The organism is Vibrio sp. TRT 29B02 (assembly GCF_050113655.1).
Lineage (GTDB): Bacteria > Pseudomonadota > Gammaproteobacteria > Enterobacterales > Vibrionaceae > Vibrio.
On the sequence record NZ_JBNJOJ010000005.1, the window covers coordinates 1 to 57671 of the forward strand.

Sequence of the window (57671 nt, forward strand, 5' to 3'; positions counted from 1 at the left end):
CTGAAACTCAGTATATTGCTTAATGACCGAACAATCTTGGGCTGCCATGTCTTCCAACCGAATTGAGCAACAAAGCCAGGAATGGTCGGCAAGCGATCCATATCCTCAGTGATGGATGGAATCGCTTTGAGCAAGCCTTGAGTGTATGGGTGGCTAGGTGAATGGAATAGCGAGTCCGTATCTGCCTGTTCCATTTTTCTTCCCCCGTACATGACCAATACGCGGTCGCACATCTCTGCGACGACCCCCATATCATGCGTAATAAGCAAAATAGCCGTATTAAATTCGACCTGTAGTTCACGCAGTAGAGTGAGAATTTGGGCTTGAACCGTGACGTCTAGCGCGGTTGTCGGTTCGTCAGCAATCAGCAGTTCGGGTTTACACAGCAGTGCCATGGCAATCATCACTCGCTGGCGCATGCCTCCGGACATCTCATGGGGAAACTGAGACATACGAGTCGCGGCAGAAGGAATACGCACTGCATCTAGCATGGCAATGGCTTCTTGGTCTGCTTCTTTGCGCGACATTCCTTTATGAATCATCAGCACTTCAGCAAGCTGTTTACCAACTTTCATGAACGGATTGAGCGACGTCATTGGGTCTTGAAAGATCATACCAATCTTTTCAGCGCGAATATGATTAAGCTGCTTTTTCGACATGGTCAGTAAGTTTTCGCCATGGAAGTTGGCTTCTCCGCTGACCACACCGTTGTCGGCAGTGAGCCCCATCAAAGCAAAGACGGACTGGCTCTTGCCTGACCCCGATTCACCAACGATGCCAAGGGTTTCCCCTCTATTGATGGAATAGGAGAGATCACTGACCGCTTGCACCAAGCCATCAGGCGTGCTGAAGCGAACATTCATATTTTTGATCGATAGAATAGTCATTACCGCTCCTTAGCGATCTTTTGGGTCGAGGGCATCACGAAGCCCGTCACCAATAAAGTTAAAGCAGAACAGAGTCGCGACGAGGAATATTGAGGGAAATACCAATTGCCACAGTGCGACATCAATGGTCTTAGCCCCTTCGGCAATCAGAATGCCCCAACTGGTATCAGGTGGCTGAACGCCGAGCCCCAAGAAGCTCAGGAACGACTCAAACATGATAAAGCCCGGTACCATCAAGGATGAATAGACCATCACAATGCCGAGTACGTTTGGTAGGATATGGCGACGGACTATCGTCAATCTCGACACGCCGATGGAGTGTGCCGCTTCGATAAACTCGCGTTTTTTGATGCTGAAGGTGACGCCTCTGACGACTCGGGCGATACCGAGCCAAGAAACCATACCGATGACAATAAAAATCAGATAGATATTGTTGCCAAACAGAGTAACAAACAGAATAACCAGGAACATAAATGGCACCGAATCGAGCACCTCGATAATGCGCATCATGGTGCTATCGACCATACCGCCAAGGTAGCCAGATATCGCGCCCCACGCCGTACCAATCACAACGGCGACTAATGCACCCATAAATCCAACCATGATTGAGAGTCTGCCGCCTTGCATCGTGCGAGCGAAAATATCTTGACCAAGATCATCTGTGCCAAAGTAGTGACCAGATTCGATCGATGGCTTACCGAGTTCGTAGGGATCCGCCACCACATTCCAGTCAATTTCATCGTGACCAAAAGCGGCCAACTTGGGGCCAAAGGCGATGCACAAGACGATAAAAAAGAGCACATAGATGGAGGTCATCGCCGCGCGGTTCTTTCGAAATCGTGTCCAAGCATCTTGCCAAAGGCTACGGCCTTCGACGGCTTCAACGTGAGAGCTCATTTGGTCTGCCAGCTCCTTGGCATCAATGCGTTTGGTTAACATTCGTTACCTCCTAGACACGAATGCGGGGGTCGATAATGGTGTATAGAACATCGACCACCAAGTTAAAGAAGATGGTGAGCGATGCGACAATCAGCGTAATCCCCATCACTAATCCATAGTCTCGGTTGAGTGCACCAGAGACGAAATGCTGACCCATTCCCCCAGTACTGAAGAAGATGTCGATAATCACTGATCCAGTCACTACCGCGACAAAGCTAGGACCAAGCATAGCGATGATCGGGATCAGAGAAGGGCGCATCGCGTGATGAATCAGGATATAACGGGTTGATAATCCTTTGGCTTTAGCGGTGCGGATATAGGGTTGATTTAGTGTTTCAATCATTGCGCCACGCATTACCCTCGCAATACTGGCAACGGAGCCAATCGCTAAGCTCAACACGGGCAATACAAGGAATGAGAGTTGCCCCCCTTCCCATCCACCAGCCGGGAGCCAGCCAAGATGAACGGAAAATAGCGTCACCAATATAGGCGCGAGGACAAAAGCAGGAATGACCACCCCCGTCATTGAAAGTGACATCAAAAGATAGTCGAGCTTGCCGTTTCTGTTTAGCGCGGCAATGGTGCCGAGCAGCATACCGAGTGGAACGGAAATGGAAAAAGAGATCACGCCGAGTACGGCCGACACCGGCCATGATTGAGCCACAAGTTCGGTGACCGTGAAGTCTTGGTAAACGAAACTAGGGCCTAAATCACCCTGAATAAAATTGCCGATATAAATGAAAAACTGAATGATAAATGGTTCATTGAGGTGGAACTTAGCCTCGATATTGGCGCGAACTATTTCTGGCATTGGTCGTTCCATATCGAATGGGCCACCGGGCGCAATATGCATCAACCAAAACGAGACCAGTGCGATGAACAACAGGGTTGGCACTGCGATAAGCAAGCGACGAAGAATATACAACAACATGACGCATCCTTTCGTTAGAAAAAAGCCCGCCACCTACGAGGACATCGCTAGGTGCGGGCAAACCGTCCCGATTAGTGGGCTCTTACGTAAACATTCTTGCGATAGTATGAAGATTCAGGGTTAGTACGTTCGTAGCCGCCGACATACTCTTTGATGAGGTATTGGTCATTACCATTGCGGTACATTGGGATAATGGCCATATCCTCGATAAGCAATTTCTCTGCAGCAATGTACTCTTGAGAAGGATCGCTGAGGCTCTTAGATTCCGCCATTAAACGGTCATACTCAGGGTTATTGTATTTTGAATCATTATATTCACCGCTAGAGACAAAGATATCTAACCAAGTTGACGCTTCGTTGTAGTCTGCCGTCCAGCCACCGCGACTGACATTGCCAGGATCTTTCAGTGCATAGAAGACTTTCGGCTCGAGTTGCTTGATTTCGACTTGAGCGCCGAGTTTGCTTTTCCACATCCCAACCATCGCGGTTGCCATCTTAACGTCATTGGAGAAGGTAGGGATGGTAAAGGTCAGTTTGAGAGGATTGCTGCTGTCGTAACCTGCTTCTTTAAGCAAGGCCTTCGCTTTTGCATCACGTTGCGATTGATTCCACGTTGCGTATTCTGGAGTGTGGGTTTTGAAACCATCGGTCTGCGGTGGAACCAGAGTAAACATCGGAATGCCACCGTTTTTTACTATCGCTTTAGTGATGATGTTGCGATCAATAGCGTAAGATAGCGCCTGACGGACACGAAGATCTTTGGTTGGCCCACTCTCAGTATTTAGGTAGTAGAAGGTGGAACCCAATGATGCGCTGGTGTCTGCCACTTGCTCAGGGAACTGTTTAAGCAGCTTGTTCTTTTGTGCCGCGGGAATTGATAGAGCTTGATCGATTTCCCCTGCCAGATAGCGATTTAGTGCGACGTTGGCATCGCCAATCGGTAGCCAGGTGATCTGTTTTAAAACGACATTGTCTGCGTCCCAGTACTTATCGTTTTTCACCATCACCATTTTCTCGTTTACCTTCCAGTTAGACACAGTGAAGGCTCCGTTGGTGACGATGTTTTGTGGTTGTGTCCAAGCGCTGCCATATTTCTCGACTGTGGCTTGGTGCACAGGTGCAAGTACAGGATGGCTGAGCAGCTTGATGAAGAACGGTACAGGTTTTTCGAGCGTGACTTCGAAGGTGTAATCATCTACAGCACGTACGCCAAGAGTGTCAGCAGAGGCTTCACCCTTCATAATTTTGTTCGAGTTTCTGATACCAGGGATGGCGGCAAACCAAGCGTATGGAGAGGCTGTTTCTGGATCGATAAGACGCTTCCAGCTGTAAACAAAATCGTGCGCGGTGAGTGGATCGCCATTCGACCACTGAGACTGACGTAGGTTGAAGGTGTAAACCGTGTTGTTTTCATTGACCTGCCAGCTCATTGCAATTCCTGGAATCGTTTTGCCCTGTTTATCTTGGATTGTTAGACCTTCAAACAGATCGCGACCTAGGTTGAATGCTGGCTCAGCAGCTTGCTTGGCTGGGTCAATGGAGGTGACTTCAGCTCCGTTGTTCAAAACGATCTCTTGCTTGTCTGCCAGTTGAGTGCCTGCAGGGTAGGGCTTGGCTATAGAGTGACCGGCAAATAATGCCGCAGCGATGGTACTCAGTGCGATTAGTTTTTTTGCTTTCATAGCGTCCTCATTATGTCCTTATCGGAGTGACCAGTTGGTGTCAGAGAGTTAGCCCGCAAACGGCATGGGGACAACCCCTCATTACCAAAGGGATATGAGGAATGTATATTGTATAAAATTATCCAACAAACATTAATTAACATGCTTGTAACAAGGTGGCAGATTCAGAGACTGATGGTCTTAAAATTTGAGACTGTACAAAATCTAACCACTAAGTTTGGTGGGAATTGGTGATAGATCACAGCATCAAATTGTAGGCTGTGATGCTGGCTAGCGGCGGAAACGGGCTGAGACCTCCTTCAGCAGCTCTCCACTGATTTCGGGTAAGCCATCAGAAAAGAAAATCTGCTCCCCTGGAGTATTTCGCATCAGTACGTTGGTTAACTCACCCGTGCCTGTGGCGCAGTTTGCGGCGTGCATTTCACCTATCTTTTGATCGACGTCCTGTTCAAGCTGTAAACGCTGTTCCATGGTTAAACGAACACGAGCCTGACACACCTGAGATAGGGTCTTATGTGCCATAGACACCCGTTCAAAACGTCGTTTAAACAGAGTGTCGAGAGCCGTTCCTTCTTCCATGATAAAGCGGCGACCTGATCGATAAAAAATCTTCTCACCAAGGTTTTCGATATAACCGAGAACTTCAGCAATGCTGAGATAGAACCGCACACTCGAATCGGACAACTGATAGTCCTCGGCTATCTCCTGCGGTGTCTTATTGCATGAGGTGATCAGGTAGATAAAATCTAGCAGATAGGGATATTCGACAAAGAGCGCGTTCTGTTCGTCAGATAAAAACTGCTCATTGTCACGTTGGATCTGAATCGCTATTGCAGACAGTTCTTGCAGGTCCGTATTGAGATGGGTGGTATAGAGCAATATTTTATCAAGGCCGAGAGACGGGTTATGCAGGTGTCGCTTTATGGTCGATAGCGGGATGCCGGTTTTGTCCGACAACGCGCTATAGCATAAACCTTCATCTTTTATTTTTTGCCGAATAGCGGCAAGCAGAAACTCTGGCCCTAGATGCATTGCGTTTGTTTACCTTATTGAGAGCTATTACGTTCTAAAAGCAGATCTCGGATAGCCGCTCCCGCTTCAAGAATGTGCTTTTTCAGCATGTATTTAGCGCCATCAATATCTCGGTTTTGGCACATCTCAACCAACGCTTTGTGCTCGTTATCAGCTTTGGCTGTCCCCTCTGTAAACAATAGCTGCATGCGAATATAGCGGTCGCACTTAGTGTTGAGGTTGTAAATGACATCCATGGTTTCTGGCATATTTGCCGGCGCATAGAGTGCCTTGTGCAACTCATAGTTGTAGTTGCTCCATTCTTCAACCTGATCGCCACGGGTAACCATCTCATCAAAGCGTTCGCGAATCTCATTCGCGCGCGCGAGATCTTCATCTGTCATGTTTTGAATAGCGCGTTCTAAAATATGGCACTCGACTACCGCACGAAGCTCAAAAAGTTCATCAATTTTATCTGGTGATAGCTCTGTAACGGTTGCCCCTTTGTGCGCTTCAAAGCTGACTAACCCCTGAGCTTCTAGCTGCATTAGTGCTTCGCGTACAGGAATTCGACTGACATTAAATTCTTTAGCCAGCGCATCTTGGCGCAATGGCTGACCAGTTTTCAATTCGCCTTTAAGGATTTTAGTGCGGATAGCTTCTTCCACTAACTGGGTTCGCGTTTTAAAAACAGGTTTTTGCGACATCCGAGTCTCCAATCTTTCACTTTCAATATTTTATTCAATATACCATTTGCGTGAGGCAAAGCGACTTTCGACGCGTATAACGGCGCTTTTTTGGGGGATGGGTCAACAGTTGGCGGATCCTGCTGTGAGCTTTGTTCACAGAATAAGCAAGTCATTGGGGGGATATCCTTTTATTGATAAGGATAATAACTGGCGTGTCCTCGCAATGACGAACAATGGTTGTTGGCTGATTTAAGCGTGGTAGTATGCCTTTATTCAATTCAAGACAAACAATGAGAAAATAGTGATGTCATCTCTAAAACCACTGCTGAATGAAGTTATGTTGGCTTTTCAAGTCATTCCAAGAGTTAAAGAGGGTAACAACTTTGAAGTTGTTGATAAGGCGATTGCAGTCGTCAAAGCATCAGGTGTGCCTTTTCAAGTGAGTGCAATGGAAACCACCATGAAAGGTGAGCTCAATAGGTTGCTAGAGATCGTCAAAAATGCTCAGCAAGCCTGCTATGACGCAGGTGCGGTTGAAGTTATCACCAACATAAAGATTCACAGTAAAACAGAAGCGGCGACCGATACGTTCTGCACTTACGATCGCGGAGTAACCAAAGCCAACCATATGTTTGTCGAAAATTGATTGTTAGACCGCCAAGGCAAAACTCGTTCGTCATCAATCGGCGGCTTAGACGGTCAATCTAGTCGCTAATCAAGGTAATCGGGCGTACTAAGATAGGTACCGCACACCTTACATTTGTAGTCGCCCGTCGCTTCGCCTTCCATCAGTGACTGGGCGATAGCAGCAAAGAAACCAGAGATAAAGCCCCTAACCTCGGTATCGGGTTCAGCCTTTGAAAAATTATGATACCGATGGACAGTGACTTCCTTGCAGTTGCAACAGAAGGCCTTTGTCTCTTTTGCACCGTATCCGTAAACCAAACTATTTCTCCTTCAAACCTTCTTAAAGCCCCTAATTCTAGTAGGTGGTCTGTTTTAGCATAAGCCGATACACTGTTACAAACTAATCCAACAAGGAAAGTCGAAATGATTGAAAAAGGTCAGGCACTGCCATCAGCAACGCTAAGTGAGCTAAATGAACAAGGTATGGTTACGCACAACACTAATGAACTGTTTGCCAATAAACGTGTTGTTTTGTTTGCGGTACCAGGAGCATTTACGCCAACTTGCTCAGAATCTCATCTACCTGGTTATGTTGTTTTGGCGGATGAGATAAAGGCGGCGGGAGTCGATGTTATCGCTTGTGTTTCGGTAAACGATGCATTTGTAATGAATGCGTGGGGCGAGGCGCAAAATGCTTCAGAGATCATGATGTTAGGTGATGGTGATGCGAGCTTTACTAAAGCGCTTGGTCTAGAAATGGATACTGCGGGATTCGGTGGTGTGCGTTCGAAGCGTTATTCTATGTTGATTGACAACGGTATCGTTACTGCACTTAATGTTGAACAGCCTAAGCAGTTTGAAGTGAGCACGGCAGAGGTTATGCTAGCTGCATTGAAATAAAAGTTAAAAGGGTTCAAGGTCAAGGACTCTGAACCCTTCTTCGATAGAGTAAAAACGGGCTTTATTTTTCGGTTTCGGAATTGACGTTTTTAAGGATTGGACCAGCGCATTCAACAAAAGCACTGATATCAAAGTTCTCAGGTGTATCTGTCCCACCGGTGACGCCAAAGCTTCCAGTAACAACGGGTTCTGACTTGGTTTTATCCACGTTAAATGTGATATCGACAGTGTACTCATACCCATCCGGAAGCAGCTTAGTACACTCCTCCAATGTAGCTGCGGAAACACCTAAACTTGTACTCAACAAGCCAATCAACAATAAGCTCTTTTTCATTTTAACCTTCAAAATATCTAACAATACTGAGCGCGAAAATTGGAGTCATAAACGCCTTAAAAGTTCAACAAACTAATCCAGAGTCGCTATCATCACTATGATGAGTGCGGCTTGATAGGCTTTGATTACGTTCAATATGCTGCTTAATCTGGTTGCTAATTAAGAATAAGCAACCACTCAGCACAATCAGCTCGCCCACATGAGCAAAAAACGAGATTGAGCTACTCACTAAGCCACGATCAATAAATGGTAAAACGATTTCAGCCACAACGGCCAACGAAATTGTAGTGTAGCCGAGCAGTTTTTGCCAACCTCTGAGCATTCTGGACAACTGATGAAAAGCCAGCAAGTAGAAGACAGAAAAAATCGGTAACATGAACCAGATGATGACTTCTAATAAATTGATTAGCAAGAGATCTTCACCACCTGTTACTCCAATAAGGATTGGCAGAAAAAAATTAAGCAACGAGTATGTTATCGGGTAAAGCACGATACCCAACCCTAATAGTTTGGACGCTTTCACAACTCTATTTTCCACTTGTACACCTTAATCAAGTTTTAGATTTTAACGATAGTGACTGAACTAAAATCAAACACGCCAATTATCGGTCTTATTGGCAGATTTGCTTGTAGAGTGGAATAGTATCACAGCAGATTAAGAAACTAGTGGCATTCTAAAGACATCTGTTGCTAATCAGTTCTTAAAATTCAATGTATTTGGCGGGTCGGGTTAGGACAAAATAGACGAAAACCAACCTGTAATGAGGTTGGTTTTGTCGCTGGCTTTTTAAGCAGACTGGCCATCAATACTGCGACGAACATTGAGTGGGTTGGCGGTTTTCAATGCCTCTGGCAGCAACGCTTCAGGGACAGACTGGTAAGCTACTGGTCTCAACCAGCGTTTGATGGCTTCTGCACCGACAGAGGTACTTGCCGGCATAGTAGATGCTGGGTAAGGGCCGCCATGCACCATGGCATAACTGACTTCAACACCAGTTGGCCAGCCATTAAACACGATACGACCTGCAATCTCTTCAAGTTCGCAGATTAGGCGCTCGGCACTCTGATAGTCTTCCTTTTCGGCGTGAATCGTGGCCGTCAGGCTACCGTCCAGAGATTGACTTAACGCCAGCATGTCTTGTTCGTCATCACACACCACGACGATAGACTGTGGGCCAAAGATCTCTTCTTGCCATTGTGGGTTATTACGCCAGTCGAGGCTGGTCGTCTCAAACAGGATCGCGGGAACACCCTGTTCTGGGGAAGATTGAGTATGGGTTAGGCCTTTTTGCAAAGCACGTTTTTCGCTTTGATCAAGATAGTTCTGCTTGATGCCACCAGTGAGCATAGTTTGGCCTTGCTGATTGGCAATACCTTGGCGTACTAGCTGCATGAACTGTTCAGTCGCTTCGCCTTTTGTCACAAACACCACGGCTGGTTTGGTACAGAACTGACCGCAGCCCATATTCATTGAGAGCAAGTACTCTTCCGCGAGTGACTGGCTGTGCATTGCCATACGGTTTGAAAGGATAAATACAGGATTCGATGCGCCAAGTTCGCCATAAAAGGGGATAGGCTCAGGACGGCTTTGAGCGAGGTCGAATAGGGCACGACCACCATGGATTGATCCGGTAAAACCGACAGCTTTAATCGCGGGATGAACCACGACCGACTGGCCCAGTTCATGAGTGGTGCCTTGCAGCAGGGTAAAAATAGCTTGTGGCATCGAAAGGGAGTCCAGAGCCTTAGCAATACAACTTGCCACGATTTCACTGGTGCCTGGATGGGCAGGGTGGCCTTTAACAATCACTGGGCAACCAGCGGCAAGCGCAGAGGCGGTATCACCCCCGGCGGTTGAAAATGCCAGTGGAAAGTTTGATGCGCCAAATACAGCAACAGGGCCTATAGCGATGTTTTGGCGACGAATATCCGCTTTTGGCACAGGCTCACGATTTGGGTTCGCACTATCGAAGATCGCCTCTTGCCATAGACCACCTTCCGCTACGTCAGCGAACAAACGTAGTTGTGCGGTTGTTCGGCTTAGCTCTCCGTTAAGCCTTGCGAGCGGAAGGGCTGACTCAAGATTCGCACGTTCGACAATCGTGTCACGCTGCGCTTCTAAGTAGTCTGCGATCGTTTGCAGCAACTGACTGCGCTGGGCTGGAGTGGTTTGGCGATAGCTTTTAGCGATCTCTTGGGCTGCTTTCGCTGCACAATCAACATCCAGATGGGTGTGTTGTGGAAAAACACCGGCGAGAGGCTGCTCTGTCGCTGGGTTAAGTGCAGAAAAAGTGGCAAGTATACTCATAACGTAATCCTATTTTTGTCGATGAAACATTCCATCGTTTATTTGAGTTCAAATCCGTAGGCATATGGGTCTTGGTCATCCACCCAAATCGTGTTGTGACCCGTTACCTGAGCCCAGCCTTCAATACTTGGTAGAATCGCAACTCGACCGTTGACTTCAGTGACACCTTCAATGCGGCCGGTAAACAGGCTACCGATGATACTTTCATGTATGAAATCCTCGCCCTGCTTCAATTTACCTCGCGCGTGCCACTGAGCCATACGTGCGCTGGTACCAGTTCCGCAAGGAGAGCGATCAAGGGCTTTTTCGCCATAGAAAACCGCATTTTTAGCCTTTGATTCGGGGTGAGTCGGGGTGCCAGTCCAGAGAACATGGGACACGCCGCAGACCGTTGGATCGTCTGGGTGGATACATTCCACTGCTTGTGAAACTGCCTTACGCACTTTAGGACTTAGCATCAAGATTTCGTCAGAGGTGTAGTGCTCAAGTCCACGATAGTTTTCCTGCGGATCGACGATCACGTAGTAGTTTCCGCCGTAACAAACATCGACAGTGATCTCGCCCATTCCTTCTACTTCCACGGTGACGTCTTGGTGGGCTAAGTAAGCTGGAACATTAAAGATCTTCACTGAAGTGACTTTCTCACCATCACGTTGATAGTGAACTTCGATTTGACCCGCAGGCACATCTAAGATCAGGCGTCCTTCAACTCGAGGTGTAATTAAACGGTGCTCAAGCGCTGAGGTTACGGTTCCAATCGTGCCGTGGCCACACATTGGCAGGCAGCCACTGGTTTCAATGAATAGGATTGAAGCGTCGGCATTCTCGCTACAAGGAGGAAGAACGACAGAACCCGACATCATAGCGTGCCCCCGTGGCTCAAACATCAGCGCCTGACGGATCCAGTCATAGTTCTTGAGGAAAAACTGACGTTTCTCACTCATCGTTTTGCCCTCAAGTGGCGGAACTCCCCCAGCCACTAAGCGTACTGGGTTGCCACAGGTATGGGCATCGATACAAAAGAAGGTTCCCTGTCTCATTTCTCGCTCCTTGAATAAGAAATTAGTTGAAGTGGTGGGATTGGATGTTATCGTGATGTTAAGTATATTTTATACAATTTTGTTTTTGAAACGTGATAAGGAGCAAAATAAATGGTGAGCAATAAATCATCGCAAGGAGAAAAAATCGCCGTGGTGGGCGGTGGGATTATTGGTTTGTGTATTGCACTCAAACTGCAACTTGAGGGGGCAGCTGTTACCATTTTTGATAAGCGAGGGATTGGCGAAGGATGTTCAAAAGGTAACGCTGGACACTTTGCCACTGAGCAAGTTTTCCCGCTGGCGACACCCACGCTTTTGCCTCAAATTCCCAAGATGTTGCTCTCCTCAACGAGTCCGGTCTCGATCCGCTTTCAGGATATTCATAAAACCTCTCCTTGGATGATTCGATTCCTACTAAAAGCGAGAAAACAGCCGACTGAACACGCAACGCGAGCCCTGACTAGTCTCAATCAAGTGGCTATGGAAAGCTGGTTTAAGCTACTAGAGCAGGTAGGTCTAAAGCATTTGGTTGTGATGAATGGTTCGTTGCTCACGTTTGAAAGTGAAGCCCTGTTTAACAGCTACACTTCAACCGTTAAATTGCTCGAAAAACAAGGGGTGAAGTGTGACATATGGGATAAAAAAATGATTCAGACCAAAGTGCCTAATTTGTCCGAATCCGTCAATTATGGGGTTTTCTTTCCCGATACAGGACATAGCTTAAACCCTTATAAAATGTGCCTTGAGCTGGGTTGTGTGTTTTCTCGATCTGGTGGGCATTGGGTGAAAGAACAAGTTGAGGATGCGTTTTTTGATGGTGAGTTAGGGGTGGTGTTAACTGAAAGTGAAAGCCACTCTTTCGATAAGGTCGTGATTGCAACGGGCGCGGAATCAACCCCATTAGTTAAGAAAATAACGGGTATCAAAGTGCCTCTCCAAGCTGAGCGAGGCTATCATCTTATGGTGCCAAAACTGAAAAATTTTTTGCCATTCCCCGTCAGTTCTGCGGACAGAAAATTCATCATGACTCCCATGGATGAGGGCTTGCGTTTAGCGGGTACCGTTGAGTATGCCAGCCTAGATGCACCACCAAATATGAAGCGTGCAAGTATGTTAAAGGACCTTGCCAAGGGGTTACTCAAATCAGAAGGTGAGCTGGATGATTGTGGTGAAAAATGGGTGGGGAATCGTCCTTCACTACCGGATTCATTGCCTGTTATCGATAGCCTCGTGAGGGGAAAAATATTGCTGGCATTTGGGCATCAGCATTTAGGGTTAACTCAGGCCGCCATCACTGCTGAACTGATCTGCGAGTTAAATAACGCGAGTCAAACCTCGCTCGATATTTCACCATTTGCGCTGAGTCGCTTTTGCTAAAAATTTTTAAAATTAAATATTGTATAAAATATACATGCGTATTATGTTAATAAAAAGTTAATCAAAGAGTTTCGGTTTTGATGCCTAACAGCAGTATTGAGGCGTCCACAGATTTCGGGGCATGACCCCGATGTGACAACAATAAGGAGCAAAAAATCATGTCAAGAAAGACAATGACACCACTAGCACTTTTGGTTTCTGGAATGCTGTTAGGAACAATCAATACTGCCAATGCTGGCGATAAACTAACGGTCGTCTCATGGGGAGGAGCGTTTACTAAGAGTCAAGTTGAGGCATACCATAAACCTTACACGGCAAAAACAGGTGTCGAGCTAGTGTCTGAAGACTTTAGTGGTGGCCTAGCTGAAATTAAGGCTCAGGTTGAAGCCAATAATGTTCGTTGGGACTTGGTTTCTCTCGATAAACCAGACATCGTACGCGGCTGTGCTGAAGGTCTGTTAGAGACGGTCGATCCGAGCATACTACCGGCAGGCGAGGATGGTACGCCAGCCTCAGAAGACTTTATTCCAGGTGCCATTCATGAGTGTGCTGTTAACACCATTGTTGTGTCTACAGTGCTGGCAATCAATGAAGATGCGTTCAAAGGTAAGTCTGCACCTTCAAAGCTGACGGATCTGTTTGATCTTGAGAACTACCCTGGTCGTCGTGCGCTACAAAAAATGCCACAGGGCAACCTAGAATGGGCTCTGATCGCTGATGGTGTTAAACCCGAAGATGTCTACAAGACGTTAGAAACCGCGGAAGGCAGAGCTCGCGCGTTTGCCAAACTAGATAGCATCAAACCTCAAGTGGTGTGGTGGACAACGGGGGCGCAACCTCCGCAAATGCTAGCGGACAAAGAAGTGACCATGGCTTCGGCGTTCAACGGTCGTATCCACAGTGCGACTGAGGAAGAAGGACAACCGTTCAAAATCATTTGGGATCACCAGTTAGGTTATATGAATGGTTGGGCGATTCCAAAAGGCAGTCCAAATCTTGATCAGGCGCTTGATTTCATTAAATTTTCGTCAGGTACCCAACCACTGGCCGAGCAGGCAAAGTATGTTGCTTATGGCCCAACGCGTAAATCGTCATCCGCGCAGATCAGCCCAAAAATTTTAGCAAGTCTGCCGACAGCGCCAAATAACTTTCAAACCGCCTTTTTGATTGATGATGAATGGTGGTCAGATTATGCCGATGAGCTAAACGAAGAGTTCAACACTTGGCTTCTAAACTAATCAACCACTAGATACGGTTAGGTGTTGTTCTGATTCTCCACAGGCAGCACCTAACCTTAAAAAAGGAACAAGCAATGATCAATCTAGATGCGCAGCAAATTGTCGACTGCCTGACGATGCCCGAGTTGATAGAGTCGATGCGTGATACGTATCAACAACAATCGATGATACCGCAACGTCGAGTGATGCCGCTTGAGGAGAATGGCTACGACGCATTTGCACTGCTCCCTGCATGGAGCGAAGATCTCATTACCGTCAAGGCGTTTACTTATTTTCCGCAAAACCCTAGGCATGGAAAAGACAGCTTAGCATCGAAAATTTTGGCCTTTCGTCGTGATGACGGTGAGCCATTGGCATTGATGGACGGCAAGGTTTTGACATTTTGGCGCACAGCCGCCGCGTCTGCACTGGCCGCAGACTATCTAGCACGTAAGAACGCGACGCGTCTTTTGATCTGCGGTACGGGTAATTTGGCTCCATATATGGCCTATGCTTACGCAGCCGTTCGCCCGCTGCAAAAAGTCATGATTTGGGGTCGCAACAAGGACAAGGTGCGCCAAACGGTTGATACGATCTTGACCAGCCGAGAATATCAGTCATTGCCGATGGAGCGTCAGTTTACGGTAGAGTTTATTGACGATGTTGATGCGGCGTTGAGCGAGATCGACATTATTACTTGCGTTACTGGATCGGCGTTGCCGCTCTTTGATGGCAATAAGATTCACCCGGGAACACACATCGATTTGATTGGTAATCATGATATCGACAAACGTGAATGTGACAGTATCAGTGTCGAACGTTCTAGCGTGTTTGTTGATAGCCGTATCAACGTATTAGCTGAAGCAGGGGATCTCCTTATTCCAATCAAGCAAGGCTTGTTCTCCGTCGAGCAGATCCAAGCTGAGTTGAACGAATTGTGTCGTCATCAGCACTGTGGACGACGCAGTGAGCAGGAGATAACCCTGTATAAGTCGGTGGGTAGCGCATTGGCTGACCTCGCTGCGGTTAAGTTTGTGTTGACCCAAAAACAAGCCATGTAAATTTCTGGGGGAGCCCTTACTCATTTCGGTTTCGGCCGCTTACTTAAATTGCATACAATATACAAATGGAAGGTAAAAGATGAACGTAGATTGGAAAGGTGTTTACCCAGCAGTCAGTACTCAGTTTCGTGATGATCAAAGCATCGATCTTGATGCGACACAGACCGTTATTGATAACCAAATTAATGACGGCGTAAACGGCATTATCTGTTTAGGTACTGTGGGTGAGAACTGTGCACTTTATCCTGAAGAGAAGCGTCAGGTGCTTGCCGCGGCGCAAGAGGTCGTTGCGGGCCGTGTGCCGCTGATTGCAGGAACTGCCGAGTCAATTACGACTGCGGCTGTCGATTACATGCAGGATGCGAAAAAGATCGGTATCGATGGCTGTATGGTTATGCCAGCCATGGTTTACCGCACATCTGAAAGCGAAACCGTGGAATACTACCGCACACTGGCGCAAGCAACGCCAGACATGCCAATCATGATTTACAACAACCCAGTGGCTTACGGTGTCGACGTTACCCTCGACATGATGGCGCAACTGGCCGAGTACCAAAACATTGTTGCAGTCAAAGAGTCGACCACGGATACACGTCGTATCACGGAACTCTACAACCGTTTCGATGATCGTTTCACCGTGTTCAGTGGCGTCGACGATATTGCACTTGAGTCTTTGATGCTGGGTGCGACGGGCTGGATCTCTGGTTTGACTAATGCTTTCCCTGCTGAGTCGGTCGCTATTTACAAGCTTGCGAGTCAAGGCCGCTACGCGGAAGCTCTCGAGATTTACCGCTGGTTCTTACCACTATTGAGATTAGACACGATTCCAACCTTGGTTCAGTGCATCAAACTGGCTGAGCAAGTGTGTGGCCGCGGTAGCGAGCAGGTTCGCGCCCCACGTCAAAAGCTTCAAGGTCAAGAACGTGCGCAAGTAATTGCTTTAGTTGAGCATGCCATTGCGACTCGTCCAGATCTCTCTAAATACAAGCTGTAAAAACCGCTATTGGGCAAGGATGCTCCTTGCCCCAAATCTCTCTATGTAAACGGCTTATTTTGGCGTTAAGCCCTTTACCTATATGGATTGCAATCGAATTTATTGTGCATAAGGAATGACAATGGCAGTAAAGAAGGAATACGTTAGCTTTCAGCATGTCCAGAAAACCTATGATGGGGAAAATCTGGTCGTAAAGGACTTTAATCTCGCCATCGAGCCCGGTGAGTTCGTCACCATGCTAGGACCTTCGGGATCGGGTAAGACAACTTGCTTGATGATGTTAGCGGGCTTTGAGACCGCGACACGCGGTGAAATCTATATTGATGGTACTCCGGTTAATAACCTCGCCCCCCACAAGCGTGAGATCGGCATGGTATTTCAAAACTATGCGCTGTTTCCTCATATGACTATTGCGGAGAACCTCGCTTTTCCACTTAAGGTACGCAAGTTAAACAGTGTTGAGATCGATCATAAGGTTCAAGCCGCATTGGCGATGGTTGAGTTGGAACATGTTGCGACTCGATACCCTAAACAGTTGTCTGGGGGGCAGCAACAGCGTGTTGCATTGGCTAGGGCTCTGGTCTTCGAACCAAAACTGGTTTTGATGGATGAACCTTTAGGCGCTCTAGACAAGCAACTGCGAGAGCAGATGCAGATCGAGATAAAACGCCTACACGAAAAGTTGGGAATTACGATTTTATATGTCACCCATGACCAAGACGAAGCATTGACTATGTCAGATCGTATTGCAGTGTTTAATAATGGTGCGGTGCAGCAACTTGCCTCGCCAACCGAGTTGTACGAGTCACCAAGCAATGCCTTTGTTGCTCAGTTCATTGGTGAAAACAACCAAATTAAAGGCATGGTTTCTGGTTTCGAAGGACAACGTTGCCAAGTCCGAGTGGGTCAACAGCATATCTTGGCAAAAGCCGTTAAAGTGACGCACGCTGGAGAAGCGACACTGCTGTCAATTCGACCTGAGAAAATCATCATTGATCCACAATCACAGGAGTGTGACAACATTGTCACTGGTCAACTGCGCGAAGTGATCTACCATGGCGATCATCACCGTCTGGTAGTTGAGGTCGCCGATGTTGGCGATTTAGTGGTTAAGGTTCCGAATGATAGCCGCGGAGCAAGAGCCTTTACGCCCGGGCAAGAGTATCATGTTGGTTGGCGTAGCGTTGACTGCCACGCGCTTGATTGTGCTTCGTCATCGGCTGAACATGAGGTGGCAGCATGAGTCGTGAACTAACGGGGCTAAGTTCAGTGCTGTCGCTGCAACGAAAAATTGTCCGTTCAGACAAGGGACTCAAGGCGCAACTTAAGCGGGCTGAACGTCAGAAACAGACTCGCTCCATTTTGCTAATCCTTCCTTTAGTCTGTTTTATTTTGGTGACATTTGCTTTCCCAATCGTCGAAATGCTGTACCGCAGTGTAGACAACCACGCTTTGCCCAATGGCTTTCCCCAAACGGCGCAAGCGATCAAGCAATGGGATTATCAGGGGGTACCGAGCTTAGAGGTTCAGCAAACCTTTATGGCGGAACTGAAAGACAGATATCACGACAAGACGTTACCTAAATTGGCAAACCGAATGAACATCGAAGTATCAGGTATGCGCAGTTTGATGATGAAATCAGGACGTCAGGTTGCGAAGCTAAACGCTATGCCTGCTTCTATTCAAGATATTGTTAGATTAGACCAACGTTGGAGTGAACAACAATACTGGGCAGCACTGAAAAACCTTAGTTCGCCATATACGTTAAGCTACTACTTGGCCGCTCTTGATCTACGCTATGGTGAAAGCGGAGAGATCACGGCCCAACCAGAAACGAGACAGGTCTATGTTGACTTGTTTGTCAAAACCTTTGGTATGTCGCTGGTGATTACCTTGATCTGTTTGGTTATGGCATATCCTGTTGCTTATCTGCTGGCGAATCTGGCAGATAAACAGGCAAACCTACTGTTGATCGTAGTGTTGCTACCTTTTTGGACCTCATTGTTGGTTCGGACGACGTCTTGGATTGTGTTACTGCAAAACCAAGGGGTGATAAATGATCTGCTGCTTTGGTCTGGCTTGACCACGGAACGTTTGGCGATGATGCACAATACCTTTGGTACCATTGTCGCTATGGTGCACATTTTATTGCCGTTCATGATTCTGCCACTTTACAGCGTGATGAAGGGGATCAGTCCCACTTATTTTCGTGCCGCCAGATCCTTGGGTGCAACGCCTATGGTCGCTTTTATAAAGGTGTATATGCCGTTGACTATGCCTGGTGTTGGCGCTGGTGCTTTATTAACCTTTATTCTCTCTATTGGCTTTTACATCACTCCTGCGTTGGTTGGTGGGCGTAGCGGTCAGATGATTTCAAATATGATTGCCTACCATATGCAAACCTCGCTGAACTGGGGTATGGCGGCGGCTCTTGGTGGTCTATTGTTAGCGGTGGTCACCGCTCTGTTTTATCTGTTTAACCGTGTTGTTGGAATCAACAATATTAAGGTTGGAGGTTAATCATGGCATTACCCACTTATTGCACCGCTCGTGAGCGAGCAGGTTATTTTGGTTATCTGGTTTTTTGTACTTTGGTATTTTTGTTTTTGATCGCGCCAATTTTGATCATCGTGCCACTGTCGTTTAACGCGACCCCGTACTTCACCTTTACAGAAGGTATGCTAGGTCTCGATCCTGAAGCCTATTCGATACGCTGGTATGTGGATATGTTTACCAATAGTCAATGGCTGAATGCACTGAAAAATAGCACCATTATTGCCGTATGCGCGACAATTGTCGCGACGGTGCTAGGTACTTTAGCCGCGATGGGTTTAGCCGCCAATAACGTCCCGTTTCGCAACGTGATTATGGCGTTTCTTATCTCTCCAATGATAGTGCCCGTGATCATTTCCGCCGCAGCGATGTATTTCTTCTATACCCGCCTAGATCTGTCTCAGACCTTCACTGGTATCGTACTTGCACATGCTGCTTTGGGGACGCCGTTTGTCGTAATTACCGTGACGGCAACATTAAGTGGTTTTGACCAGAGTTTAGTCAAAGCGGCCTACAGTTTAGGTGCGAATCCAGTCTATACCTTCCGCCATGTGACTTTCCCATTGATTCGCCCCGGGATGATCTCCGGTGGTCTATTTGCTTTTGGTACGTCATTTGATGAAGTCGTGGTGGCGCTTTTCATCACTGGTGTGGAGCAGCGTACCGTGCCAAGACAGATGTGGTCAGGGATTCGTGAGCAGATCAGCCCGACAATACTTGCCGTCGCAAGTATGTTGATACTGATGTCGGTTTTGTTGCTGGTGACTTTGGAAATGTTACGTCGCCGAAATGCCAAGATTAGAGGCATCAGTGAATAATTCTTCTCGTGTGAGTTTTTTGGAATAACGCAATAACAACTATCCAGGTAGAACATGTAGGCTATACCCCCTGTTTATGCGATTGCCAATGCGCTTCTGTCCGAAGCGCTTTTTTATTTGTGGCGAGAAGAGAGGGGATAGAATTAGTTAAAACGCGCTCTGAACTGCGATGGAGTCATCTGTTTTACCATGCGAAATTGGCGATTGAAGTTCGATAGGTTTTGAAATCCTGTCTTCTCTGCGACTAAGGCAATTGGGGTGGAAGAGCTGGCGAGGAGTTCACATGCTTTACCAACGCGATACTGTTTTAGGTGGTCAGAAAAACTCACTCCATAGTGCTTCTCAAACAAACGATAGGCTGAACTTTCACTAATATGCAGTTCCTTACAGAGGTCGGAAATACGTACTGCGTGTTGATAGTTGCGTTCAATAAACTGTGTCGCCATAGCGACTCGTTTGTGTGCGTCGTTATCGCCAGATAACTCTTTGAGTCGATAAGGGGTTACAGACAGTTTTTCGGACTGTTTGTCATCAGCGAGATGGATCAATACCTCCATCACTTTAAGCGCTTGTAGGTGCCTTTCACTGCTTTCAATTCCACTTAATAGTGCAGACACTTTTTCGGCCGTTTGCGCACTGAATTTTAGACCAAAGGCGGCATTTTCCAGCAAGCGTTTGATATTGCGAGCCTCAGGGATCGCCGCTTGAAGTTTCTCTATCCAATGATGTTTAAGCCAGACGATAATCGAGCTGTGTGGCTTCTCGTCACTGCCTGCCAGCTGTCCGGTAATCATATGGGGTAGCCCAGGCCCATAGAGTAGGAGAGTGTTGTGATTCACTTGCCCGATGGCATCGCCAGCAAAGTAGTTACCGTTAAACACATGCTGAGGGTCGAGATAAAGAACCAGTTCATATTCGGCGTGGTAATGCCATGAGCAGGCGAATTGCTCATTTTTAACACGACAGTGATACTCCCTTACCAGCCAGTCATAACTGGGCGAGTTAAGGACATTTTCTATAAACGGCTTCATCTGACATCCTCCAATAACGGCAGTTAGAGTAATCGATGTGTTGTTTTTCTGTCAAAGATATAACTGTTGTTGAAGGATTTGTATTAGATGTGGCTCGAATACCATCATTGAATCTCGATAACTTTGTATAGACTAACGCCATTCAATATGAGTGGTTGGCTATAGGAGCGTTTGGGTATGTATCGAGACAAAACGGCAATATTGTTTATTTTTACAGCGTTCGTTTCAGGCTTGTGCGGTGCGTTCTTTTATCCGCTATCAAGCTTGTTTATCGTTGAGCAGTTAGGCGCATCCCCAATGATGCTGAGCATGTACATGGTGCTTGCGGTAGTAAGCTCTGTGATTGTCTCACAGTTAATTGCGACTCAGTCGGATAAAAACTGGCAGCGTAAAACGATTCTTATCGTCGCGTTATCTTGCTATCTGATCACTGTGCTGAGCTTTGTTTTTGTTCGTGATTATTGGCTGGCAGTCACTATAGCAACGGTGTTTGGTAGTGTTAGCGGTGCCTCATTTGGTCAGCTGTTTGCGATGGGAAGAGAGTATGCGGACAAGAATGTCGAAGATAGTACGACGTTTCTGTCAACGATGCGTGCTGGTATCGCCATCGCTTGGGTATTTGGCCCTCCTGCTGCCTTTATGCTCAAAGCGAGCTTCGGTTTCAGCGCGGCGTTTATGGTCTCAGCATCGATCGTTTCCATTGCCATTCTGGTGATCACAACCTCATTGCCATCTTGTGAAGTTACTGCGCCTTCTGGTGAATCATCGCAAGATAAACCATCCAGCCGAGGTGTTAACCAACTGGTTGCGCTCTATTGTGTTGCGATGGTATTCGCCTTTGCGGCGAACAACCTCTATATCACGAGTATGCCGCTATATCTTTCTCAGGAGCTGAAAGTCGATGGAAACTGGCTTGGTTTTCTATTTGGTGCGGCGGCATTGTGTGAGATCCCAGTGATGCTATGGGCGGGACGTTTGGCGCAAAAGGTCGGTGCGATTAAGTTGATGATGCTGGGTGTGGCGACGGGAATTGTGTTCTATATGGTGATGTTAACAAGCCAAACCTTTGTCACTATGCTGGCGGCGCAAATTTTAAATGGCTTCTTTATCGGCGTATGTGCGACGCTCGGAATGGTTGTATTGCAGGATATGATGCGTGATCGTTTGGGAACCGCTTCGACCTTGTTCTCAAGCATGTTGAGTATCAGTATGCTGCTGGCCAGTCTCTCTGTCGGCGTTGTGGGAGAGTTGTATAACTACTATTCGACCTTATATGTCTCATTTGCAGGTGTGATTGTCGCTGTGATTCTGTTGTGGTTGTTTACCTACAAAGTCCGTCAGCAACAAACCGTCTTACCAACAACGGTTCCATCGATTTCTAGTCACTAACCACGGTCAGTTTTGGCCAGCGATTCAACCAACCTTTTCTTGATACTCGCTGGTCAAATACGGTTTTACATCGCTTGGGGTTGTGAGTGAGTTTGAGCTCAAACAGCGACTGATAACCAAATGCCGCGCACACCGTAACGCTTCAACCCTGATAGGATCTTGTGTAATTAACTCAACAATTCTCTTCATAAGTGTAAGGCACAATGGGTGATTGAACTTAGGACTCGAGAGTATCACTTTTTGGTGCATTGAGCGGTAGCGTCAGTGTAAAACAACTGCCTTTTCCTGGTTCACTGCTCACTTGAATATTGCCGTTAAGTAGTCCGGTCACAAGGTTGTAGACGATATTTAGCCCCAGACCTGACCCACCTTGACCCAAACGGGTAGTAAAGAAAGGGTCAAAGATTTTGCTTTGATGCTCAATCGCTATGCCATGGCCATTGTCGGTAACTGTGATAATGGCATTGTGACCTTCAGAATGGCAGCGAATGGTTATCATCCTATGCTCTTGATCTGAGAATGCATGAACCAAAGCGTTTGAGAGTAGGTTCATCAGAACCTGTGTCAGAGGACCGGGATAGCTGTCCATTTTGATTGATTCTTCACATTCGGTTTCGAGCTGTATTTGTTGGCGTGAAAGGCTTGGCAGCATAGTAACTTTTAGTTCATGAGCGATCTCTTGCAAATCAAACACGCGTCTTTGATAACTCGATTGGTCAACTGCCACTTGCTTGAAACTGGAAATCAGTTCAGAAGCTCTGCGCAAGTTGCGCTCGATACTTTCGGATGACTCGGTACTTTTGCTGATATAGCTATCGAGTGCTGAACGTCTTAATCCCTGCTGAATGGATTCGACAAACTGTTGATTAAAATCTTTTAGGCTGCTGGCGACGATCATTGCATTGCCAATAGGAGTATTGAGTTCATGGGCGACACCAGCGACCAGAGAACCAAGCCCTGAGAGTTTTTCTGAACGGACTAACTCTTCTTGAGTCGCCTTCAAGGTTTCCAGCGTATGCTCCAGTTCTATGGTTCGTTCATTCACTCGACGTTCGAGATCTTGTGTTTGTTGCTCGATGGTTTCTAAGTAGCGGCGTCGATCCTGTTCCCTGTTTGCGGCGCGTTTAAACCAATTTTGCCAGCGAGAAGGTACATCTGGAATAACAGGGGTCTCTTGACTGGGCAAATCTTCAACGAATTGCGCTAAGCGCAGTGCTGGCTGACTAAAGTTCCAATGCTGGTAGAGTACGACGAACAACAAGAGCGCAGTAAAGGTTGAGGCGAGCATTAAGTTGGGTAACAGACTATCGAAGACATATTGGTTTATTTCGCTGTTGGTCAGTTCTAAAACGAGTCGCCAAGGAGTGTCGGGTAGTATGAAAGAGACCCAATAACCATCGGAGACGTTTTGCAACTCGCTATGGATCACACGATGGGCTTCGCCAATGGACATCAACGTCAGAATTCCGTGTTGAGACTGACTCTCTGTTTTGTCTGTCAAGGCTCCATCACTGTCGCCAATCACTAAGCCTTTGTCATCGACAATCACTAAACGACCGAGGTCGAGTGGTCGTTTAGTGAGAATTTTATCTAGGACGGAAAGAGTGATATCCGTACCGACAGCACCAATAAAGTCCTCTTTGTGATAAACAGGAGCCAGCAGTGAAACCATCATGCCTTTTCCCCCCGCATCCATATAGGGCGTTGTCCAAACTTTCTGCTTCGTCGGGTTTGATCTAGGGTTAATGAGTTTAAGTGGAAAGGTTCCTCCGGCCTGAAAGATGATATCCAGGGTGTCGTCCATATTGTCGGTTTCTGTCGCTGCCATAAGATCACGGTAGCTTAACCAAGGATAGAGGTAAGTCAGTACTTCATTGGCATCGTAATAATAGCTCCACTGAAAATCACTGTATTGCTGATGGGTTGAAACGACTTCGCTGGTCATTGTGAGCAATGCACTGACGTCGAAGGTGTAATCTCTAGGATTTGAGCGAACATAAAGTTGCCCCAATTTAAGTCTCACGTCTGGGGGCAAGTTTTCCCACGGCGCGTTTTTAGGCGAGTCTTGAGTTATCTGCTTGAGGTACTCAAGAGCGCCATCTCGGGGGATAAGCTCGGGATACAAATAGGCGGTTTCCAGTGTTCCACGCATGCGGTCGATATGGTTAAGAGAAACAGAGAGTGTCTTGTTGAGAGACAACATTGACTCCATTCCTTTTTGCGTTTGTTGTGTGAGGAGCTGTGATTTGAGCTGGTTACTAAGATAAAACGTGTTGCCTAGAGTGAGCAGTACAATCAGAATCAGGCCACCGTAAATCATAGCGCGATAACGACGAATCAAGGCTGCGGATCGAGTGTGAACTCTGGCAATAGCATCGTCAGTTGATTGACCAGAGTTGGATGCTGGTGGGATGTCCGGATTATTCATCGCTGGCTCACTTATTGTTTGTCGTCCGGTTGAGAGACGAAGGTTATCAACTGTTCCATTTCCATCGCTTTGGCAAACAACCATCCTTGCCCTTCTTCACAGTGAAATGCTTTCAGTTTGTCGTGTTGAAAAGAGGTCTCAATCCCTTCCGCTGTGATCTGCAAACCTAACGTTTGACCGAGGTTGACGATCATCTTCGCGATGCTGCAATCTTCTTCCATCGCATCGACAAATGAACGATCTATTTTCAGACGCGTTGCAGGTAATTTATGCAGAATACTGAGTGAAGAGAAACCTGTGCCAAAATCGTCTATTGCGATCTTACAACCCAACTCACGCACTTGATTGAGCACGTCGCACAATGCAGATAGGTTTTTAGCAGCAATGGTTTCCGTGATTTCTAACTCAATTTGCTGCGGTGCAATGGCATGTTGTTTGAGACTGGATTCGAGTAGATGGACGAACTCTGGCTCATCAAGTTGGGTTGGAGATATGTTGATCGCCATGGTTATCTGAGTGCCGACACTATTGAGCAGTTGGTTAAACTGTTGACAGGCTCGTTCGATAACAAACGCGCCAATATTCACCATCATCCCAGACTGTTCTGCGAGGGGAATAAACTGATCCGGTGGAACAAGATCACCATGTTTATTGCGCCAGCGAAGCAAGGCCTCGATGCCAGTTAACTCGAGTGTGTTGAGGTTGTACTTTGGCTGATACATCAGAAAAAGGGCATTCTCTTCCAGTGCCTGTTTAAGTTCGATAAGAAGTTGCATCCTGTCGCGAGCATTTTGCCCCATGTTCTGTGAAAAGGTCATGGCAGCACCGCGATGATGCATTTTGGCCTGTTTCAGCGCGACTTGGGCATCTTTGTAACGTTCGGAGAGTTGTTCGCCTTGGCAGAGTTCAACCAGCCCGATGCTTGCCATGACCTTGAAAGGTTGGTCATCAACCGTGAAGTTACATTGGAAAACGTTGCTGATGGTCAAGTCGGTGACCTCTTTTTGCGAACCAATGATGGCGAATACATCACTGCCAACTCTTGATAGAAAACAGTTTGGAAAAGCGTGGCTAAGTCGTTCGGAAACTGCGATGAGTAGATCATCTCCTAGTTTGTGACCGAAACTGTCGTTGAAAACGGAAAAGTCATCAATGTCAATCAGAGCCATGACTTGTGAATGCTCCGATTGAGAGGAGGAAAGTTGATACTGCAATAGGCTGTTTAGGTTGGGTATGTTGAGTAGAGGATCGGTGAATGCTTGCTGCTCAAGACGGTTATAAAGCAAGACATTGTCAAAACCAACCGACAGATTCGCGCACAACACTTCGAGAAGATGCTGATCCACACTTTCTAAAGGGCGATTCACATCCACATAAGCGGCCAATTTTCTGCCATGTTCTGTGGAAAAATAGAGAGTTAGCCCATCTTCAAGTTGATTTTCACGTTTTTCAAGGCAAGTTAGGATTCGGTCGCGGATGTTGTGTGAGTCCAGTTGCTCTATTGGAGACTGAACATACGGTTGGTAGCGGCCAGCTGCTGCGATGATCTGCGCGGAAGATGAAGCGCAATCCGATAGACTTTCCTGAACGCAAATTAAGCCATCGGGTTCTATCTGAATGATGGCACTGATCTGTTTTACTGCCCCTTCTGCAAACATACGCATGCCATGATAGTGGGCGAGTTCAGTGCTCGCTTTGACCACCTTTTCTAAGCCTTGGCGCATGGTATGTTGATTACAAATCTGTTGATAGGCTCTGATGGCGCTGGTCAGAATGGTAAAAAGGCGGATTCGAGTCAGTTCAGGCTTGGTGCGATAGTCGTTGATGTCATAACGCTGAATGGTCTCCATTTCAGGAGCATAGCCTGGCTGACCTGTACGAAGAATGATCCTTAACGCGCTTAAATGCAGTTTTTCTCTAATGGTTTCGACCAACTCAAGCCCTGCGCGGTCGGTTTCCATGACGACATCAAGCAGTATCACACCGATATCCGTTTCATGACTCAGTACCTGTTCTGCTTCCGCAGCGGAATAGGCGTGAAGGAACTCGATTGGGCGGTTTTCGATGATGATGTCTTTTAGGGATAACGTCGTCGCATGATGGAGATCTGGATCATCGTCAACGATCAGTACTCGCCAAGTAAGTTTCGGAGACGTTGTGTCAAGCGTATCTGGCTCATCTTCAATAATGACCAGCAAATCATCGTTTGAGTTTTGTTCCTCGTCCATTCGACCCTCTATCCTTTGAGATATCACTAAGATAAAAGTTTAGTCCTAGAAGTATAGAGATGCGAAATATGACTGATTTTAGAAAAGATAGCGGCTGAGGGTTTTGGCGATAAGACTTTTGTAAGCCAAGCCCAAATGATGGGCTTGGCAATCAGATTTTATGCAAGCTTTAGGTCGAACTGTTGGCGGTACATCACCATATCTTCGATGGTCAGAACAGGCATATTATGCAGTTTACCAAAGGCAACGATCTCGGCTGTTTTGGCCATTGTTCCATCAGGATTGGTGACTTCGCAAAGCACACCAGCAGGCTGGAGCCCTGCCATTTGCATCAAGTCGATAGTACCTTCTGTGTGTCCACGACGGACCAAAACGCCACCTTTGCGTGCACGAAGAGGGAACACATGGCCTGGACGTGCCAAATCCGATGGTTTTGCCAGAGGGTTTGCAGCCGTTTTAATCGTCGTTACGCGATCTTGAGCAGAAACGCCAGTGGTGACACCGACTTTTGCTTCGATTGAAACCGTGAAGGCGGTTTGGTTGGCACTGTTGTTATTGCTGACCATTGGGGTTAGCTCTAAACGATCCGCTTGCTCTTCTGGCAGGCAAAGACAGACAATCCCGCTACACTCGCGAATCATCAATGCCATTTGTGCAGTGGTAAGAGATTCGACGGAATAGATAATATCGCCTTCATTTTCACGGTCTTCATCGTCAAGCAGCAGTACACCTCGGCCTTGTTTGAGGGCAATGAGTGCTTGTTCAACGCGTGTGATTGGGTCGCCGAATTCGGCTAGTAGTGATGACTGATTCATGGTTAACTCCTAAATATCACCAGAATCAGGGCATGCATGAGTACTGCGACATGAAAAGTCACAGCCAAAACGAAATGCACCACAGCAGCAAGGGCTGGCGTGGTGTGTTTTCATTCTCTCTCATCCGGACTATAACCGTCGGCTCTGGGTTTTCACCAGATCTGCTGACCTCGACGTATCGAGCGCTCGCGGGCTCACCCCAATGTCAAAATTGGCTAGGGGAATACCGCCGGTGGGGAATTTCGCCCCGCCCTGAGAATAAATTAAACGTTTGCTAATATAGCGAGGGGATTGTATCGGTTCTGATAGGAAAATCAATACAGTAGCTCAAGGGACAAGAATAATTAAGCCAACGAGGATTCTTTTAGGTTTGGTTCGTGGCTCATATTATTCATAGGCGACACTGGGAAACCAGAAAACCCATAGTGAGTCCGTCATTAAAACTTATGCATAACGCCATCTTTCGAACACAATTTGAGTTCATAATAAGCAGTAAGGCGAACTAGCCGTCAGTTCAGCTTCGTCAGTTAATGTTTCGTTGTATACAAAGGATAAGGACATGTTTGACAACAAAATTTGCATCGTAACGGGTGCCGCCCAAGGCATAGGTCGGGCTATCACTGAACGTTTTTCTCAAAATGGAGCCAAGTGCGTGTACGCGCTGGATATGAATGCGCAAGGGTTATCTGAAGCGTTTAACCATTGTGACAATGTAGAGCCTGTCGTGCTCAACATCTGTGATCGTCAGGCGATTGCAGCCTTTATCGCTCAGGTGAAAGAACGTCATTCAAGAGTGGATGTCTTGATTAATAACGCGGGCGTGACGCGTGATGCGCTGATCGAGAACATGACCGAGCAAGAGTGGGATTTTGTAATCGATGTCAATTTAAAAGGCGTGTTCAACCTAACTCAAGCGGTTGCGCCACTGATGATTGAAAATAACTATGGATCGATTGTTACCATGTCTTCGGTTGTCGGCACCGATGGCAATATTGGTCAAACCAACTACGCAGCGTCAAAAGGTGGCGTAATTGCAATGACAAAAAGTTGGGCCAAAGAGTTTGCTCGCAAAGGGGCTCAGGTTAGAGCTAATTGTGTGGCTCCAGGCTTTATTCAGACACCAATGACGGAAAATCTGCCAGACAAGGTACTCGATTTAATGAAGCAGAAAACGCCTCTTGGCCGAATGGGAACCACCGAAGACATTACCAATGGTGTCGAGTTTCTTGCCAGTGACAAGTCAAGTTTTATCACAGGGCAAGTGTTGAAAATTGATGGTGGGTTGGTGCTATAAGATGAACAATAAAGTCTATATCGTCGCAGCAAAACGTACTCCAATTGGCCGTTTCCTTGGCAGCTTAAGCTCGGTTTGATGATAAAACCAATGTGGATGGAAGTGCGATGGCGTTAGGCCATCCGATTGGGCACGTATCGGCACTGCGGTCCTCTTGCATCAAGTCGCTTAATCATAATGAAAGCCAACTCAAGTGAGTTGGCTTTATTCTCTTTATCAACCTTTAAACGGCGGCCTCAAAAGGCAGGGGTTCCACTTTCACTGCCGCGACTTTGAATTCTGGTATCTTGGCATGGGGGTCGGTTGCTGTGGTCGTAAGTCTATTGACTGGCGACTCAACAAAATGGAAAGGAATAAAGATAACGCCTTTTTGGATACGTTTTGTCACGAATGCATCTATCTCAATCTCTCCTCGACGGGTCGAGACTTTAAGTCGCTGACCGTTAGAAATACCTAATGCTTCTGCATCCTGAACACTGATCATAGCACGTGGCCCCGCGAGATTATCTAACCCTTTGGTTTTACGCGTCATGGTACCGGTATGGAACTGTTCTAGAACACGTCCCGTGGTAAGCACCAATGGAAACTCCTCGTCAGGCAATTCTGCCGCATAGCGGAATGGTACGCCCACCATCTGACCTTTGCCGCGAGTGAACTGTGTCTGATGCATAATGCGAGTACCATTCGGATTGTTTTTGTTGCTCGGCCATTGAACGCCTTCAGGGGTAATCGCATCCCAGCGCAGTCCCGCATATTGAGGGGTAACACGTGCAATCTCGGCGGTAATGTCAGAGACGTGTTGATAGTGCCAGTCACTTCCCATCGCGTTAGCAATTTGTTGGATGATCCACCAATCCTCTTTGGCTTCTCCTGGTGCTTTGACGGCAGCATTGATACGCTGTACGCGACGTTCAGTGTTGGTAAAGTGGCCTGATTTTTCCGCAAATGAGCATGAAGGTAGAACCACATCCGCGTAGTGAGCGGTTTCTGTTAAGAAGATGTCTTGAACAACCAAGAAATCCAGTGCCTCCAAACCTTCGATAACATGCGCTTGATTTGGGTCACTAAGGACAGGGTTTTCCCCCATGATATAGAGACCTCGAACCGTACGCTGGCATGCACCATCAATGATTTCAGTGAGAGTTAACCCCGGTTCAGAAGGTAGATGAGTTGCATTCCATTCGATCGAGAATTTCTGACGAATCATTGGGTTGTAGACTTTCTGATACCCTGGGTAGCTGTTGGGCAGCGCGCCCATGTCACAGGCTCCTTGTACGTTAGACTGACCACGGAGTGGGTTAATACCGCCGCCTTCAATACCGATGTTGCCGCACAGTAGCTGCAAGTTGGCGATAGAGCGAACGTTGTCATGGCCTGTGGTGTGTTGTGTAATCCCCATCGAGTAGTAAACAGCGGTTCGTTTGGCTGTTCCTATCATTCTCGCCATAGCAAAAATGTCTTCACCGCTGACGCCTGTCACTAGCTCAACTTTATCCAGAGCATAAGCAGGTGACATCACTTCCTGAAGCAAGGTATCAAAGCCATCAACACGCTCTTCTATATACTCTTGGTCGTACCAACCATTTTTGATGATTTGCTGCATGATGCCGTTAAGCAGCATGACATCTGTCCCTGGGCGATGCGCGAGATAGAGCTGAGCATGATCGGCCATATCGATACGTTTGGGATCGGCAACGATCAGACGAGCACCGTGGTGGCGGATAGCTTGCTTGATATGGGAAGCGATAATCGGATGAGCAGAGGTGGTGTCTGAACCGATAATAAAAATAACATCCGAGTGTTTGATACTTGGAATGTCGTTGGTCATCGCGCCACTACCGAGCGAGGCTTCTAGTCCGGTGACACTCGACGCATGGCAGAGACGAGCACAGTGATCAACGTTGTTTGTCCCTAGTTCGCGACGAATAAATTTCTGGAAGGCATAGTTGTCTTCGTTGGTGGTTTTGGCTGATGAGAATCCTGCCAGTGCATTGCCACCAAAATCTTGCTTGAGAGCGGCAAATTTACTGGCAATCAGAGTAATAGCTTCATCCCAGCTTGCGGGCTGTAACCATCCGTCTTTACGGATAAGCGGCGTCGTTAAGCGAGCTTGATCACCGATGAAATCGAAACCAAAACGTCCTTTGACACAGAGCATGCCTTGGTTCACTGGAGAATTGGCACCGGTTATGCGGCGAATTCGGTTGGCTTTCTCGTCAACATGCATGGTTAACTTGCACCCCACACCACAGTAGGTACAAATGGTGTCGACATGTTTGAGCGACTCTTCGCGACCCTGTGAGCGATCTCGACTGTCAACCATAGCGCCCGTCGGACAGGCCTGAATACAAGCACCACATTGAACGCAGTTCGAGTCCCCCATCAAGATTCGACCATGGCGGCTGGAACCGAAGTGCGGTCTGTCATCTGGTCTCAGTGCGGGACGACCATTTTGGTCGTGAACAAAGTTGAGAATGCCATGCACCGCTTGTTCACTGCATGCCTGAATACATTGACCACAACTGATACATCGGTTGGCATCAAACTCGATAAACTCTGAACTACGATCAACTGTAAACTTATGTCGTGTGTCTTTGTGACGGAGATTGAGCCAGTCTTGGTGTGTTTTTACTTCAACTGGCAACGAAAAGTTCTGTTGCGCACCATATTCGGTTGAGTAATCCCGCAAATCACAACTGGTATTGGCTTGGCAGCCGCACTCTAGGCAACGAGCCGCCTCTTTCATTGCTTCATCATTGTCAAAACCGAGTTCGACCTCATCAAAGCTTTGCTCACGTTGAGCGGGTGTCAGCTCGGGCATAATGCTGCGCGCGACTTTCTGCAAGTTTTCAAAGTGGAGAGGATCGACCTGAGCGAGCTTTTCTTCTTTGCGTGAGTTAAAGGCAGGTTTTGGCATGTCAGCCATATCACCATTGAGAAATAGGTCGATGGCTTTGGCTGCTATTCGACCGTCACCAACCGCTTCAACCGCGGTTGCAGGCCCACGCCGAAAATCACCTATGCTAAAGATATTGCCCGTGCCAGTGTGCATGGTTTGGTCGTCAGACTGAGAAGTATTCCAGCGCGTTAGTGGGATTGAAAGTGAATCGTCGTCGAGGAAACTTAAGTCTGGTTTTTGCGATACAGCGGCGATTACGGTGTCAAATTCTTGGGTGAAAAACTCTCCTGTCGCCTCTGGTCTCCGGCGGCCTGATGAATCGGGGGCGCCTAATGCCATACGTTCCAACTGGACTTTTTCTACTCGTCCATCTGAGCCTGCAATATTTTGAGCTGGGTTCGTTAAGAACAGAAATTGTACGCCTTCGTGTTCAGCCTCTTCGATTTCATACTCTTCAGCGGGCATTTCTTCACGAGTTCGGCGGTAGATAATCGTGGTTTCAGCCCCCGTTCTGCGAGCGGTTCGCGCACAGTCAATCGCGGTGTTACCCCCACCGATGACCGCGACCTTATTCCCGGTAGTGTAGTGTTGTTCTGTGACATAATCTTTCAGGTAGTCGACGCCGAGATAACAGCCTGCTAAGTCACTGCCCGGATAGTTCATCTCAACCGCCAATGACGCACCAACAGCCAAACAGACTGCATCATACTCGTCGCTTAGCTGAGATAAGGTAAAATCGACGCCGAGTTTTTTACGGGTTTGAATCTGCATGCCGTTGCGGCACATGAGTTCGATCTCTTTATCTAAGATCGCTTTTGGCAATCGGTATTCTGGGATCCCGTAGCGCAACCATCCGCCCGCCTTTGGCATCGACTCAAACACCGTCACATCATAGCCTTCATTGGAGAGATAGTAGCCAGCAGTCAAACCGCCAGGGCCACTGCCCACCACAGCAATAGAGAGTCCTTTGGCTAGTTTTTTCTCCGGTACATAGGATTCTTGCGCAGCAAGGTCTGCATCTGCGGCATGTCGTTTTAGTTGGCGGATTGCAATCGAGTCGTCGACCAAAGAGCGGCGACATTCACTCTCACAGAAAGCAGGGCATACGCGGCCAATAGAGAGTGGCATTGGCAGGGTGCGTTTGATGACCTCAATCGCTTTTTGATGGTCGTTCTGGGCAATGAAGTAGAGATAAGATTGAATATCGACACCAGCAGGACAAGCGGTTTTGCATGGCGCTTCGCAGTCAGCGTAGTGGTCTTGCATTATGGTGTTAAGCGCTTTACGCCGGTGAGCACTGAGCTGCTCTGATTGGGTTTTTACGTTGAGACCGCGATAAACTTTGAGTTCGCACGCCCGTTGAGTGCCGCCACTTTCCACTTCGACGACACACAGGTCGCAAGGCACCTTGGCCTTGGATTTGTTTAATCCACACAATGAAGGTATGTCGACGCCACACACTTTTGCTGCTTCCAGAAGAGTAGAACCCTCTTCCACAATCCGGAACTTTCCGTCAATTACGATTTCTATCATAAGACCCTCACAGCGTAATTTTTAAAGCCTTACATTTTATAAGGATAACACCTGGCAAGGAAACAACGTGTGACAAAAAACGCATTGTGTGGCGTTTTTTTGAACAAAAGTCATCATTGTGCTTCCGTGCTAATTGATCAATATGCGCTGTCGCTCTCCTCAGTTAGTTGATTCTTATCAATAGATGTTTGATACACCCCTTTAGGGTTATATATAACCCTACGAACTGTGTTGAAAATGCAGCTATTATCTTCAGGATTGCTATGGTTACGAAGAGAGTTGAGCCTAGCTAAACCGCTGGTGTGAGGAAGTGAATCATGAGTGGGTTTAAATCAAAAACATCAGAGAGCCGACGTCGGTTTTTGCGTGATGCTGTTCGGACAGCAGCCGGTGTTGGGGCTGCGGCAAGTGTATTGGGGTTGCAGTCAATGCAAAGTCAGGCAAGAGATGGCACAGGTGTTCCGATTCGTCCGCCAGGTGCTTTGCCAAAGGGTGAGTTTGAAAAAGCGTGTGTTCGCTGTGGATTGTGTGTTCAGGCTTGCCCTTATGAGACATTGAAACTGGCCACTCTGTTATCTCCTGTAGAGTCAGGAACACCCTATTTTACCGCTCGTAGCATTCCATGTGAGATGTGTGAAGACATTCCTTGTGTGCCGGTTTGTCCGACGGGTGCCCTCGATCCTAATTTGACCAACATCGATGATGCAAGAATGGGTACCGCGGTACTCATTGACCACGAAAGTTGCCTCAACTGGCAAGGTTTACGTTGCGATGTCTGCTATCGAGTTTGCCCGCTTGTTGATGAGGCGATAACGCTTGAACACGTGCGCAATGAACGAACTGGTTATCATGCTAAGTTGATTCCAACCGTTCATTCAGACAAATGTACAGGCTGCGGAAAATGCGAAGAAGCTTGCGTCACTGAGATTGCTGCAATCAAGATCATTCCCACTGAACTGGCAAAAGGCAAGATGGGAGCTCACTACCAATTGGGATGGGAAGAGATCAACAAAACACTTGAAAACAGTGCGCCCGAGGTGCCAAACGAAGCCCTCGAAACCTTGGGGGGTAAGTTGTAATGGCTAAGAACCTAGCAAAGAACGCCGGTAAAGAAGCTGTGCAAAAACTTGGCTGGTGGCAAGCTCACCGCTTTTTAATTCTGCGTCGATGTTGCCAACTGCTTATTGTGGCTCTGTTTATGGCGGGGCCTACTTTAGGAGTGCTCAAAGGAAACCTGTCATCCAGCATTTTATTTGACGTGGTGCCAATGAGTGATCCACTCATCATGATGCAGACGATAGCTGCCGGTCATTTACCTGAGGCAACCGCCTTAATCGGCGTTTTGGTTGTGGTCGTTTTTTATGCGGCTTTGAGTCCACGTGCATTTTGTGGCTGGGTCTGCCCTTTGAACATGGTGACTGACTTCGCCGCTTTTTTGCGCCGTAAGCTGAATCTTAAATCCAGCTTTCGCTGGTCATCGACCATTCGTTACTGGTTGATCCCAGTATTACTTATTGGCAGTGCACTTTCGGGCTGCGTACTTTGGGCCTGGATTGACCCTGTCGCCGCTTTGCATCGTGGTCTGGTGTTCGGTTTTGGTGCGGGTTGGGTCTTGATTGGCTTGGTTTTCGTACTCGATCTTCTGTTAGTTGAACATGGTTGGTGTGGTCATCTTTGCCCGCTTGGTGCAACTTATGGTTCGATTGGCCGAAAAAGCTTATTGCGTGTCGTGGCGGTCAAGCGAGAACAGTGTACCAAGTGTATGGATTGTTATTACGTTTGCCCTGAACCAGATGTATTACGTCAGCCATTAAAAGAAGGGGATCGTCGAGTGATGGATCAAAACTGTATCAGTTGTGGCCGTTGCATCGATGTTTGCGCAGAGAAGGTCTTTGAGTTTAAAAATCGCATTTCTATCAAGCAACTCGATTGAAAGTAACGGCGACCCAGTTAACGGTGCTCACTCAATGCACAGCGGCCTAGCCATAGTCTGCTGTGCAACTGTGCACGCTTGTGGTTGCTCGGTGAGCAAAAAGTGTTCTATAATCGCGCCATCATTTCTTTAGGAGATTACGCCAATATGAATAACTAACACCTGTTATCCACTGTTTACATTATTTTCGGATTTCACAGGGTTAGTCGGCGTAGCTCGTCACTGCTTATTCTCAAGCATACTTCTCTAAACACAATTGAATATAAGGTTCCTTAGCATTATCGGGATCGATCTATCCAAACTTTGCTACGCCTAATCCTGTTGCTCAGGAGGCAAAGTATGCCAGTAATACAAGCAAATAAAATCAGTTACCAGTTTGACAACGGTGATCGTCTTTTTAGTGACATTTCATGTTCATTGTCCGATAAAAGGGTTGGTCTGGTCGGTCGAAATGGGGTGGGTAAGTCACTCCTAGCGGGTATGTTGACCAAAAAACATCGGCCAACATCAGGAAGTGTTGTGATTAATGCGACACACGATACTTATAGTCAACAGCCGTCGCAATGGCTTATGAACTCAACAACCGTAGCAGACTATTTAGGGGTCACAGATAAAATCACAGCCTTACAACATATTGAAAAGGGCGATTGTGATGACAAGTGGTTTGAAATGCTCGCTGATGACTGGACGATTAAGCAGAGACTAAGTCAGCAACTGGCGGAGTTGGGGTTGCCACGCGAGGTGAATTTTCCTTGTAGTAAGCTCAGTGGTGGACAGTTGGCACGACTCCAATTGTGGCGACTGTTTAATAGCGAGGTTGATCTTTTGGTGCTGGATGAGCCGTCGAACCATCTTGATGGAGAAGCCAAGGCTTGGCTGATTGAGAAAATGGCACAATTTTCGGGCCATATTTTGCTCATTAGTCATGACAGACAATTATTGCGCCAGATGGATCAAATTTGGGAACTGAGCCAGTTGGGGTTGGTTCAGTATGGTGGCAATTATGATGTCTATTCTGAGCAGAAACAACGAGAGCGTAACGCGCTTGAACGTCAGATTGAAGCGATACGAGGAGAGCAGAAAAAGCTCGAAGTTCAGGCTCAGAGAAACCATGAAAAAGCCCAGCAAAGAGAGGCGCAGGGCAATAAATTACGTAAGTCGGGCAGTCAGTCAAAACTGATATTGGACGGTATGAAAGACAGCGCGACGGCATCACTGTCCAATCGGTTAAAAAATGACAACAACCGGAGGACGATGCTGGCACAGAAACATCATGCTCTGAGCGGTCGTTATGAGCAAATAACGCCGCAAAAGATCTATCTTGAACAAGGCGAAGCTAGCCGAGCAAATCGACTCAATATTGTCAGTGGCATACTGCCTTTCGGCAGCCGAGAGACGATCAATCTGATCCTTGAAGGGAATAGTCGACTGCATCTTTGTGGTGGCAATGGCAGTGGCAAATCGACCTTGCTGAAGGTCCTGCGGGGCGATATTTGTCTAGAGTCGGGGGAGTTAAAGATCAATCATCCGGTCTGTTATTTGGATCAGCATTTTGGTTTGATCAACGAATCACACTCGATATTGGACAACCTAATGGAGTATTGCTCTGGGATAATTGAAAGTGATGCACGAACCTTACTGGCAGGTATTGGTTTCCGTCGTGACACTGTCTATCGACAGGCCAGTTTGCTCAGTGGTGGTGAAAAGATGAAATTGGCCATGTTGATCGCCAGTCACCAGCCACAATCGCCAATATTGTTACTTGATGAACCAGATAACCATCTCGATTTAGACTCAAAACAGTTGCTGGCTGAGGCGTTACGAAGCTATCAGGGCGCTTTCATTCTGGTTAGTCACGATGATGATTTTGTTAATGAGAGCGGTGTTACGCAGCGATATACGCTCGTAGGAGAGGGGGGCTAAAGGATAAACCTGACCGTTGTGGCGACAAAGGCGTGATCGCTGGCCTGCTTATCAAGCTCGAAGTGTGGGTTGGTTAGATGCTTGTCTAGGACCAAATAGTCCGTTACGTCTGCGAGAGAGTAGGGACTGTGAGGTTGGAACTCCTGTGACAAAAGAATGTAGTCGAGTACATTGCCGTTGGCAAAGTGGTAGTGCGTGGCTTTTCGTTCTGCATTGGGACGGGTTAAGTTGAACAGTTGCCAGCTATCTTCAAGTGTCAGAGCGCTGTCTGGTTGCTCAACTTGCTCTGTGAGCAGCCCAGTAATATCACTGGATATGGCTTGATTAAAGTCACCTAACAACACCGTTGGTCGAGGGTTGTGCTGATACTCGCGTTGCATAAACAGGCGAAGCATCAGCGCTTCCCAACCTCGCTGCTGACTGGAAAGCCAGCGACCGACTAAGGGCAGATCTCGTTCAGGAGAGCGGCTTTCCGTCGCACGCTGCGATTTTAGATGGCAGACGTAGACTGCGATGTCTCCAATCTCCGGCACGTGGATAATGGTTTGAACCGGCTGACGGCTAAAACTCGGAATCTGGGTCTGATAATCCAATGCAATTTCGCTGATAGGACTGACTGGATTAACCTGAGTGATGGGGTATTTTGACGCAATAGCGACAACGGGTTTGGAATAGATATAGTCTTGTTCAACTGTAGGGGTTTCCACCGTCGCAAAATAGGAGTAGCCGAGCTGTTCCATCATCTGTTGCGCCGCAGCGATACTAAATATTTCTTGTAGCCCGACTATGTCAGCATTGAGTTGAGTTAACTGATGCTGCGTCCAGCGTTTTTTCTCACGCCACGCTTGGTGCTCATAGATGCTTTCAAAATCATAAAATGCGTTCGGGGGCTCAACAAAGTTGAACAAGTTGGCGGTGGCGAAGGTCATTTTTTTGTCTGCAAACAATGCGTTATCCAACCGATGTATATTCAGGGTCGATGGAGTATTGGTTGCGTCCACCATTTTTGGCGCGATAGAGCGCCGAGTCAGCTTTGGCGAAGATCGATTCCCAGTCAGACTGGATGTTTTCTGCATCGCTAATAGACGCGCCCAAAGAGATTGTCACTTTAAACGTGTGTTGCGGGTACAGAAACTCGTGTTGTTCGATGGTCGTTCTCAGGCGCTCTAAAGTATCATTGACCATATTGGTACTCTCTAGTGGCATGATGAGGATAAACTCTTCTCCTCCCCAGCGAACCAGTAAGTCGTCTTTTCTGAGTTTAGCCTGTAACACGCGCACCGTTTCGCGCAATACCGAGTCCCCAACCTCATGGCCGAATTGATCATTGAAGTTTTTGAAATGGTCGATATCGATAATGCTGACGAGATATTGAGTTTTGCTTTTCAGTGCTGACTGTTGTTCAAGCCACTCATCAAGAAAACGTCGGTTGAAAGCGCCAGTGAGAGAGTCGGTGGTATTCTGGCTCTTTAGCACTGCGTTTGCTTTTCTGAGACGAAGGATGCCACGTAGAGAAAAGTAAGCCAAAATGCCAAACAGAGTAAGGTAAAGGATCTCTCGCGCACGTTGCTCTTTTAACGTGATGTCTTGCAATTCATTCTGTGCTTCTAACAGTTCCACTTCACGGCTATTGAGTTGGCGTTCTAGCGCACTTTTTTCACTCAATATCTCTTCGCTGTAGGTCTCACGATAGAAAATTTGTCGCACCAAGGATTCGCGCTTCATATAATTGAGCGCTTGTTGGTAGTCCCCCTGAGCTTCGTATGCTTGAACGAGCTTACCTAGAATGTCCATCTCCCACACGACTTCATCGCTTTCTGAGTCACTCAGTATATCCAGTACCTTTTGTGCATAGTGGATGGCTTGAGAGTAGTTCTTCTCGGCCAAAAACGCAGTCGCAAACGCTTCATAGCAGTTAGCTAACATGTGGTCAGTGTTGCCGGATTCTTGAGATACATCGACACAACGCTGCGCCATGTCTAACGCTTCGGTCGTCTGACCAACCTTTGCATACTGCATGGAAATATCAGCAAGAGTAGAAAGTTTTATGCGACTTGAGCCCGTCTGATCGGCGTCGGTAAGCGCCATTTCCATATAGGTTGTCGCTTTGGAATGTTCACCGAGCGCGAAGTAAGTCGTGCTCGAATTGGCGTAAAGAATCGCTTCAAACAAACTGTTGTCGTAATGGTTGATTTTGTAGAGATCGAGTGCCCGTTTAAGGTAGTTATGCGCTTTGTGCCACTGGCCCGCCATCATATAGACGGTGGCGATATTGTTAAGCGTCATCGTTGTCTGGAAATTGTCACCAATTTCTGTGATCAACTCGAACGCCATTTTGTAGTACTTTAAGCTCGCTTTTACATCCGATTGCTGCACATTAACGTTGCCCAGCCAGCGATAAGTTCGCGCAAGTAGGCGTTTATAGCCGATATCTGCCGCTACAGGGACAATTTCATGAAGCAGCGATTCACCCTCAATAAGTAAATCGGAGTCAATCAGTTTGATGGCTTTGATTAGCTTGGCTTCTGCGCTAATCCATTCAATCTTTGATTCGATACCAAGCGCTAACATATCCGGACCATTAGGCACGGCGATGCCTTCGTATCTACTTAGATTATGCAGGCCAAAGTAGTACAACGCTTGGGCCTGAGGCGAAGCGTTATCAGGCAAGGAAATATCTTTGAGATCAACGAGCCCCGGCTGACACAAGGAGGAATAGTAAAATGTCAGCATCGAACGCTCCTTAACGGAGATATTCGAATGGAGAAAATCATGCTCTGACTCTATGTTACAAGCCGCTTGTGCGTGAGCAACACTGCCGATAGCGAATAGAATGGTTAAAAGAGACCAAAGATGCTTCATTAAAACTTATACAGCTCACTAAAAAGACAATTAGACTTAAAGTTTACCATTTTATCAATATCCTGCACTTTATTGCGGTAAATAAAAGTTACCTGTTGACCTGCTTGACGAACAATCGACAAAGGGTTAACGCGCACGCGATTTCAGTGCGTTCTGAAACGGCTCTTGTGAGATTGCAATAGCACTAGAAAAGTGCACTATGTAAGTCGCTTGCGGTGACTGCTGGCAATTCAATCCAGATGGTTCACTCGTGACTGACTGAAGGTTTAGATACAAATAAGGATGCCTACATTGCAATTAAAAGGTATACACCATGTCGCCATCATCTGCTCTGATTACCAAAGATCTAAACAGTTTTATGTCGATGTACTCAAATTGGCCGTGATTGCGGAAAACTATCGCGCAGAACGAAACTCTTATAAGCTTGATCTTGCTTTGCCAGACGGTAGTCAAATTGAGTTATTTTCATTTCCAAATCCACCGTCAAGGCCTTCGAGACCAGAAGCTCAGGGACTCAGACATTTGGCGTTTCGGGTCGAATCGGTAGAGGGTTTCGTCGATTACCTAGCGGCACAGGGTGTTGAATGTGAACCGATCCGGATAGATGAATTTACTGGTAAATCATTTACCTTCTTCAACGATCCGGATGGCTTACCACTGGAGCTTTACCAAGACTCGCTTAGTCAAGCAGCTCACGTTGTATAACCGTTAATACACCAGCCTCACGGTTAGATGGTGCTGCAAAGCGGGCAATTTGCTTGATTCTAGGATGCGCGTTGTCCATTGCGTAAGAATGGTAGCTGGCTTCTAGCATCTCTAGGTCATTGAGGTAATCACCAAAACTCATGGTTTGCTGGTGAGTAAAGCCTAGGGTTTGCTGTAAGTGTTCAATCGCAGCCCCTTTCGATGCTTGTGCATTCATCACATCCAGCCAGATTTTTGCACTGACAACGACTTGGTGGCTGTTGCCGAATGCTTGGTCGAAGGTTGGAAATACCAACTCTTCCGTTCCGTCGAAATGACAAATTGCCACTTTGATAAAGTCGTCATCAACAAGCAGCAGATCGGGAACATACTGGCAGCGGTGATAGTATTTTGCGAACTCTTCTAGTGCGCGGGGATCGTTGGTTTCAATATAGGCCGATTGCTTCCCACACAGCACGATGTGCGCTCCTGAAATAGCTCGAGCTTGCTTAATGATGGCGGCTATAGATGGTTTGTCTATCTCACAGCTGTAAAGCTCCTGACCTTGATGCATGACCAAAGTGCCGTTTTCAGCGATGAACATCATACGATCTTTGATTGGAGCGAAGGTTTCTATCAGGCTGTAATACTGACGGCCTGATGCTGCGGCAAAGATGATCTCTTTATCTTCAAGCTGTTGGTATATATCGTAAAATTTTGGGTTTAGTTGGCTATTTTCATCAAGGAGTGTGCCATCCATATCGGCGGCAACAAATCTAATGTTTGGCTTTTGCATAATTAAGGTTTGTAGTGTGTGCTCTTAGGCAAGACAGAACCGTTAACTTACATCAGTTTGTCTACTAGACAAGTGATTTTAGTCAATCGGCAGAGATTCTTTTGTGTTGTGATCCGGCGTTTTCAGATTAGTCTGCGGACCAAACATTTTTTATATCTGGCCAGCCCCAGTTTGTTAGCGCCACATCTTTCAAAACCCCCTGAAAACGTAATGTTTGGCGATGGTGGAAGAGCGGTGATAGCCAGTATTGGTTGATGAGGGCTGATGCGATAGGTTCGAGTGCGTTTAGGTACTCATCTAACGCCGTTTGACAACGAAGTTCGTTCAGGCTTTCGACTAACCAACGTTTTGATTGTTCTCCAATGCAACGCTGAATAATGGGGTTATGGTACAAGCTGTTAAAGGCTGACGCATGTCGGTTGTCGTCAAGGTTAATGTTGGTCACTATGATGGATTCAGAAAGTTGACCTGACGTAGAAAGTGCCGTTAGTTGGCGGTAACTATAGGTGTTAATAGTGACCTCAATACCTTTCAGTTTGAGTAAGTGTTGAATGGCCAAGGCACAATTTTTCAATGAGCTGTAATCATAGATAGCGATGGTGAGCTTATCTGGTAAAGCCACTTCAGCCGTCGCTGGGCGAGTGATTTTGTGCCACATAGGCAGTAAGTTATGTGCGATTTCGCAGCCGAATAAACGCTCGCTTTGCTTGAGATAGTCGTGCACTTTATCTGGCGTTAGATAGCTAGAAAGGAAGCGACGCTGGCTATCGTTAAGCACTGTATCAGCACATTGGTTGAAGAGAATAAACATGCATCCGTCTTCTGTACGGCTCTGTTTTACATCCCTTTCTACGGTTTGGCTCACTGCATGGGATACGTAGTAGTTACAATGCTGATCAGATTGCGCTCCGGGCTGATTGGTTTGTATCTGTTTATTGGACAGTTCGCTCTCATCCAGATGCCATATCGTGACATTATCTGTAAGTGCACGGCATGCGTAGTAGCGCTCGAATGCTTGTAAACTTAGACGAGCATCAGAGTGTTCGATCACTTCAAAAGGGCCGGAACCGATAATCATTTTATTGGTAGCGTTATTGACCTGTTCGCTCGGTTGGATAGAGTATTTTACACCGGAAACTAAACCACCGAATCCCTGATCTGGAGTGGTCAGCTTAAACACGATTTTGTTGTTTCCAGCACAGGACACACTCTCTAAATGGTTCAACTCGCTACGGTAGTCTTCAAGTTGTCTGAGTTTATTAAACAGCTCAACGACGGTTTTTCCATCAATCGGCGTTCCGTTGTGGAAAGTGAGGCTAGGTCTGAGATAAAAAGACCATTCCAGTGTCTGCTCGTTGTATTGCCAGTGATGAGCCAGTTGCGGTTCTAGTACCCCGTCAGCGGTACTCGCGACTAAACAACAGTATATTTGTCGCAATAAGTAACGTTCACTTGAGCGTTGTAACTGATGAGGAACCAATCGTTCAAATGGACGTTTATAGGTGAGCTGGATATGTAACTGCCCTTGACGAAACGATGCTCCAGAGGTGCTTTGCAGCAGTCGACCGAAGGCGGATTGATCGTCATCTAGTATTGCCAGAGCCTTCTCATATTTTCCTGCCAATATTCTTTTTATCGCCAACTGATTTTTGAGTTCGTCTACTGAGAGATTAAGAATCAATGTCGAACGTTGATTTCGACCAACTTTAGGTGCCCAAGTTAACCAAGTTAGCTGCTGCATATTATTCAGGAGATTTCGTGCATGCCGAGGACTGGTGTATAGAGCCTCTGCTATCGCAGGCAAAGCGGTTTTGATTTCGACGCCGACGCCAAGGGGCGTCAGGCGCTGGTAGTAGCGAAGTAGGTTCAGATCGGACACAAGTGGCTCTCAAACAAGATAACAAGCAATTTGTATGGTTATTTTGTTCCCTATTTAGTCTGTAATCCACAGATATTTGATTTTATTTGCTGCTCTTGAGTCTTAATAGGAAAAAAGAAACTAAATATAAGCTCTTTTTGTTTTCCCCATTAAGCAGCAAACTTAATGGGTCAACCGAGAGGGATATCTATGAACCATCAATCAGAGGCTGGACCTCTATTGGCGTTTTATCAGCAGCGATTGAACCGTTGCTCTAGGACGATAGAGAGACTTGCGCTGTTATCGCTACTCGCTCTAATGAGTGGTAGTTAGTAAAGTTTAAGCAGCATTACGATGAACATGCTCCTGACCCCCACGAAGAGTTCCGTGATGCTGCTTGTTTTCTCGCCAATGACTCAATGTTGATAAGGCAAAAAAGTGCTTCAGTACGGGACATTATGGTCAAAACTGACTAATATTAAGCCAGAAATCATGATAATACCTGTTGGCTACTAATATGGAAAAAGTCGTAGACCTTAATCGTTGGCATAAGGAACATGTCAAAACGGAGCAGGAACTGCAGCACCTGTTTGCGGAAGTTCAAGCGCATTACTCTACCAACCCTTATCCAGAACTTGAGCAAAGGCTGGACATTCTAAAGAGTATCAAGTCAGAGTTACTCAACAACAAGCGAGCTCTGGTTGATGCCTTACATCAAGATTATGGCTATCGCAGTGATTTTGATTCGTTAATTTGTGACCTGTTACCTGCAGTTGGACACATTAACTATACGATTCGGCATCTTAAAAAATGGCTTAAACCAAGTAAACGTCATTCAGGCTTGCTGCTAATGCCTTCAAAAGTGCGTGTCGAATACCAGCCTCTTGGTGTTGTTGGTGTAATAGTGCCGTGGAATTTTCCTATCGTGCTTAGTATTGCACCAATTATCACTGCTTTGGCGGCAGGTAACCGAGTGTTAGTTAAGCTAAGTGAACACACGCCGCATACCAATCAAGTATTAAGTGAGATTTTTGCTCAGTTTGGTGAATACGTTCGACCAGTAGAAGGTGGCGCTGATATTGCTCAGTACTTTTCGTCTCTGCCGTTTGATCACCTTATTTTTACTGGCTCAACCAAGGTCGGTAAATTGGTTGCAGCTTCAGCCGCTCGTAATTTGACACCGGTGACATTAGAACTGGGAGGAAAATCTCCCGCAATAATTGCCGATGATGCAGATATGAGTAAAGCGGTCGATGCTGTCATTTTAGGTAAATCGATTAACGCTGGGCAAATCTGTGTCGCTCCAGACTATGTAATGGTGCCTCAAGGGAAAGAACTCTCGTTTATCGAGTGCTATCTGGAGAGATATTCTCAGCTCTATGTCCGCAAAGGTCGATTGGATTCGGCAACACAAATCATCAATGAGACGCAATGGTTACGTTTACAAAGCTATGTTCAAGATGCAAAAAATTTAGGGGCATCCGTACACTCGATTGATGGTGTTGAGTTAGAGAAGCATCAGATGTTGCCTCAATTGGTCACCGGTGTGACACCAGAGATGCTGGTGATGCAGGAGGAAATTTTTGGTCCCATACTGCCTGTGATCGGTTATCGCCATTTAAGCGAAGTGTTTGCCTTTATCAATGCAAGACCTCGCCCCCTCGCTCTCTATCTGATGTCTAACGATAAGGTGCTTCAACAGCAAGTTATCGAGCAGACACATAGCGGTGGAGTGGCAATAAACGATACGCTACTTCATGTTGCGGCTGATGATGCCCCCTTTGGTGGCATTGGTGAGTCAGGTATTGGCCAATATCATGGGGAGGAAGGCTTCAGGACTTTCTCCAAGGCGAAAACCGTACTCTCTACGCCAACATGGTTACCGCGTAATGTGATCATATTGAAGTATCGAGGACTGGCTGTAAAAGTGTTGTCACGGCTTTTTCTCCGCTAAACAACCCCGGAAGCAAAACGGGCAATAACGAAGTCGATGAAGGCTCTAAGCCGTTTTGGCTGATAACGATCCTTGTGATAAATCGCTGAGAACGAGACACTTGGGATGTGCCATTCATCGAACACTTCGATAAGTTGTCCTGTTTTTATCTGGTTGAGACAGTAGACTTTAGGCACTCGAATGATGCCCTGATGGTTAAGGGCGCCTTTGACGAGTACTCGACCATTTTTACACTGTAAATGCCCTTTTATCACCACTTCCAACTCACTGTGAGTGACTTTGTGTTGATATCCCCAACGTTTAACAGAGCCCGTTAGACACTGGTGAGAGACGAGTTGTTTGGGATGTGAGGGTCTTCCCATTGCTTTGAGATAATCAGGGCTGGCTAGTGTACTCATCTCGACGGTCATGAGTTTACGTGCAATAAAGCCTGAGTCTTCCAGTTGCCCCATGCGAAATGCAATGTCGAAATCTTCTTCTAAAAGGTCAACTCGGTGACTACTAAAATCGAGGTGAATTTGAGTTTGCGGGTACTCTTGCATAAAGTCGCAGGCGATTTGCCCGATCACATCTTCACCTAAGTAGCCGCCTACACAGTTGATTCGGATCTCCCCTTGGACTTTTTCTACGTCGTCTACCGCCCCGAGTACAGCCTGTTCTATGCCGTTAAGTGCTTGCTCGCATTGTAGGTAGAATCGCTTTCCTGCGTCTGTCAGCTTGAGCGTGCGCGTGGTACGGATGAGCAAAGTCACGCTCATTTGGTTCTCTAAGTTGCTGATCTGCCTCGAAACATGTGAACGTGATACATCTAACGCTTGTGCTGCTTTGGTGAAACTGCCAAGTTGGGCAATCAAGACAAATGATCGTATATCAGCAAGATTTAGACTGTTGAGCATGGGCGTACCTATTCGAATGAACTGTCTTTATTGTTGCGGTATGACAACAGTGTTTCAACCTAAGTGATATATATCAACAAAACAATTGATCTTACTATTCCCTCATCGCAGTGAATCAGGCTGCCACGTTAATCAACAGAGGAAATAATGATGAAGAAACTCATTGTAATCACAGGTGCAAGTTCAGGAATTGGTGAAGCGATTGCTCGTCGTCTTAGTAATGAAGGCCATCCTCTACTGCTATTGGCTCGTCGCGTTGACCGTCTGGAGCAGCTAAACCTACCAAACACGCTATGTGAAAAAGTGGACGTGACAGACAAGGCGACCTTTGAAGCTGCCATCGCAAAAGCGGAAGCGAAATATGGTCCTGTAGATGGACTTATTAACAACGCTGGTGTGATGTTACTTGGTCAAATTGATACACAAGATGCTGGTGAGTGGAAACGGATGTTTGATGTTAACGTGCTCGGCTTATTGAATGGGATGCAAGCGGTGCTGGCTCCTATGATGGCGCGTAACAGTGGAACGATTATCAACATCAGCTCTATTGCGGGTAAAAAAACATTCCCCAACCATGCAGCATACTGTGGCACTAAGTTTGCCGTTCACGCGATTTCCGAGAATGTGCGAGAAGAAGTTGCGGCCTCTAACGTGCGTGTTACCACCATTGCTCCTGGTGCAGTAGAGACCGAGCTTTTATCACATACAACCTCTGAAGAGATTAAGCAGGGCTACGATGATTGGAAAGTCGATATGGGGGGGGTCTTAGCTGCGGATGACGTTGCTCGCGCTGTCGAGTTCGCATATAACCAGCCACAAAATGTCTGTATTAGAGAGATTGCTCTTGCACCAACTAAACAGCAACCGTAAATGAAAAAGCAGAGAGGCCGACGTTAGTTCGGCCTTTTTTTACCAAAGAATACAACCGAAAAACCGGTTTTACACCCAATGAAGGGAGAACATAATGGCAGTCGTTGGCATAAAAATAGGTCAATATCGCTGCTATAGACTAATTAGCTAGATGAAAAATATTGGGCTTTGTGATCACTGCGGTAGGACAATTGACTATTTGATACTATAACTGTCATATGTTTTTTATATGCAAAAAGGTCAGTAATGGCGAAGGCAGAAGAAACAGCAGAATCCATTGAATTGTCGGCAAAAAATGAAAATATAGAAAAAGCACAAGAGCCGTCATCGTCGATTCGATATGGAGAGGATGCTTTTCAGGATGTGATGCCTCTTTGTGAAGTGGCATGCATCATTACTACGCCCACTGGCAAGGTACTTAAATGTCGAACTAAGTACATTGGGCTTCATTCAAATAACATCTTACTGATGGAGATGCCGGACATTTCAGCAAAGGAAATGTCGCTGTTTATGCAGCGAGGCTACACTATCAAGGCTTGTGTTATCTCTTCCAAAGGGGAAGGGGCGCGCGTCTATTTTAAGAGTAAGATTGAGTATGTACTGAGCGGCGGCGACAATGATTTACTCTTGATTACCTTACCTAAGGCAACTCAGGTTGCGGTGGGTTTGCGAGAAAGTGCTCGTTTGGCAATCAGTCTTGATGGCATTTTAGCGCCAGACAGTCACAAGTATATTTGTCAGATTCGAGATATTTCTCAGCATGGTTGCTTGATCGTTGTTGATAGAGGGAAGACCAACTATAACGTCGGTTCTGGTATAGAGTTAAAAGTATTTAGCGGCAGTGATGGCAACGATCAGGATTCTGAAGTGTTGCGAGCTGTGGTGAAAAACGTGACTAAGACAAGCCATTATCGAAAATACGGCGTGAAGTTTGATGATGATAGTTTAGAGTTTGTCAGTTCCTTTATCGAAGGTCTCAACTTCTGTTCGATTCAGCAAAAATTTACCCTTTGATTTTAGCTTCTCGCCTAACGTATGTCTCATTATTGCTTATACTGAGTAGTGAGGACATCAGCATATTGGGAGGACGAAAGCATGGAACTACGCAATGAGCATGGTGAAGTAACTCAAGTCGCAGATAACCTCACCATCAAAGAAGTGTTAGAAATGGGCTATTCGATAGACTTGTGTGACGAAACCTTTGACCCAAATGAGCATTGGACCGCAAGTGCCGATCTAGGTGCGAAAGGTGAGTTTCCCGAGAGCTAATCAACACGAATAAAAAATCCGAGCTATGCTCGGATTTTTTGTGTTAGTCACTGCATGAAAAATGCGTTAGAAACCTTTAATGTTTTCAGCTTCTAGTTCAGTGAAGTATTTCACTGTTTTCACTTTTAGTTCTTGAGTTGCTGGCTCGTCACAAACAATCACCGATTTAGGGTGTAGCTGTAGAGCAGATACTGTCCATAGGTGGTTAACACAACCTTCAACTGCTGCTTCAAGTGCTAGTGCTTTGTTGTGGCCAGTAACAAGAATCATGATCTCTTCTGAATCTAGCAGTGTACCTACGCCGATAGTAAGTGCGTACTTAGGTACTTGGTTGATATCGCCATCAAAGAAGCGCGAGTTTGCAATACGAGTATCTTCAGTTAGCGTTTTTATACGTGTGCGTGAAGAGAGAGAAGATGCAGGTTCGTTAAAGGCAATGTGACCATCGTTACCCACGCCACCCATGAATAGGTTGATACGGCCGTAAGACTTGATCTTGTCTTCGTAGCGCTTGCATTCTGCTTCGTTATCCGCAGCGTTGCCATCAAGCAGGTTGATGTTTTCGTCTTGGATATCGATGTGGTTAAAGAAGTTGTTGTACATGAAAGAGCGGTAAGACTCTGGGTGATCGGCAGGGATACCAATGTACTCATCCATATTAAATGTAACAACGTGCTTAAAGCTTACTTCACCAGCGTTGTAAAGTTCGATAAGTGCTTTATATGTCGCAAGAGGAGTGCCACCAGTTGGTAGGCCTAATACGAATGGACGCTCAGCTGTTGGTTTGAAATCGTTGATGCGTTTCACGATGTGTGCTGCTGCCCACTTACCGACTTGTGCTGCTTTGTTTAACGGGATAAGTCTCATTTTGTGCCCCTAATATTGGAATTTATGATGCCCTGAAACATTAATTCGCATTATAAAATAAGTTTCTACCTTCTGCTATTGTTTTTGGTCAATTTTTCTCGAATTGGTCAGTTTAGGTGTAGAGATCTTAGCTTGTATTCGTTTGCTTAGTATAAAAAAACACCAAAAAAGAGGTTCAACGAATGAAAATTTCAAGGCTAAAACTAAGGCAGTAGCATCTGGGTTAATAGCGACACGTATCACGTTGTGATGCAAATGAAATGCTATACGCCAAGGTAACTTATGCGAGTATTTAGTTATTCAGGTATGATGGTAAAGTTCAAATAATTGAGCTCACTGCCGATACAGTGTTTATTAGAAATATAAAGACAACAAAGAAGACTAAATGAATATTATAGGGATCGCGATTGGTGCGACCGGGCTTTTGTTGCTAGGCATGTTTATGTGGATGCTCGCCTTGTCCATCCGCAAGAAACGCCTAGAACAAGAGCGTAGAGAACGGGAAGTTGCTCATCGTAAAGCGATGGATAAGCATCGAAAGCAGGAACACGAAGAGCGAATAATGAGGGCTGAGGGAGGACATATCCCTACGATTCTTTATTTGGCGAAAGAGGCTGAGCGGACTCGGACGAAAGAAGCGATCTACTGGTACACCAAAGCCGCGAAACTGGACAGCGTAACAGGCATGTACGGCGTTGTGCGCATTAGCAATAAAATGAAGCAAGATGTGATTCTTCGTGAGCAGTCTAAATTTTGGCAAATTTGTATCGCCGCGAGTGAAGGTAGCTTAGAGCATAAATATGAAATGGCTCAGTCGCTGTTTTATGGGCGAGGTACCGAAGAGAATCGACCAAAAGCGGTAGACATATTGGAATCCGCTGCACAGCAAAACCATATTGGTTCCATGCTGTTTCTCGGTGATTGGTGCCTTGCTGAAAGTAACCCACAAAAGAGTCGATCTCGTTCAACGGGCTACTATCGTCGAGCGGCTGAATTGAAAAGCAATGAAGGCCGTATGAAGTTGGGAATGAACTACATACGAGGTTACGGTGTTGCAAGTAACTTCAATTTAGGCGTTTATTGGTTGGAACGCGCGGCAGAAAAAGGTCACTTGGAAGCCATGTATAAGGCTGGCGAGACATGGATGGATCAACGTCCCAATGGAAATGCGATTGCCTATATTTGGCTGTTTCTTGCGGGTCAATTAGGCCACGACTCGGCGCGTGTACTACGTGATCAAGTGGCACTTAATATTGGTGTGGATACTGTCGTCGGGTTGCAGAGCCTTGCCAAGCCGATGATTAAGAAGATTCGTGATAACAAAGTGAACAAGCACTCTGTCATCAAGGCTCTTAACAAACTGTATAAGCGTTCGATTCCTATCAGTGAACAAGGTTCACCACCCGTTACAGCCACATTTGATGCAGAGAGTGTCGAGCAAGTTGACGAAACGAACCTCACCGAACAACCAGATGCAGAACCACCACAAGAGCGGTTGGATTACTCACAGTCACCAATGGATAAGAAATAAAAATGGCCTCTTTAATGAGGCCATTTTTTTATCGCGAAGAGGCGCTTAGTTATTTAAGTGCTTCTTTTTGTTTTGATTTACAAATCGCTGCGGTAAAGACAACGTCAGTTGAGCTGTTTAGAGCCGTTTCTGCCGAATCCTGAACCACACCAATGATGAAGCCAACCGCGACAACCTGCATAGCAATCTCGTTTGGAATTCCAAACAAACCACAAGCTAGCGGGATCAATAGCAAAGAACCACCTGCTACGCCTGATGCGCCACATGCTGAAATTGCCGCAACAACACTCAATAGCAATGCGGTCATAAGATCCACTTCAATGCCTAAGGTATGAACTGCTGCTAGTGTTAGCGTTGTGATAGTAATCGCGGCACCCGCCATGTTGATGGTAGCACCAAGAGGAATAGAAACTGAGTAAGTATCTTCATCAAGCTTAAGCTTTTCACATAGTGCCATGTTGACAGGAATGTTTGCTGCACTTGAGCGAGTAAAGAATGCCGTAACACCACTTTCGCGAATACATTGCAGAACAAGTGGGTATGGATTCTCTCCAGTCTTAACCAGCACGATGAGTGGGTTAACAATCAGCGCAATGATCGCCATAGAGCTTAAAAGAACCGCGAGTAGTTGAGCGTAGCCAGCCAAAGCTTCGAAACCGGTTGTCGCCAGTGTGGAAGCGACAAGGCCGAAGATACCAAATGGTGCTAAACGGATAATAAAGCGAACGATCTGTGAAACGCCGTGGCTAAGGTCTTCAAATACTGCTTTAGTGGTGCCAGATGCGTGATGAAGCGCCAAACCAAGACCCACTGCCCATGCAAGGATACCGATGTAGTTCGCGCTCATTAGCGCGTTAACTGGGTTATCGACTAGCTTGAATAGAAGAGTGTTAAGTACTTCAGCAATGCCTTGAGGCGGTGTAGCCCCTTCTGCACCTGATACTAGCGTCAATGTGGTTGGAAAGAGGAAACTCAATGCAACAGCGGTTAACGCTGCTGTAAATGTGCCGAAAAGGTAAAGAACTACGATTGGACGCATGTAGGTATGTTGGTTTTTCTTTTGATTAGCGATCGAAGCCGCAACCAAAATAAACACAAGAATTGGTGCAACCGCTTTAAGTGCACCGACAAACAGGCTTCCGAGTAAACCGACACTTTTCGCGTGCTCTGGAGATACAGTTGCCAGACCAACACCAAGAATGATGCCAGCTAGGATCTGTAGTACCAGATTGCCACGTGCAAAGCGCGCAATGAGTGAGTTGTGTTGCATAGTTATCCCTGCAATGAATAGATTTATAAATTTATAGTCATCTCAGTTATTGCTAACTGAGTCGTTAATACTAGCGACTTGAAATAATGTGTCTAGGATTAATTGAAAAGTAGCATGAAAAATTAAGATAATTCATTTCATGTGAATTATATGTTTTAAATGTGTATTAAATTGGTAAATAGCAAAAGGGGGCGACTGCCCCCTTTATGTTTTAGTAGTCGCTCACGTGTTTCTGGTTACGGTGAGCATTTTGCACTCTCTTGTAATATTTAGTCTGTTGTTTATATGTGGCCCGTTTTTGCGCAATAGTTGCACTGTTGTGCTGTTGCTCACGGATAAGTTTAAGGTAGTTATTCAGCCTTCTTTGCTCGAGATGACCCGATTCAATCGCTTGACGAATACAGCAACCCGGCTCGTCTTGGTGTTGGCAGTCTGAGAAGCGGCATTGTGCAGCAAGAGATTCTACGTCAGAGAAGGTTTCTGCAACGCCATCGGCACAGTCAACCAACTGGAGTTCGCGCATTCCAGGAGTATCAATGAGCACTGCGCCGCTTGGCATGAAATGCAAAGAACGACTCGTTGTCGTATGACGCCCTTTACTATCACTCTGCCTGATTCCACCCGTTTGTTGCGCCTGTTGCTGCAACAAACTGTTGACTAAGGTTGACTTGCCGACCCCTGAAGATCCCATAAACGCGACGGTTTTACCGTTGTTACACCAAGCAAGAAGACGTTGACACTGTTGATAGTCCAATGCATTGACTGACTCTACCATTAGTAGAGGGTCTAGCTTTTGAACTTGTGTTTTTTTCTCATCGAGTTGCTCGGTTAGGTCTGCTTTCGTCAAGACGATAACAGGCTCTACCTCTGCTTCATGTGCGATAGCCAAGTATCGTTCGATCCGGCTGAGGTTGAAGTCATCATTCAATGAGCAAACAATAAACAGCGACGTCACATTTGCGGCAATGAGTTGTTCAGAGACTTTACTGCCGGCCGCTTTGCGTTGAAAGAGCGACTGACGCTCTAACAGACGGACGAATCGCGAGTCAACATCGAGCAAAACCCAGTCACCTACCGTCATGGAAGGTAGAGACTTGTGAATTTCTAAGTTGATTTCGCCTGACTCACACAGCAACTTATATCCGCTTCGATGGTGCTCAATGACTCGAGCGGCGATTCGTTGGTGTTCGATATCTTCAAGTGTTAACTGTTGCTGAAAAAGATTGTTCCAGCCAAGTGTCGTTAATGACATTGCTGGTTGTGCTTTGGTATTCATATATGCCCCAAGCTTACAGAAAATCTGTATCTATTAATTAGATTTGCTAGGGTCTAAGACCCCGGTTTGATATACACCGGGCAATGAGAAGGGAAGGGGAGTTTTAATTAACCAAGCTTCGCCGTTCCTGCCGGGTGGGTTGTTAGTACAATCATCGTATCCTCCTATGGAACTGTTTCAGTTTTGTGCAATTCTAGCAAAAGAGGAGGGCGAATGCCCACCTCTGCTCGTCACTATTTTTAGTGCTTGTGTTGCATTCCGCTCATGACTTTTTTCACTGGTGCGGTGAACGTGTATTGTTCACCATTCGCGAACGTGAGTTGGACGTCGATTTCTTTATTTTCCGCTAGTGGCTGTTTGAGATCGAATAACATGATGTGCAAGCTACCCGGTTTTAACTCAACTTTTCCTTTCGCAGGGATGGTAATGCGGTCAATCTGACGCATTTTCATGACTTCACCCTCTTTAATCACATCGTGAAGTTCAACCTTGCCTGCCGCTTCGGTTGTCGCTGAGACAATATAGCGCTCTTGTTCACCTCTGTTCATAAATTCACCGAATACGGCGCTCGTAACGGCTGTTGGTGGCGTCGCGCGCGCATAAGCGTGATGTACCATGATGTCCATTTTAGCGTGAGCCAGTGGGCTTAGAACCAATGTTGCAAGTAAGAGGGCTTTACGTTTCATTCAACTATCCTTCTGAGATAACAGTTTTAAAGGCTTCGACCAGCGGAGCTGGTGTCAGTGTGTGTGGCACTTTGGTAATCAATGTACCATCTGGTTTTAGGAAATAGAAATAAGAGCTGTGATCGAGTGTGTATTTCAACTGCGAGTTTTCTAACTCGGTCTTGCGAAAAATAACGCCATATTTATGGGCAAGCGGTGTTGTTACTTCAAGTGGCGCAGATACCCCCTCGATCATCGGGTGGAAATATTGTGCGTACTTGTAAGAATCAGAGGCGGCATCACGCTCCGGATCAAGGGAAATAAATATTGGCCGAAACTGATTTTTCACCTCGTCATCGACTTGGTTTAACGCCCCCGCTAACATGGCAAGCGAAGTTGGACAAACGTCAGGACAGCGAGTGAAGCCAAAGTAAACAACGCGTATACGTGAATCCTGGCTGTCGAACAGGTCAACAGGCTGATTATCTTTTCCAAATAACACCACCTTCGAATCAGACTGTTCTACTGACGCTGATTTAGGCTGTTGATCAAGGTAGCTTTTTAGCCCAAAACCGAGCACAAATGCGACGACTAAAATTAACGACCAATTACGACTCATCGTTCCATCCTTATTGAAGTTTTTATTGATTCTTTGCTATCGCTGACCGTACCATACCAAGTCATTGCCTCGGTTGTGCAAACAGGCAGGATTATCTGACCAGAAAAGCCACCTTGTGGGGTTTTATCCAGCTTGAAGACCACGGTTCCCATGTCCATTTCATACCCTTGCAGGGACAAGAGAAGATATTCACTGTCGGATTGCGGCCAAGTAACATCGATTTGGGTTGGGACTAATGGCTGACTGGTATCTTTGTCGACATATATCGCCACTTCGTTATGTTGGCAGCTGTTGGTTGTTAGCAAACAGTATTGATCAAGAGAAATTGATTGTTTAGTCGATTGGAACCAAGAAATTAGGTCACTGGCAAAGAACCCGCCACCAAGAGCGGCAATGATTAGCAGTAACTTTGCAATGGTAGGCATGATGTCCATCTCTAGGATTTATAGCGAGTGCAATGCTAGCACATAACGCCATAAATCTATGAGATAACGAGTAAAAATGTGCTCATTATCAAGCCTAGCGAGCTTGACTGTTCTTGATACCATAGATGGCGTGATCGAGAATACGTGATCCAATTTTTTCCTGATTAGTCAGGATTCCTTCTAACGTCATTCCGACCCTTTCAGCCACCTGCCGACTGGCTTGGTTATCTACTGCGGCAGAAAGTTGTACTTTCTCTAGCTGTAGTTGCTCAAACGCATATGTAATCAGGAATGTGACGACTCGAGTCATGATTCCTTTGCCTTGATGGTACTGAGATAGCCAATAGCCAACTTCAGCACATAGCGTATCGGAATTGATGCTGTTGAAACTGCAGTTTCCAACCAGTTCTCCCCGATAGAAAATCGCACAAGTCATAGATTTTCCATCTGCATACTCGTGCAACGCTCGTTGCACAAATAGGCGAAAATCTTGCTCACTATTGCAGTGCTGAGGCCATGCCAACCATTGTGACAGATAGTCTATCTGTTCTTGAATCAAAGATGTGTACTGTGGTGCGAACGATTCTTGGACAAGGGCGATGGAAATATCGTCATCGACTTTTTGGCTAAACATAGTGTCTCATTTGCATATTTGTTTCGGTCTAAACTAACAGACTTAAAAGGTGATTGCTATATGATCAGTTTGTAAATTAACGCCATTTCTAGCACGAAAATAGTGCACTACGTTGCACAAGTCACAAATCTGTTAATAACCTTTCATAAATTGTGGTTAGAGTGTCGTTCTATAGTTTACCCTCGTACGATAAAAATTATTAATAATCAGTTTAAGTGTTCGAATGAAATTGCCCAAGGAAGACGTAAATGTTGATTTACGTCGAGTGTTGTTTGAAATCGCTTATGCACTGGACGCGGTTGGAGTAGACGATATTTATCATGGCCACAGGGTCGCCTACATTGCTTATCGATGTGCGCAGCGACTGGGGTGGAGTGAAGAGAGAGCACAAACCGTGTTTTCTCTTGGCTTGATCCATGATTGCGGAGTATCTGAAAAGGCGGAATGTACAGAGCTACTGCAAAACTTTGTTCCGCTAAGTACAGAGAGTCATTGTGTTAAAGGCTATGAGTTGTTACATGCTTGTCGCCATCTTTCTGATCTCGCGATCCCCATTCTCTACCATCATACATGGTGGAAAGATTTGGCTCGGCTTGACGTTGTTAGCGAAGAAAACAAGCAGTATGCAGCGCTGGTTTTTCTCTCGGATCGTCTCGACTATCTGCACGGGCCAGAATCACTCGACGCATTCGGCAACATTACCAATGAAGGAAAACAAACGATACTCTGTGAGTTAAAGGCGAATTCGGGAACCATGTTTGAACCGAATCAGGTCGAGAAGATGAGCGATCTGATAGCGTGTGATGACTTTTGGTTTTCTATGGAAGCCAGATACATAGAGAATCTATCTAACACTTTCTCGCAAATGCCTCTGTTTTCCAGTGATATTGGTCTGGAAGGTTCGATTGAAGTTGCAGAGCTGTTTGCACAGATTGTTGATGCGAAGAGTTCGTTCACCTATCAGCATTCGTTACACGTAGCCCAGTTGACCGAGTTTATGGCTCGAAAATTGGGGTACTCCAACCAAACTAGTCGAACGCTTTATCTCGCTGGTCTGATTCACGATATTGGCAAGCTTAAAACGCCAAGCTCTATCTTGCATAAACCGAGTGCACTGACTGATGAGGAGTATGCGTGTATTAAGCGCCATGCTACGGACTCTAGGCATGCGTTACAAAGTATGTTTACTAACTCGAAAGTGATTCAGTGGGCCTCTAACCACCATGAGAGACTTGATGGGTCAGGTTATCCTCTAGGACTGACAGCCGAAAGCTTAGATGGCCCTAGCCGACTGGTTGCGGTTGCAGACGTTTTTCAAGCGCTCACTCAGTCGAGACCCTATCGAGCAGGTTTGCCGCTGGAGAATGCAATCAGCATTATTGGTGACTTAGTTGATAAAGGAAAGTTAGATAAGCAAGTGTTTGGCTGCTTGGTCGCAAACTCCGTAGAGTGTTACCGAATCTCAATTGGGCAGTCTTACGATGAGCCAGCGGTCGCATAGCCGCTGGCACAGATGAAATTACTGCTTGTTGATAAAGGCTTTGAAGCGAGCTTGAGTCTCCGCGTCGGCCTTGCTGTACCAAAAATGGAGCATCTCTTCAGCGGTATTGTCTCCAACTTGAACGTTGTTCTGATCCAGTTTAGCTGGAAGAGTGACGGCAACCACTGCGGTAGTTGAAACTGCCGCAACTCCGCCTCTTCGGTTGTAATCCGCCAGTTCAATTTGATGGTTGCGCCCAATCTGCATACCATCTTTCACCAGTTTGTCTTGCTTCATTTCGATCGCTTGCCCACTGGTATCGATCAATGCCCATTCAAGGTTACGAATTTGCTTCGCGCCGTCGTGCTCGTTGCGATATTTAGGTAAGTCAAACTCGAGCTGAGTATCACTTGCGGTAAAGGTACCAATGATGGGATCGCTTTCTAGAATGATGCGGTCTTTGCCTTGATCGAAATAGGGCTGGTACTTGAACAAAATTTGGTTTTCACCATCGGGTAGGGTCAGGGTCTTGGTAGCCGAAAAAATACTGCCAGAGACATCGGGTTTACTGTCGTTAACCACCAAAACATCAATGGTGTCTGGAATAGCGATTGTGACATCCGCAGCAGCAGTTGCGCTGATACCTAGCGTTACAGCGGCAAGTAGTGTGGTTCTAATTTTCATTTTTGTTTCCTAGTAAACAGGCATTTATTGTTTAAGAGAGTGCCTAGCTCATTCAATGATTTCAATAAACAAATGTGAGAAGTTTGAAAAATTCATCAAAGCGTAACGTCACTTATATGAGTGCGCGTTGCGAGTGATAAATTTGAGCTATGTTTCACGGTAACTGGTGTTTTGTTTCCGCTATACTCAA

The 57671-nt window shown here is 46.4% G+C and carries 51 protein-coding genes and 1 riboswitch; of the genes, 21 read left to right on the forward strand and 30 right to left on the reverse strand.

All coding sequences use genetic code 11. The features are described from left to right. From ACQEXT_RS04380 to ACQEXT_RS04405, 6 genes are all read right to left on the reverse strand, one after another. Positions 1-887 (reverse strand): ABC transporter ATP-binding protein (locus ACQEXT_RS04380; RefSeq protein ID WP_426950778.1); only part of this gene is annotated, 887 nt, incomplete at its 3' end. Between the two features lie 9 nt (positions 888-896). Continuing rightward, a complete protein-coding gene (locus tag ACQEXT_RS04385; RefSeq protein ID WP_331417219.1) occupies positions 897-1826 on the reverse strand; it encodes an ABC transporter permease subunit in 930 nt (309 codons plus the stop codon). A 10-nt stretch (positions 1827-1836) separates the two neighbouring features. Further along, positions 1837-2757, reverse strand: coding sequence for an oligopeptide ABC transporter permease OppB (gene oppB, locus ACQEXT_RS04390; RefSeq protein WP_426950780.1), 921 nt, complete (start codon positions 2755-2757; stop codon positions 1837-1839). A gap of 71 nt (positions 2758-2828) precedes the next feature. After that, positions 2829-4439: a peptide ABC transporter substrate-binding protein gene (locus tag ACQEXT_RS04395; RefSeq protein WP_426950781.1), complete on the reverse strand. Its 1611-nt coding sequence runs from the start codon at positions 4437-4439 to the stop codon at positions 2829-2831. A gap of 270 nt (positions 4440-4709) precedes the next feature. Next, positions 4710-5471 (reverse strand): transcriptional regulator, encoded by a 762-nt coding sequence (locus tag ACQEXT_RS04400; RefSeq protein WP_426950783.1) that lies wholly within the window; start codon positions 5469-5471, stop codon positions 4710-4712. 14 nt (positions 5472-5485) lie between these two features. Then, on the reverse strand, positions 5486-6157 hold the full coding sequence (locus tag ACQEXT_RS04405) for a GntR family transcriptional regulator (protein WP_331417215.1): 672 nt from the start codon (positions 6155-6157) through the stop codon (positions 5486-5488). 286 nt (positions 6158-6443) lie between these two features. Between ACQEXT_RS04405 and ACQEXT_RS04410 the strand changes: the two genes are divergently transcribed. Further along, positions 6444-6785, forward strand: coding sequence for a thiamine-binding protein (locus tag ACQEXT_RS04410; RefSeq protein ID WP_426950923.1), 342 nt, complete (start codon positions 6444-6446; stop codon positions 6783-6785). A 65-nt stretch (positions 6786-6850) separates the two neighbouring features. On the opposite strand, the gene ACQEXT_RS04415 is transcribed toward ACQEXT_RS04410, so the two are convergent. Further along, complete coding sequence (locus ACQEXT_RS04415) at positions 6851-7084, reverse strand: hypothetical protein (protein WP_331417214.1); 234 nt, start codon at positions 7082-7084, stop codon at positions 6851-6853. A gap of 105 nt (positions 7085-7189) precedes the next feature. On the opposite strand from ACQEXT_RS04415, the gene ACQEXT_RS04420 reads away from it, so the two are divergent. Continuing rightward, the gene (locus ACQEXT_RS04420; protein ID WP_426950785.1) at positions 7190-7666 is read left to right on the forward strand and encodes a peroxiredoxin; all 477 of its coding nucleotides are present in this window, start codon (positions 7190-7192) and stop codon (positions 7664-7666) included. A gap of 61 nt (positions 7667-7727) precedes the next feature. Here the strand turns inward: ACQEXT_RS04420 and ACQEXT_RS04425 are convergent, their stop codons facing one another. From ACQEXT_RS04425 to ACQEXT_RS04440, 4 genes are all read right to left on the reverse strand, one after another. After that, entirely contained in the window at positions 7728-8000 is a 273-nt protein-coding gene (locus ACQEXT_RS04425; RefSeq protein WP_426950786.1) for a hypothetical protein, read from the reverse strand. A 64-nt stretch (positions 8001-8064) separates the two neighbouring features. Then, the gene (locus tag ACQEXT_RS04430) at positions 8065-8538 is read right to left on the reverse strand and encodes a hypothetical protein (protein ID WP_426950787.1); all 474 of its coding nucleotides are present in this window, start codon (positions 8536-8538) and stop codon (positions 8065-8067) included. Positions 8539-8787: 249 nt separating this feature from the next. Next, positions 8788-10308 (reverse strand): aldehyde dehydrogenase (NADP(+)), encoded by a 1521-nt coding sequence (locus ACQEXT_RS04435; RefSeq protein WP_426950788.1) that lies wholly within the window; start codon positions 10306-10308, stop codon positions 8788-8790. Positions 10309-10346: 38 nt separating this feature from the next. Further along, the gene (locus ACQEXT_RS04440; protein ID WP_426950789.1) at positions 10347-11348 is read right to left on the reverse strand and encodes a 4-hydroxyproline epimerase; all 1002 of its coding nucleotides are present in this window, start codon (positions 11346-11348) and stop codon (positions 10347-10349) included. Between the two features lie 111 nt (positions 11349-11459). Here ACQEXT_RS04440 and ACQEXT_RS04445 point away from each other — a divergent pair, with 111 nt between their 5' ends. The 7 genes from ACQEXT_RS04445 (at position 11460) to ACQEXT_RS04475 (ending at position 19368) form a co-directional block, all read left to right on the forward strand. Beyond that, the gene (locus ACQEXT_RS04445; RefSeq protein ID WP_426950790.1) at positions 11460-12725 is read left to right on the forward strand and encodes an NAD(P)/FAD-dependent oxidoreductase; all 1266 of its coding nucleotides are present in this window, start codon (positions 11460-11462) and stop codon (positions 12723-12725) included. 158 nt (positions 12726-12883) lie between these two features. After that, a complete protein-coding gene (locus tag ACQEXT_RS04450; protein ID WP_426950791.1) occupies positions 12884-13963 on the forward strand; it encodes a polyamine ABC transporter substrate-binding protein in 1080 nt (359 codons plus the stop codon). 74 nt (positions 13964-14037) lie between these two features. Then, complete coding sequence (locus ACQEXT_RS04455) at positions 14038-15003, forward strand: ornithine cyclodeaminase family protein (RefSeq protein ID WP_426950793.1); 966 nt, start codon at positions 14038-14040, stop codon at positions 15001-15003. 79 nt (positions 15004-15082) lie between these two features. Continuing rightward, positions 15083-15997 (forward strand): dihydrodipicolinate synthase family protein, encoded by a 915-nt coding sequence (locus tag ACQEXT_RS04460; protein ID WP_269375185.1) that lies wholly within the window; start codon positions 15083-15085, stop codon positions 15995-15997. 121 nt (positions 15998-16118) lie between these two features. Further along, positions 16119-17240 (forward strand): ABC transporter ATP-binding protein, encoded by a 1122-nt coding sequence (locus ACQEXT_RS04465; protein WP_331417205.1) that lies wholly within the window; start codon positions 16119-16121, stop codon positions 17238-17240. Then, on the forward strand, positions 17237-18517 hold the full coding sequence (locus ACQEXT_RS04470; RefSeq protein WP_331417204.1) for an ABC transporter permease: 1281 nt from the start codon (positions 17237-17239) through the stop codon (positions 18515-18517). Before ACQEXT_RS04465 ends, ACQEXT_RS04470 begins: the two co-directional genes overlap by 4 nt. 2 nt (positions 18518-18519) lie before the next feature. After that, entirely contained in the window at positions 18520-19368 is an 849-nt protein-coding gene (locus tag ACQEXT_RS04475) for an ABC transporter permease (protein WP_331417203.1), read from the forward strand. Between the two features lie 143 nt (positions 19369-19511). On the opposite strand, the gene ACQEXT_RS04480 is transcribed toward ACQEXT_RS04475, so the two are convergent. Continuing rightward, entirely contained in the window at positions 19512-20399 is an 888-nt protein-coding gene (locus ACQEXT_RS04480) for an AraC family transcriptional regulator (RefSeq protein ID WP_138970846.1), read from the reverse strand. 177 nt (positions 20400-20576) lie between these two features. Here ACQEXT_RS04480 and ACQEXT_RS04485 point away from each other — a divergent pair, with 177 nt between their 5' ends. Continuing rightward, entirely contained in the window at positions 20577-21788 is a 1212-nt protein-coding gene (locus tag ACQEXT_RS04485) for a sugar efflux transporter (protein ID WP_138970847.1), read from the forward strand. On the opposite strand, the gene ACQEXT_RS04490 is transcribed toward ACQEXT_RS04485, so the two are convergent. The 4 genes from ACQEXT_RS04490 to ribB all read right to left on the reverse strand — a co-directional run bounded on the left by ACQEXT_RS04490 (position 21778) and on the right by ribB (position 27259). After that, positions 21778-21921: a nucleotidyltransferase family protein gene (locus tag ACQEXT_RS04490; RefSeq protein ID WP_426950795.1), complete on the reverse strand. Its 144-nt coding sequence runs from the start codon at positions 21919-21921 to the stop codon at positions 21778-21780. The two genes, ACQEXT_RS04485 and ACQEXT_RS04490, sit on opposite strands and share 11 nt — an antisense overlap. Before the next feature lie 84 nt (positions 21922-22005). Next, on the reverse strand, positions 22006-24216 hold the full coding sequence (locus tag ACQEXT_RS04495; RefSeq protein WP_426950796.1) for an ATP-binding protein: 2211 nt from the start codon (positions 24214-24216) through the stop codon (positions 22006-22008). Between the two features lie 11 nt (positions 24217-24227). After that, positions 24228-26444, reverse strand: coding sequence for a GGDEF/EAL domain-containing response regulator (locus tag ACQEXT_RS04500; RefSeq protein WP_426950798.1), 2217 nt, complete (start codon positions 26442-26444; stop codon positions 24228-24230). 158 nt (positions 26445-26602) lie between these two features. Continuing rightward, entirely contained in the window at positions 26603-27259 is a 657-nt protein-coding gene (gene ribB / locus ACQEXT_RS04505) for a 3,4-dihydroxy-2-butanone-4-phosphate synthase (protein ID WP_426950799.1), read from the reverse strand. Between the two features lie 108 nt (positions 27260-27367). Then, a riboswitch (FMN riboswitch) is annotated at positions 27368-27523 on the reverse strand. Positions 27524-27818: 295 nt separating this feature from the next. Here ribB and ACQEXT_RS04510 point away from each other — a divergent pair. Then, positions 27819-28553: a beta-ketoacyl-ACP reductase gene (locus ACQEXT_RS04510; protein WP_426950800.1), complete on the forward strand. Its 735-nt coding sequence runs from the start codon at positions 27819-27821 to the stop codon at positions 28551-28553. Positions 28554-28776: 223 nt separating this feature from the next. On the opposite strand, the gene fdhF is transcribed toward ACQEXT_RS04510, so the two are convergent. After that, a complete protein-coding gene (gene fdhF, locus ACQEXT_RS04515; protein ID WP_426950801.1) occupies positions 28777-32985 on the reverse strand; it encodes a formate dehydrogenase subunit alpha in 4209 nt (1402 codons plus the stop codon). A 317-nt stretch (positions 32986-33302) separates the two neighbouring features. On the opposite strand from fdhF, the gene napG reads away from it, so the two are divergent. The 3 genes from napG to ACQEXT_RS04530 all read left to right on the forward strand — a co-directional run bounded on the left by napG (position 33303) and on the right by ACQEXT_RS04530 (position 36841). Then, positions 33303-34064 carry a ferredoxin-type protein NapG gene (gene napG, locus ACQEXT_RS04520; protein ID WP_138970851.1) on the forward strand — a complete coding sequence of 254 codons (762 nt, stop codon included), beginning with the start codon at positions 33303-33305 and terminating at the stop codon, positions 34062-34064. After that, entirely contained in the window at positions 34064-34918 is an 855-nt protein-coding gene (gene napH, locus ACQEXT_RS04525; protein ID WP_426950803.1) for a quinol dehydrogenase ferredoxin subunit NapH, read from the forward strand. The genes napG and napH overlap by 1 nt, the downstream gene beginning before the upstream one ends. 339 nt (positions 34919-35257) lie before the next feature. Continuing rightward, positions 35258-36841 (forward strand): ATP-binding cassette domain-containing protein, encoded by a 1584-nt coding sequence (locus ACQEXT_RS04530; protein ID WP_426950804.1) that lies wholly within the window; start codon positions 35258-35260, stop codon positions 36839-36841. Here ACQEXT_RS04530 and ACQEXT_RS04535 read toward each other — a convergent pair. Then, positions 36838-37788 carry an endonuclease/exonuclease/phosphatase family protein gene (locus tag ACQEXT_RS04535; protein ID WP_426950806.1) on the reverse strand — a complete coding sequence of 317 codons (951 nt, stop codon included), beginning with the start codon at positions 37786-37788 and terminating at the stop codon, positions 36838-36840. The two genes, ACQEXT_RS04530 and ACQEXT_RS04535, sit on opposite strands and share 4 nt — an antisense overlap. Positions 37789-37792: 4 nt before the next feature. Next, the gene (locus tag ACQEXT_RS04540) at positions 37793-39703 is read right to left on the reverse strand and encodes a tetratricopeptide repeat-containing diguanylate cyclase (protein ID WP_426950808.1); all 1911 of its coding nucleotides are present in this window, start codon (positions 39701-39703) and stop codon (positions 37793-37795) included. A gap of 291 nt (positions 39704-39994) precedes the next feature. Here ACQEXT_RS04540 and gloA2 point away from each other — a divergent pair, with 291 nt between their 5' ends. Beyond that, positions 39995-40408, forward strand: coding sequence for an SMU1112c/YaeR family gloxylase I-like metalloprotein (gloA2, locus tag ACQEXT_RS04545; protein WP_426950809.1), 414 nt, complete (start codon positions 39995-39997; stop codon positions 40406-40408). Here gloA2 and ACQEXT_RS04550 read toward each other — a convergent pair. Continuing rightward, positions 40383-41183: a Cof-type HAD-IIB family hydrolase gene (locus tag ACQEXT_RS04550; protein ID WP_331417192.1), complete on the reverse strand. Its 801-nt coding sequence runs from the start codon at positions 41181-41183 to the stop codon at positions 40383-40385. The genes gloA2 and ACQEXT_RS04550 overlap by 26 nt on opposite strands. Before the next feature lie 127 nt (positions 41184-41310). Then, on the reverse strand, positions 41311-43062 hold the full coding sequence (locus ACQEXT_RS04555; RefSeq protein WP_426950810.1) for an SgrR family transcriptional regulator: 1752 nt from the start codon (positions 43060-43062) through the stop codon (positions 41311-41313). Positions 43063-43558: 496 nt separating this feature from the next. Here ACQEXT_RS04555 and ACQEXT_RS04560 point away from each other — a divergent pair, with 496 nt between their 5' ends. Then, positions 43559-44995, forward strand: coding sequence for a coniferyl aldehyde dehydrogenase (locus ACQEXT_RS04560; protein WP_426950812.1), 1437 nt, complete (start codon positions 43559-43561; stop codon positions 44993-44995). On the opposite strand, the gene ACQEXT_RS04565 is transcribed toward ACQEXT_RS04560, so the two are convergent. Then, a complete protein-coding gene (locus ACQEXT_RS04565) occupies positions 44992-45891 on the reverse strand; it encodes a LysR substrate-binding domain-containing protein (RefSeq protein WP_426950814.1) in 900 nt (299 codons plus the stop codon). The two genes, ACQEXT_RS04560 and ACQEXT_RS04565, sit on opposite strands and share 4 nt — an antisense overlap. 150 nt (positions 45892-46041) lie before the next feature. On the opposite strand from ACQEXT_RS04565, the gene ACQEXT_RS04570 reads away from it, so the two are divergent. The 3 genes from ACQEXT_RS04570 (at position 46042) to ACQEXT_RS04580 (ending at position 48030) form a co-directional block, all read left to right on the forward strand. Next, on the forward strand, positions 46042-46761 hold the full coding sequence (locus ACQEXT_RS04570; RefSeq protein WP_269375451.1) for an SDR family oxidoreductase: 720 nt from the start codon (positions 46042-46044) through the stop codon (positions 46759-46761). Between the two features lie 246 nt (positions 46762-47007). Beyond that, positions 47008-47775, forward strand: coding sequence for a PilZ domain-containing protein (locus ACQEXT_RS04575; RefSeq protein ID WP_426950815.1), 768 nt, complete (start codon positions 47008-47010; stop codon positions 47773-47775). 81 nt (positions 47776-47856) lie between these two features. Continuing rightward, entirely contained in the window at positions 47857-48030 is a 174-nt protein-coding gene (locus ACQEXT_RS04580; protein ID WP_269375153.1) for a hypothetical protein, read from the forward strand. A 66-nt stretch (positions 48031-48096) separates the two neighbouring features. Here the strand turns inward: ACQEXT_RS04580 and nagB are convergent, their stop codons facing one another. Further along, entirely contained in the window at positions 48097-48897 is an 801-nt protein-coding gene (nagB, locus tag ACQEXT_RS04585; protein ID WP_269375152.1) for a glucosamine-6-phosphate deaminase, read from the reverse strand. A gap of 385 nt (positions 48898-49282) precedes the next feature. Between nagB and ACQEXT_RS04590 the strand changes: the two genes are divergently transcribed. Continuing rightward, the gene (locus ACQEXT_RS04590) at positions 49283-50428 is read left to right on the forward strand and encodes a tetratricopeptide repeat protein (protein ID WP_426950817.1); all 1146 of its coding nucleotides are present in this window, start codon (positions 49283-49285) and stop codon (positions 50426-50428) included. Positions 50429-50477: 49 nt separating this feature from the next. Here the strand turns inward: ACQEXT_RS04590 and sstT are convergent, their stop codons facing one another. The 6 genes from sstT to ACQEXT_RS04620 form a co-directional block, all read right to left on the reverse strand. Further along, positions 50478-51698, reverse strand: a complete 1221-nt coding sequence (sstT, locus tag ACQEXT_RS04595; RefSeq protein WP_426950819.1) for a serine/threonine transporter SstT — start codon at positions 51696-51698, stop codon at positions 50478-50480. Positions 51699-51909: 211 nt separating this feature from the next. Then, entirely contained in the window at positions 51910-52974 is a 1065-nt protein-coding gene (gene rsgA, locus ACQEXT_RS04600; RefSeq protein WP_426950820.1) for a ribosome small subunit-dependent GTPase A, read from the reverse strand. 239 nt (positions 52975-53213) lie between these two features. Continuing rightward, complete coding sequence (locus ACQEXT_RS04605) at positions 53214-53660, reverse strand: copper chaperone PCu(A)C (protein ID WP_426950821.1); 447 nt, start codon at positions 53658-53660, stop codon at positions 53214-53216. 4 nt (positions 53661-53664) lie between these two features. Next, complete coding sequence (locus tag ACQEXT_RS04610; RefSeq protein WP_426950822.1) at positions 53665-54258, reverse strand: SCO family protein; 594 nt, start codon at positions 54256-54258, stop codon at positions 53665-53667. After that, positions 54255-54683 (reverse strand): hypothetical protein, encoded by a 429-nt coding sequence (locus tag ACQEXT_RS04615; protein WP_138970866.1) that lies wholly within the window; start codon positions 54681-54683, stop codon positions 54255-54257. The genes ACQEXT_RS04610 and ACQEXT_RS04615 overlap by 4 nt, the downstream gene beginning before the upstream one ends. A gap of 94 nt (positions 54684-54777) precedes the next feature. After that, positions 54778-55317, reverse strand: coding sequence for a GNAT family N-acetyltransferase (locus ACQEXT_RS04620; protein WP_426950823.1), 540 nt, complete (start codon positions 55315-55317; stop codon positions 54778-54780). Between the two features lie 223 nt (positions 55318-55540). Here ACQEXT_RS04620 and ACQEXT_RS04625 point away from each other — a divergent pair, with 223 nt between their 5' ends. Then, the gene (locus ACQEXT_RS04625; RefSeq protein ID WP_426950824.1) at positions 55541-56818 is read left to right on the forward strand and encodes an HD-GYP domain-containing protein; all 1278 of its coding nucleotides are present in this window, start codon (positions 55541-55543) and stop codon (positions 56816-56818) included. Positions 56819-56836: 18 nt separating this feature from the next. Here the strand turns inward: ACQEXT_RS04625 and ACQEXT_RS04630 are convergent, their stop codons facing one another. After that, the gene (locus ACQEXT_RS04630) at positions 56837-57481 is read right to left on the reverse strand and encodes a DUF2057 family protein (protein WP_426950825.1); all 645 of its coding nucleotides are present in this window, start codon (positions 57479-57481) and stop codon (positions 56837-56839) included. Positions 57482-57671: the final 190 nt, after the last annotated feature.

Bases quoted from the DNA above. Each gene is read 5' to 3' on its own strand.
- ACQEXT_RS04610 (WP_426950822.1), bottom strand. From the start codon at position 54,258: ATGAGTCGTAATTGGTCGTTAATTTTAGTCGTCGCATTTGTGCTCGGT.
- ACQEXT_RS04540 (WP_426950808.1), bottom strand. From the start codon at position 39,703: ATGAAGCATCTTTGGTCTCTTTTAACCATTCTATTCGCTATCGGCAGT.
- ACQEXT_RS04440 (WP_426950789.1), bottom strand. From the start codon at position 11,348: ATGAGACAGGGAACCTTCTTTTGTATCGATGCCCATACCTGTGGCAAC.
- ACQEXT_RS04580 (WP_269375153.1), top strand. From the start codon at position 47,857: ATGGAACTACGCAATGAGCATGGTGAAGTAACTCAAGTCGCAGATAAC.
- ACQEXT_RS04465 (WP_331417205.1), top strand. From the start codon at position 16,119: ATGGCAGTAAAGAAGGAATACGTTAGCTTTCAGCATGTCCAGAAAACC.
- ACQEXT_RS04615 (WP_138970866.1), bottom strand. From the start codon at position 54,683: ATGCCTACCATTGCAAAGTTACTGCTAATCATTGCCGCTCTTGGTGGC.
- oppB (WP_426950780.1), bottom strand. From the start codon at position 2,757: ATGTTGTTGTATATTCTTCGTCGCTTGCTTATCGCAGTGCCAACCCTG.
- fdhF (WP_426950801.1), bottom strand. From the start codon at position 32,985: ATGATAGAAATCGTAATTGACGGAAAGTTCCGGATTGTGGAAGAGGGT.
- napH (WP_426950803.1), top strand. From the start codon at position 34,064: ATGGCTAAGAACCTAGCAAAGAACGCCGGTAAAGAAGCTGTGCAAAAA.
- ACQEXT_RS04605 (WP_426950821.1), bottom strand. From the start codon at position 53,660: ATGAAACGTAAAGCCCTCTTACTTGCAACATTGGTTCTAAGCCCACTG.
- ACQEXT_RS04485 (WP_138970847.1), top strand. From the start codon at position 20,577: ATGTATCGAGACAAAACGGCAATATTGTTTATTTTTACAGCGTTCGTT.
- ACQEXT_RS04395 (WP_426950781.1), bottom strand. From the start codon at position 4,439: ATGAAAGCAAAAAAACTAATCGCACTGAGTACCATCGCTGCGGCATTA.
- sstT (WP_426950819.1), bottom strand. From the start codon at position 51,698: ATGCAACACAACTCACTCATTGCGCGCTTTGCACGTGGCAATCTGGTA.
- ACQEXT_RS04475 (WP_331417203.1), top strand. From the start codon at position 18,520: ATGGCATTACCCACTTATTGCACCGCTCGTGAGCGAGCAGGTTATTTT.
- ACQEXT_RS04565 (WP_426950814.1), bottom strand. From the start codon at position 45,891: ATGCTCAACAGTCTAAATCTTGCTGATATACGATCATTTGTCTTGATT.
- ACQEXT_RS04480 (WP_138970846.1), bottom strand. From the start codon at position 20,399: ATGAAGCCGTTTATAGAAAATGTCCTTAACTCGCCCAGTTATGACTGG.
- rsgA (WP_426950820.1), bottom strand. From the start codon at position 52,974: ATGAATACCAAAGCACAACCAGCAATGTCATTAACGACACTTGGCTGG.
- ACQEXT_RS04435 (WP_426950788.1), bottom strand. From the start codon at position 10,308: ATGAGTATACTTGCCACTTTTTCTGCACTTAACCCAGCGACAGAGCAG.
- ACQEXT_RS04500 (WP_426950798.1), bottom strand. From the start codon at position 26,444: ATGGACGAGGAACAAAACTCAAACGATGATTTGCTGGTCATTATTGAA.
- ACQEXT_RS04590 (WP_426950817.1), top strand. From the start codon at position 49,283: ATGAATATTATAGGGATCGCGATTGGTGCGACCGGGCTTTTGTTGCTA.
- ACQEXT_RS04620 (WP_426950823.1), bottom strand. From the start codon at position 55,317: ATGTTTAGCCAAAAAGTCGATGACGATATTTCCATCGCCCTTGTCCAA.
- ACQEXT_RS04455 (WP_426950793.1), top strand. From the start codon at position 14,038: ATGATCAATCTAGATGCGCAGCAAATTGTCGACTGCCTGACGATGCCC.
- ACQEXT_RS04495 (WP_426950796.1), bottom strand. From the start codon at position 24,216: ATGAATAATCCGGACATCCCACCAGCATCCAACTCTGGTCAATCAACT.
- ACQEXT_RS04560 (WP_426950812.1), top strand. From the start codon at position 43,559: ATGGAAAAAGTCGTAGACCTTAATCGTTGGCATAAGGAACATGTCAAA.
- ribB (WP_426950799.1), bottom strand. From the start codon at position 27,259: ATGAATCAGTCATCACTACTAGCCGAATTCGGCGACCCAATCACACGC.
- ACQEXT_RS04385 (WP_331417219.1), bottom strand. From the start codon at position 1,826: ATGTTAACCAAACGCATTGATGCCAAGGAGCTGGCAGACCAAATGAGC.
- ACQEXT_RS04410 (WP_426950923.1), top strand. From the start codon at position 6,444: ATGTCATCTCTAAAACCACTGCTGAATGAAGTTATGTTGGCTTTTCAA.
- ACQEXT_RS04470 (WP_331417204.1), top strand. From the start codon at position 17,237: ATGAGTCGTGAACTAACGGGGCTAAGTTCAGTGCTGTCGCTGCAACGA.
- ACQEXT_RS04445 (WP_426950790.1), top strand. From the start codon at position 11,460: ATGGTGAGCAATAAATCATCGCAAGGAGAAAAAATCGCCGTGGTGGGC.
- ACQEXT_RS04405 (WP_331417215.1), bottom strand. From the start codon at position 6,157: ATGTCGCAAAAACCTGTTTTTAAAACGCGAACCCAGTTAGTGGAAGAA.
- nagB (WP_269375152.1), bottom strand. From the start codon at position 48,897: ATGAGACTTATCCCGTTAAACAAAGCAGCACAAGTCGGTAAGTGGGCA.
- ACQEXT_RS04530 (WP_426950804.1), top strand. From the start codon at position 35,258: ATGCCAGTAATACAAGCAAATAAAATCAGTTACCAGTTTGACAACGGT.
- ACQEXT_RS04460 (WP_269375185.1), top strand. From the start codon at position 15,083: ATGAACGTAGATTGGAAAGGTGTTTACCCAGCAGTCAGTACTCAGTTT.
- napG (WP_138970851.1), top strand. From the start codon at position 33,303: ATGAGTGGGTTTAAATCAAAAACATCAGAGAGCCGACGTCGGTTTTTG.
- ACQEXT_RS04570 (WP_269375451.1), top strand. From the start codon at position 46,042: ATGAAGAAACTCATTGTAATCACAGGTGCAAGTTCAGGAATTGGTGAA.
- ACQEXT_RS04420 (WP_426950785.1), top strand. From the start codon at position 7,190: ATGATTGAAAAAGGTCAGGCACTGCCATCAGCAACGCTAAGTGAGCTA.
- ACQEXT_RS04425 (WP_426950786.1), bottom strand. From the start codon at position 8,000: ATGAAAAAGAGCTTATTGTTGATTGGCTTGTTGAGTACAAGTTTAGGT.
- ACQEXT_RS04625 (WP_426950824.1), top strand. From the start codon at position 55,541: ATGAAATTGCCCAAGGAAGACGTAAATGTTGATTTACGTCGAGTGTTG.
- ACQEXT_RS04450 (WP_426950791.1), top strand. From the start codon at position 12,884: ATGTCAAGAAAGACAATGACACCACTAGCACTTTTGGTTTCTGGAATG.
- ACQEXT_RS04550 (WP_331417192.1), bottom strand. From the start codon at position 41,183: ATGCAAAAGCCAAACATTAGATTTGTTGCCGCCGATATGGATGGCACA.
- ACQEXT_RS04630 (WP_426950825.1), bottom strand. From the start codon at position 57,481: ATGAAAATTAGAACCACACTACTTGCCGCTGTAACGCTAGGTATCAGC.
- ACQEXT_RS04510 (WP_426950800.1), top strand. From the start codon at position 27,819: ATGTTTGACAACAAAATTTGCATCGTAACGGGTGCCGCCCAAGGCATA.
- ACQEXT_RS04575 (WP_426950815.1), top strand. From the start codon at position 47,008: ATGGCGAAGGCAGAAGAAACAGCAGAATCCATTGAATTGTCGGCAAAA.
- ACQEXT_RS04400 (WP_426950783.1), bottom strand. From the start codon at position 5,471: ATGCATCTAGGGCCAGAGTTTCTGCTTGCCGCTATTCGGCAAAAAATA.